The organism is Lachnoanaerobaculum sanguinis (assembly GCF_033242365.1).
Taxonomy (GTDB): Bacteria; Bacillota; Clostridia; order Lachnospirales; family Lachnospiraceae; genus Lachnoanaerobaculum; species Lachnoanaerobaculum sanguinis.
Window position 1 is genome coordinate 1 of record NZ_BTHK01000017.1, and the last position, 48,040, is coordinate 48,040.

Sequence of the window (48,040 nt, forward strand, 5' to 3'; positions counted from 1 at the left end):
TACAAAAACAAAGTAAAGGAAAATAAAATACTATTTTTTAAGTTTCAAAACGAAATACAAAAGCCCTGAAAGCCAGTAAAACACTGGGTTTCAAGGGCTTTTTAACTTTTAAAACTGTCAAAGACGGGATTATATTCGCACATCCTCATTTTGTCAATATTACAGGGCACTTTTGTAAAACCCATTTCATTGAACGCTTTCCAAGATACTCATTTTTACTTATAAAATCATATTAAGGTTTATTTAAAATATCTTTATAATCAATCATGACTACTACTCCCTGAAATTTTATCTTGTTTTCTTCTAACGTATAAAACTTTCACCATCCGAATTAAAATGCAAGCAATTTAACTCTGTGTTATTAGCTACATACAATTGATGTCTTGGATTCCCTTTCACTGTCAGTTTACCACGACACATCCACTTTCTGTCAGAATCAACAGCTACTATTTCCTTTAAACATTCTTTTAGATATTTTCTCTTTTCTATTGCATTTCCCCATGCTGCTAAAGTTAAAGCATTAGGATAAGCATTAAAAACACTTCTTATCACATAACAGTTTTTCAAAATCAACTCTCTGTCTGCTTTTAAATGCATATCATTTGGATTAGTCGCTCTTTGTGGATAAAGATTTAACATTATCCAACCGTCACAATTATTTTCTGATGCAATTTTTCTTATTTTTGAAATTGTAGGATCGTCTTTTATATCATTAGCTGTACTTGGATTTACTCCAAAACATATAATAGTATTAGTCCCGACCTCTCCTAACATAAAGCGTACTTTATCATCACCTATATATAATACATCACCATTCTTTTTATCTCTCCAAAAACTTTCAAGCGAGTTTTTTATGGTTTCTTTTTTATTATCTTTCATCACTTACTTTTTACTCCTCATACCCTTAGGCAACCGGTATTATTAATCGTTCTGTTTGAACCGGACTTGATATCAATTTACTTTTGATTTTATCATATATACACTATTTTTGGCTTTTGTTTCAAATAAAAGGCCGTTGCCAAACAGATTATATCCGTTAGACAACAGCCCTATTACTTATCATTATGATTACTTGCCAAGTCTTAACTTACCTAAAGCATCTGTAGACATAATAACCGCATACAACTAATCAGGTGTTACGTCTCCTACATGGTTATGTATTGTTTCACCCTTTACACAGGCATTCTTTTCTATATTAAGCACTACTAATTTAAACATTAATGATATTTTTTCATTAAAAAACTTTTCCATCAGACTGCTCACTTTTCTTTTCAAACAAGAGGTATGAGATAAAACTATCAGGATCATTCTCTGCATTCCGCATCAAAACAATCTTATAATCCATATTTTGACCTCATATCTGAAATCACATCATCTGCATCTCTAAACTTTTCCTGTTCTCCGGATTTTTTCAGTTTTGTAAGTAGCTCTTTCTCGGTCATAGGTGCATATGGATTTGATACTGCCTGTCTTTTTATTTCAAACGGAAATCCATTTGTTGCAACCACCTGTGTTAAAAAAATTTTATTACTTTTGTTACTTGCTATTTTCCACACCTCACTTTCATATGTTCAGACTATTCTAGTGTTAATACATTACTGTTTCAATAACATTTGTATTTGTTTTGCAAAATACAAGTATTCTTCTTTTATGTTATACTAATACCAACGACAATTCATACACCCGGTCCAAGAGATGCACTTCCTTCAACAATATCTATATTTCCTCCAGCCGTACTAGAATCAATAATATATATACCTTTAATATGCCTCTTACTTAACTATATATTTTGAAAAATCTTTTTAATTCAAGAGATAATCACGAGATTTTTTTAATCTACTATATACTTAAATAAAAGCACATTTTTTTATCTTGTGAAAATCTCCTCATTTTCGCAAGATAATCACGAGATAGATTATGCCATTTGTTTCTTTATATTATCCATAGCCATCTGTAGTTGTGTTAAAAACTCAACACTCTCAATACCAATTCTATACTTAGTAGACGGACCATTTCCAATTTTCATTATTAACTTCTTCTCTTCTAGAACCTGAACAGCTTTTCTTACTTTATACTCTGTTGTCGACAATATATCTTTAATTGTATTGACAGAAACAGGCTTTCCATTCTTGGCAATATATCTAAGAATATTTTTCTCATCTGCCTCAAGTTCAGGATATGAATCAGCAAGATCAATATTCCAAACTTTAATCTCGGTATGTTCAATATCAGAAACTATTTCAGGCCTTCTAAAATCGTTTTGAATAGCTGCTTTATAGATCAAAGGTCCTCCAAATCCCTGTCGTTCTGACGCTCCAAGTAATCTGAATAACTTCATGATTATTTCATTACGAGGTCTTGAATCACCGCCTACTAAGAATTGCTTTGTAGATACAAGCATTTTCCCCGGATTGTTAAAACAAACTTATCAGTTTTTTTATTCTACAGACAAAATCTTTCCAGCACCCATCTAAACTCCTCTTCCAGCGCATCCCAGTCGGTGTTCCTGTCATCCTCCATTGTTTCCACAATCGACTTATAATACTCCAACTTCTCTTCTATATCATTATTTATCACTTCAACCCTTGGGCCTTTTTCTGATTCAGACATTTTCACCTTCTTTGCAAGTAAATCCTCTACTGCAGCCTTCATATCTTCCTCAAGAACGGTATTAACCAATTCATCAAAGAGTACCGGCGGTGGGCATTTCTTTTCTTCAATCCATTTGCATGCAAGAATAGGTCTCAGCACGTAAAAATACTTTTTATAATTTACCATATCATCACATAGATAATCGTAGTAGTTCTTTTTTGCCGTACCGTAGTAATGATAAAGTGCCGATTTACATGCAAAGTATTTGCATGCCGTTCTGTCATAAAGCTCCTTCCACTCATCCGTAGTGTAATACACAATAGGAGAATTGCTCCACTCAAATAATGTAGCATTTGATTTATGAAAGTGCTTTAATGCCTTTTTTATATCCCAACCGTTGATATCAAGCACTTCATTTAATTCCCAATCAATAAAATCCTTGTTCTCACGAAGTGATAAATAAAAGTTTTTATTTCTTACATATATAAATCTTACATCATAGTCGCTATCCGGCGAAGCAAATCCCCAGGCTCTGCTGCCCGATTCAATAGCGTGTAGCACTTTTATATTCTCTTTTTCTTCTATTTCTCTGATCTTTATAAGAACCAGTTCTTCTATATTTCCTTCAAAATTCTCATATCTCATCTCGAATCACCATTTCATTTATTGTCATTACAAGTTCCTGAACTCTTTTAAAATCCGGCTTAGCCGGAAGATCTGTGTGCTCAGCCACATAATGCAAACGTCTTTCATACTCTCTCATCATATCATAGAAGCTGTCCGAAAAAGTTCCCTCATCTGTTTGATATTTTCCAAAACGAATATCCATCAATAAATCATGTTCTTTTTCTCTATATGTATTGATTTCTCCCTTTTCCAGTATATCAATGGCCATCATAAATAATCTGATAAGATGCATGGCGTGCTTATTCAAATGAAGATCATCTTTCTTTTTATTTCTCTTGCCTATTTTATCATAGTCTTTTACAACATTTGACATTGTATTCCACATACTCGCATAATCTCTTAGCGGATAGTGATTTAGCTTTGCGTTTACAAATATCTCAGTTTCAAGCTCAGGGTTAACCGACTTATCTATAAAAATTTCCAGACTTCCGTTTTCAAAGTTCTTATAACTTGAGTTGAAACTGTACATTGCATTCTTTACAGAATTAAAAATATGCTGTTCTTTTTCACTTTGTGGAAATGTGTCTCTGGCAAGTGCATTCTGTAATCTTCTAAGTTGCGCATCCGCATACCCTCCAAATGACTGAATAGCTCTTTTTGATAAAAACAATCGTTTATTATCAAGAAGCATTTTCCCGATATCATTAAGATATAGATAATTATCCGGTGCAAGGCCAAGCAACTCTATTGTATTCGGATTGCAACTCAAAAGTAAATTCACCATTTTATTGAATGCATAGATAACAGTATCCGTATTATCATCCACATACTGTTCAAACTGCGTAAGTCCTATAAGATCGGACTTTTTATTTAGAGCAATTCCTCTTATATCTATATCACTACCTTCTATATTTGTCCCATATGCATAGCTCCCTGCAAGCCCAAGCAAAATCACATGCTTTCCAAGATGCTCATTAGTATTTATAAAATCATATTCGGGTTTGTTTAAAATATCTTTCATTCTCTTACTATTTTACTCCTCATATCCTCAAGCACTCGGTATTCTTAATCTTTCTTTTTGAACCTAACTTGATATCAATTTACTTATGATTTTATCACATATACATTATATTTTGACTTTTATTTCAAATAAAAAAGCCGTTGCCAAACAGATATATCCGTTAGACAACAGCCCTATTACTTATCATTATGATTACTTGCCAAGTCTTGCCTTACCTAAAGCATCTGTAGCTATTATAGCCGCATACAACTCATCAGGTGTTACGTCTCCGGCAAGGTTATGTATTGTTTCTCCCTTTACGCAGGCATTCTTTGCTATAGTATGAAGATCCTCATCTGTAAAATCTCCAAGCTCTGCAATTGTAATAGGCAGTCCTACTTCAAGGCAGAAATTCTGTATATCCTCAAACTCGGCCTTATCCGCACACTCAAGTGTCAGCTGTATCAAAGTACCGAATGCCACACAATTTCCATGATATGCCTCATGTCCTCCAAGTGAAGTAACTCCGTTATAAAATGAGTGAGGAGCCGCACAGTTTACATTATCTGCTCCTACACCTGAAAGATAAACCGTAGCCTCTATAATTGCATCCAAAGCAGGAGTAACAACATTATTCTCACAGGCCGCTATAGCCGCTTTTCCGTATTTTCTTAAGGTATCATAGCAAGCCTTTGCAATCGCCATACCTGCTCTTGTAATACCGCCGCTCTCCAAGCTTGGTGACTCTGTACGAAGTGAAGCTCTTCCTTCAAAGTATGTTCCAAGAGCATCTCCCATTCCTGCAATCAAAAACTTTACAGGCGCATTAGCTATAACACCACTGTCTACAAGTACCGCATCAGGGTTTTGCGGATAGAATAAATATTTATTAAAGCTTCCGTCATCATTATATATAACGGAAAGTCCTGTACAAGGTGCATCTGTAGCCGCAACTGTAGGTATTATAACTATTCTCTTACCCATGTAGTATGCTGTTGCCTTAGCCGCATCCACTGCCGAACCGCCGCCTACCGCAACAACAACGTCAATCTTATCAGTCTCAACAATATCCTGCATTTTCTTTATCTCGCTGATACTTGACATACCTCCGAAGACTTCATATCTGCGATAATCATCTTCTCCTTCAAAGCTCTTTTCCAAATCTTCATGGCAGCTGTTGTAACCACTGTTTGAACAGACAAACAACCATCTCTTTCCCATATACTCCATTTCCTTGCGGAACTGAAGCAAAGCTCCTTTTCCCTGTACATACTTGAGTGGTGCACGCATCATTCTTAAACGTTTCATAACAAAACCTCCATTAAAACCGTCAAGCTTTGAAACTATGTCAAAACTTTAACATATATTGCTAAGAACTATTGTAGCACAAAGATTGTATTTTTCAATTCTTATTTTATTCCCTCATAATGCGTCCACATGCGTGCTACTTTTACCACACCTTCATACGCTATACCATTCTCGATAATCTCATCACTATAAACTTCATATACTAATCTGTGCTGAATATTTATACGCCTTGAATAAAACCCGGTAATTTTTGTCTTTATCAGCCTTTTTACTGAATTTAACCAAATACATTTACCACTCCTCATTCGGGTTATAGGATGTACATTCAGAAATATCTTCATCTCTTGATTCAAGAATACTCTCTGTCATTCCGGGTATTGAATTTAGATATAGTGTTTCCTGAATTGCCAGCCAATCATCTTCAGATATTAATACAGCATTTTTCCCTCTGTTATTTGTTATAATTATCGGCTGCGAATATTCATTAACATCTGAAACAGTTTGGTAAAGATTCGCTCTTGCCTTTGTTATACTAATTGCAGTCATAATATTATCTCCTTACAAAGAAAGTATAACGTACTTTTTTTACGTACGTCAATTGCAAGCGTTTTTATTCATTATAAACCTTACCGCCTTCTCCCAATACCTCTTTAAACATTTTATAATTATACTCGCTGTTTCCTCTTCCATATACAGCAAATAAAATTTTATCAAACAGCTTCCACATTTTTTCTTCAACGATCAATTCTTTAAAATATCCTGCGACATTGCGGGCATCATGTCCGAATGCTCCACAGCCCCACGCTCCCAATGTAATTGTTCTATATCCGAATCTTGCCGCACAGTATAGATACTGTCTGAGCCTTTTCTTCATCACACTATCAAGGGCCTCTTGTGACTGTCCATATGCCCTGTCAAACAGATTCGGTGCAGGAATAGTCATAACAGCTGTGGTATAAGGTTTAGGAATAAATTCCAAATCTATATTTCTAAATACATCTACCACAGGTGACAGAAGCATATAATCGGAATCAAATGCCGTTCCAAATTTAAAATTAAACTTATACATCTTAGAAGCCTTGGGTGAACTTATAGATTCGTACAAAGTACTCTGCCTGCATAGACACTCTTCCTGTGCACAAGCCCCACTTTTATAGCCACCTCCCGGATGATATGCATTGGCAAAATTCATTACCAAATCTGAGAGATATTCAAAGCTGTCTGCGTTTACAACAGAGATTTCACATTTTGAAGAGTATTTAAACTCCCCGGCAAAAAACTTGTCCTTATCCTCCACAATATCTTTAATAACATTAGGTGAGAGTACCACTACATTCCTATGTTTTTCCAAATCATGCGGCAGTTTTATAAACTTACCTTCATTATAAAATCCGTTGTTCTTTAAAATCCTCTTGTTCTCTTCATACACCACAATATTAGCTAATCTGGACATAATTACCTCCGTTAATACATTTACTGTAATTATCATATCAGACATGCTGTACATCTTTTCGGACTTTGGTAGTGATTTTAAAGAATTTAAAAAGACAGCTAATCATTAGATTAACTGCCTGAAAGTATATTCCATATAAAAGTATATTCCATATAATATAAAAAAAGTATTCCACACATTGTATATGCTAAAGCAATTTTAAATTCTCTTCAAATTCCTGCTCTGTATCAACAAGTCTATATGGCTCATATTCTCCATAAGCTGACGGTCTGCTTATAGTAACCAGTTGTATATTCTCAACACCTATCTCTTTTATTATCTTTTTTTTGAAATCAACCAAATGTTGTCCATGAGAAGTCTGTAGCGCTATACTTCCTATACCGTCAGCCTTCTTTGCAACAAGATAGCACATATTCTAAAGCCTCCCTAAATTCACTTTCTGTTATGATTTTACCATTTTCATATTCTTTTCTCAATGTAAAACCTGAACTATATAAAGTACTCTATCGTCTTCTCCGGGGTCTTCTCGGTCTTCTGATTATAAAGTATTACCGCCTCACGGTTTTCAAACTTTCCAAGGGCATAAAGTACGTCATCCTCCCTGTTAAAATATCCGAAAGGCACGATACGATTATATTTTAACGGTTGATCAAGTACCAGCTCCACATCACCTTCCGGTATAAACTGTGACCAGTGCTCATCCGTAAACTCATCCTCATAGTAAGGATCAAACATATAAATATTCTTATCATCCGCACCGGTAAGCAGAGCATAATGCTGTACATCATAAAAAAGTCTTACTACCACCGCACCGCCTCTGTTGAGCGCATCATTTATACGGCTTGTTTCACCGATAAAAACCTGTTCACCTGTAATATATTCACATATGACATTGAGCTGCCTTATCTCCCTGAATCTGTTGAGCCAATTACTAAGAAACATCATTGCCATATGAGAAGTTCCGCTCTTGCCGGGATGTCCCTCATTACTGTAGCAATCAAGTGTGTAAAGCATAATGTTTCTGATAACTTCCGGCGGAATATCTTCCCTTTCAAATAGAAAGCTCAGTGCATTAAGCATTGAAGTCGGCCCGCAATCATATTCAGATAATTGATAATGTAATGGATTTTTCATTCTACACCCTTCTTTCTATCTGCATATAGTATAAAGCTCAAATATATTACAAGCAAACTTATAATTTCCTCTTACAAGCTTTTATGCATCAACGCTTATTATACAAGTTCATTTATAAATATTCCACTGATTTTATTTATAGAATCCAATGTTTTTTTTGCAGTACTTTTATCCAAAAAGTTTATAAGACTGCATTTTGTATCACTTACATATCCGAATATCCATCCGGTAAAGTCCGCTATATCAAACTCTGCAAAACCCCTATCCCCTATATCTGAAATCCTTGAAACACTTGAATGTCTCTCATCCATCTCAATTCTAAAATATCCGTTTTGTGCCTCTATAATATTGTCATTGATTTTTATAATGATATCTATAGGCTCCTTAGCTCTGAAATTTGACAAAAGCTCTACTATATCGGTAATTCTGACCATAATATTTTCCTTGCCGAACTTCCTATTTCCAAGCTTTGATGACACTATTCTCTCCTTTAACTCAAGCTTTTTGCCCCAAAAAGATTCATACGCCACTATATCATTTTCATCACTGTATATATTTATAAATCCGTCCTCGGAAGCAATCTCCTTTAGATCCCTTATAAAATAGTTTTCATCTCTATAAGTATATACATCATTATCCTTTGAAACTTCGTTATTTATAAAATCCAAAATCCTAAAAATAAGCTCTTTATCAGGCTCTTCTTTAATTACCTGCTTTTTTAGCCCTGAAAAATTTGCATTATACTCATTTTTATCCGCCACAAAGGCAAAATCAAAAGGCAAATAATAGTCCTTATTTGCAGGTATCAGATATGTAAACGGAACATTTTCTGCATTCATATCGCAAAGTGCCTTATTTAAAAGTCTTCTCATATAGCCCTGTCGTTTAAATTCCTTTCCGGTAGCTACAGCAACTATATAATCCAAATTATAAATTTTATTAAAAACCGATATTTTATAAGGGTTCAGCATAATCATAGACCTTACACTCTCACCCTCTATATCTGCCAAAATTCTGTTATCTTTAAGCTTTTCCTCATAATAATAATTTACAAAGCTGTAGGAATCTTCAAAAAAAGCCTCCTTATACAGAGGCTTTGTAAATATTTTTTCTTTTTGATTCAAATATTTTATCATAGTATTACCTTATTTGCTCAACATAGTACTTTCTCGCATAATCCACCGGATAATAACTCTGCTTTGCATGTCTGAGTCCCTCAAGTCCCAAATCGTCCTCACGATTTACAAGACTTACATTAGGGAATTCATTTACCAAAAACTCCTTATTGATTGCCTGATAAAGGCCTGTGATTTCAGGATTTGCCTTTTCAATATGTATTACAGCCATGTCCTCTAATGGATTGTAGCTGCCTATCGAAAAAGCCTCCATTTTGCCGTCAATATATATCGCACCCATTCTTATATTAAGTCTGGTACAATTAAGCAAAATATCATGTATTCCCTCTACCTCAGGATCCAGATGCTGTTCAACCTCTTCTCCCTTTTGCTCTCTCCATTTATCCAAAAACTTGAACACATCATCTCTGTCTGTAGGATTACAACCAAGAGCTCTATATTCATATCTGTCACCATAATTCTTTATAAAATTATTGTAATGGTTTTTCTTTTTATGAAGCTTCTTTCCTGAAAGAGTTCTAAGTTTCTCTCCCTCATAAAGATAGTCCTTTGCATCCTCCTCAAGCCTTACGATAAACTTATCCTCCGGCAAATTCAATACTTTTATTCCTTCCTCATCCGCTAGATGAATCTTTAAGGGCAAGTTCAATACTTCATTAAAATACTCCACCATTAAGCCGAAGCAATATTCAAGGTCCTCTTCCTTACAAAGCGGCATAGCACAAAAAGGTCTGTCCTCATCCCCCATAAGCCATAAAAGCCCGACTTCCTCATCACCTCTCATTGCAATGGCCGCTCTTACATTATAATATTCTTTCCATATAAAGCTCTCAAGCTCTACACTGTCACAAGTTCTGTTATGCCTAAGTCCATAAAACTTGGCATACTTTGGTATATCATTCGCTTCTAATTGTTTAAAATTTAATTTTTTATAGTCCATAATCTAATTATATTTATTTTTACCTTTTTGTCAAATAAAAATCCTGTGGAATATTAAAATCTCATATTTACTTTTATTCTCAAATAAGTCAAAATATATTCAGTTAAAGCTTTATTTAAATTAAGGAGTACTTATGAATGAATTAGAAAATCTGCGTGAAAGAATTGATAAAATAGACAAAGAACTTATAGCGCTCTTTGAAGAGAGAATGAATGTAGTAAATGATATTGCAGAATACAAAATAAAGAATAATCTTCCCATTCTAAATCAAAACAGAGAGGATATCGTAATATCAAAAGTAAAAGCCATCGTAAAAAATAAGGACTATACAGACAGTGCCATCGACTTTATCAAAGACATCATGGAAATCAGCAAAAAATTCCAGCAAAAGATTATCTCAAAGCAACAATAAAATTTAAAGGCATTGACCTGTTTTAAAATCAATGCCTTTTTTCTAATCTTCCTTTTCCCATCCGAAGGCATACTTCACAGCCTTTTTCCACATTCTTATCTTCTCTTTTCTGACTTCTTCACAAAGATTCGGTGTAAATACTCTGTCAATACTCCTGCTACCCTTTATATCCTCTATACTATTCCAAAATCCGACAGCAAGTCCTGCCAGATATGCAACACCAAGCGCTGTAGTCTCCACACATTTCGGTCGCTCCACACGCACATTACAAAAATCCGCTTGAGTCTGCATCAAAAAGTCATTGGTACTTGCACCTCCGTCCACATTCAATAAACTTAAAACTATACCCGAATCCTTCTCCATCACATCAAGTACATCTCTCACCTGATAAGCCATAGACTCCAATGTAGCCCTGATTATATGATATTTATTAACACCTCTGGTAATACCGACAATAGTACCTCTGGCATATTGATCCCAATAAGGTGCACCAAGTCCTGTAAAAGCCGGAACAACATAGCAACCGTTTGTATCTTCAACCTTCATTGCCATATATTCTGAATCTTCGGATGAATCTATCAGACGCATTTCATCCCTAAGCCACTGTATCGAAGCTCCCGCTACAAATACGGAACCCTCAAGGGCGTAGTTCACCTTTCCGCCAAGTCCCCAGGCAATAGTCGTTACCAGTCCGTTATCGGATTTAACAGGCTTTTCACCTGTATTCATAAGCAGAAAGCAACCTGTGCCATAGGTACTCTTTGCCTCCCCCATCTCAAAACAGGTCTGTCCAAAGAGTGCCGCCTGCTGATCTCCTGCCACACCGGCAATCGGAATACTTTGTCCAAAAAATGATGAGTCCGACTCACCGTAAATACATGAAGACTCCTTCACCTGTGGCAGCATTGACTTTGGAATATCAAGCAGATCAAGTATCTCCTCATCCCATTCCAAGGTATGTATATTAAAAAGCATGGTTCTTGAAGCATTTGAATAATCGGTAACATGTACCTTACCGTTTGTAAGTTTCCAAATAAGCCATGTATCTACCGTACCGAAAAGTAACTTTCCCTCTTTCGCCTTTTGTCTTGCACCTTCCACATTGTCAAGTATCCACTTTATCTTTGTTCCTGAAAAATATGCATCAATCATCAGACCTGTTTTATCACGAATCATATCGGAATATCCGCTGTTCTTTAACTCATTACAATAATCTGCAGTCCTTCTGCATTGCCAAACTATTGCTCTATACACAGGAATACCTGTTTCCTTATCCCAAACTATTGTAGTTTCTCTTTGATTTGTGATACCGATACCTGCAATATCCAAGGCACTTATTCCAAGCCTTGCCATAGCTTCCACAGCTACACTAATCTGTGTAGACCATATAGCATCAGCATTGTGCTCTACCCAACCGGCCTTTGGATAATGCTGTGTCAGCTCCTTTTGTGCCACCTCACATATCTCACCTTTTCGATTGAATATGATACATCTGCTGCTTGTAGTGCCTGCATCAAAGGCCATAATATACTCAGCCATAATTTTCTTCCTTTACATTACTATTCTCTTTTTAACGGTTCTCTTTTGCTCAAGTCTTTTACAATTATTTCTAACTGCTATGTGTCTTCCATTTCCAATACTTCATCAACTCTATCCTTTTATTTTTATCAGTATTATATCTTAATAATACCCAACTTCAAAAAGTTCATATACCATACTGTTTATTTCATCTATCCTCTCACCAAAATCTTCTTCACTTATAGGATTATCCGGATCATAACCCACTTTATCCCTTTCCTCCTCATATTCGCCTCCGGGCAGAAAATACTCATTAAACCTGTCAATATATCTTTTAGTGTCCATATCTTCAATGTTATAAATTTTATACATAGGATAAAATCCATAGCTAAAGCCTTCCGGTGTGTGTATATCAATATCATATACAATCACATTGGTACCCCACAGTTCAAATTCTCTCGATAACATATTTAAGTCAAATAACTTATCCACAACTTTACCGACCACAGATGGTGCTACATATTTCATAACATCAAATTTTTCTACATGTCCTATCACCGGATGCTTTACACGCATATTTAAATTCTTATATCTGCCATATATACTTATATTTCCAAAATTTATAAATGACTTATATTTTTTATAACTTAATACAATATCATAATCTTCTTTGACAGCTTTCACAATATACTTATTTTTACTATTACCTATAGTCGGTCTTATTCCCAACAGATTGCCGTCAAAATATGAAAGACTTGAGAATGTCTGCAATAACTGTATCATATTACTGTAATGTATTCTGTCCACAAGATTATCATCACTGTCACCTCCCACATTAAGCTTGCCGGCACGATCTGTTGTATACTTGCTTAAAGTTTCAAATGATTCAATAATTCTTTCCAGCTTCCCGTTCTTTTTATAGAGCTTATTTCCGATATCAATATATCTTTTGTATCCAAGGAATCCATAGTCTCTGTCATAGCAGTGTTCAAGAACATTATTAAGCAGTTCCGTGTCATTACCAAGGCTTTCTATTAGGCAACCGTCCACTATCAAGTACTCCATCATAGTCTTTTTATCATCCCCTACATCTTTAGACATGATATCCTCTACGACAGCCTTTGCTCCACCCTCATCATATATACCTTTAAGTTCCTTCAGCCTTGTATCACACTCACTGTCATCCTTTGCATAATAACTTGCCACCGCCCAGATATCTTTCACGTCACAATCTGTCGGTATATCCACCAAATACTTAAACTTATCTATACTGTGATATCCGGTCTCGTCCTTATTATATCTCTCGCCTTTCCATATAATTTGGTTTACATTTGTATTTTTGCTTGAAGTACACATATCATAGAATCCTGTCAGCACATTGACTACGCATACAATCAGTATAAACCTAAGCAACCAATATATCCGCTTTTTATACTCTAATTTCATCTATGTCTCTCCTTACCGTAAAAACCAGTCTATAAATACTATTGCTCTCGATCAATCCCTTTTAATCTTTCTTATGTAACGGTTCCTCTTTACTCAAATCTTCTGTAATATCACTTATACTGAGATAAAACCCTACTTCAGGTAATTCATAATATTTTTCTTTCATATTGCCAAGTTCCTCTATCCTCTCACCAAAATTTTCCAATGTTAACGGATTATTTTCATCGTAGCCTACATCATCTGCAAACTCTCCAAAATAACCACCCTTTGAAAAATTTGTATTAAAGTTTTTTATGGCTTCTACTGTATCTATATAGTGACTGTCAGGAGATGCAACTAAATTGTATATATCAAAGTAACTATACACCGGAAGCACAGGATAAAATCCGTAGCTTATTCCCTCAAGTGTATGCACATCTGTATCATATACCAGTGTATAGGTACCACATAGTCTAAAAACTATTGATAAACATTCTAAACTAATTAAATTATCAGCCACTATATTACCTGTAGGATCTTTGTCATATAAATATTTAAAAACATCATCATAATTTAAATTTCTAATTTTTACATCTTCTATCACCATATTTAAATCCTTATATCTTCCGTATATACTGATATGTCCAAGGCCTATAAATGATTTATATTTTTTATAACTTAAAATAATATCATAATGTTTTGTTATAGCCGCCTTCACAACATATTTCTTATTATCCATCCCGGGATATGATTTTGCCACTAAAAGATTATCGTCAAAATATGATAAGCTTGAGAATGTCTGAAACAGTTGTATCATACGATGATAGTATACCGTTTCAGTTGCACTTTCATCCCCATCTTCTGATTTGGGCATCACAATTGCACGATCAATTGTATATTTACTTAAAGTTTCAAATGCTTCAATGATTCTTTCAAGCTTCCCGTTCTTTTTATAGAGCTTATTTCCGATATCAATATATCTTTTGTATCCAAGGAATCCATAGTCTCTGTCATAGCAATGTTCAAGGACACTATTAAGCAGTTCCGTGTCGTTACCAGGACTTTCTATTAGGCAACCGTCCACTATCAGGTACTCCATCATAGTCTTTTTATCATCTCCAATATCTTTAGACATGATATCCTCTACAATAGCCTTTGCTCCCCCTTCATCATATATATTCTTAAGTTCCTTCAGTCTTGTATCACACTCACTGTCATCCTTTGCATAATAACTTGCCACCGCCCAAATATCTTTTACATCACAATCTGTCGGTATATCCACCAAATATTTAATCTCATCTATACTGTGATATCCGGTCTCGCCCTTATTATATCTCTCGCCTTTCCATATGATTTGGTTTGCATTTGCATTTTTGATTGTAGTACACATCTCATAAAATCCGGTCAGCACATTGACTACACATACAATCAGTATAAACCTAAGCAACCAATATATCCGCTTTTTATACTCTAATTTCATCTATGTCTCTCCTAACCGTAAAAACTAGTCTATAAAAACTATTGCTCTCGGACATTCGTTCTTCACACTCTTATCTGCGTTAAGATGATATAACTGTACCCTTCTAAGCTTATTAAAATCCCTTACTTTATTTAGATTATCAAGGACATGTTCCTCATTATACATACCGATATCTTCCTCATTATCGCCCATATATGTCAAGATAATTGTCTCAACATTCTTGAAATATTCAAGGTCACTTACATCCTTAACATGGTAGTCCTTAAAATTGATTGATAAGAAGTTCATCTTCTTTAAATCCTTTTTCCAAATGATACCCTTGATAGGCTTCTCTCTTTTATGTGCCAGAGACATACGGTTTTTACCCATAGTATCTCTTACCGCTCTAAGAAACTCCGCATCCTTAAAAAAAGCTATTCTGCTCACCACAATCATACATATTATTGTAAATATTCCCAAGTAAAATGATAATGTATAATTCATTTCCATATTTCCTTTCCGTTAAACTTCTCTTGCAGACTTACCATATTGTTTGTGTATTAAGAGGACTCTATACTTTTACTTATTGAAAGATTATAATCATCGTCCAAATGCATATATATCATACCCATCTTTTTCTTTATCTACATTTTCCTTATTAAAACCTTCATAACCCATTGCAAGTATAGAAATTCCAACATTATTTTCGTGAAAATCATCTACAGGTACTATTACCATAGCAATCATTAAGCTTGGTCTATGTACTTCTCCCTCCTTAGGGTCTGCAAACTCTATAGTGGTATTGGCATATACCTCTTTATAGATTTTACCCCTATCAGATCTTGATTGATAATTGTTATCTTCATTAAGCTTATACCTTATTATGGAAGACGGCCATGTTTCATTTTCTCTGATAATTCTGTCTATCTGTTCATCAAAATTATCTATCTTACTCCTTGCATGCTCGGGAAATAAACTCGCTAATAGTTCTCTATCATTAGTGTTCAATGCTCTTATTATCTTTTCTATATACTCATTTACTACTACAGCCTCGCCATATATGTAGTTATCTAATTTATCAGAGTCATGTACATATCTTGCAACCTTAACTACTGAGGTACATCCTGTAAGCAAACTTAATATTAACATGCTTATCAATATTTTAATTTTCATTAATTTTTGTTTCCTCCTTCCCACATTTTATTAAAGTCAACCATTCATACCATTATTAAATTCTTAAAATATATTTCAATCCTTTATTTAAACTATGTATCTGATATTACTTAACATATTATTTCTATATTAACAGAACTCCTATGTCTTTTTCATAGGAGTTCTAAAAGACCTACCTGCTGCTTTCTGTGGTCATAACCTCATCCGGATCTACATAATCAGCCCAAAACGGATTATCCACCCAGAGATAATATCCTCTGTTGCTGTCATCCATGGTAATCTGCCAAATCTCAGGTGAATACATCATAGAGCTGATACCTATCTCATCAGGATCCTCATCATCCTTGGCAACAACCTGAAGGTACATAAAATCTATATTACCACCATCTGTCTTTACAACATAATAAGTCTCAATCCTTTTTATTCCCTTTTCTTTGTCTTCTGTGACTACCGGGAAATTTCTGTCATACTTGACGCTCTTTGACTTTCCCTTATACCTCTTAAGCAGTAATGCAATCTTAAAGTCCATATCCTCTATGCTCTCTCTCGCATTCTTTGAAAACAGTGCCTTCAAAGCATCAGCATTTTGATTATCCAACGCAGCAATCACTTTGTCTTTATATTCTTTCTCCTCCCGTGGTTGATTATCATTTTTGGTGACCTCACTCTTAAAGTCGCTTACTATATTTTTAGCAATTAAACCAACAGATAACACAAGTACTGATAATATTATAATAGGTAAGATTTTTTTCATACTTTAACTACTCCTTGCTTTGGATCTGATTTGAGAGGTTATAGTCGCTAACATACAATTTACTCTTGGCAATTTTAATTTCTTCCTTTATTTTTCCAAAATCATTCGTGCCCATATCAAGTAAAAGTTTTAAATACCAGCAAATATATTTAAAACTATTTCCACATCTGCCGATCCAGTAATCATCAACATCTGTTATAATATCTACTAAATCTTCTTTAATTGAGTTCAATTCATCATCATATATATCGTAAGTATCTACTGCTTTTTTCATTCCTTCGAAATTTAATTTTATCTCCACCTAATCATCTCCCTATAACTATTTCCAAAATGCATAAATATCATATCCATCATTTTCTTTATCCACTTCGTCTGTACTAAAATTTCCATAATCTATAGCAAATATAGATATTCCAACATTATTTTCGTGAAAATCATCTACAGGTACTATTACCATAGCAATCTTTAAGCTTGGTCTATGTACTTCTCCCTCCTTAGGATCTGCAAACTCTATAGTGGTATTAGCATATACCTCTTTATAGATTTTACCCCTATCAGCACTTGTTTGATAATTGTTATCTTCATTAAGCTTATACCTTATTATGGAAGACGGCCATGTTTCATTTTCTCTAATAATTCTATCTATCTGTTCATCAAAATTATCTATCTTACTCCTTGCATGCTCAGGAAACAAACTCGCTAAGAGTTCTCTATCATTCGTATTAAATGCTTCTACTATTTTTTCTATATACTTATTTACCACTGTACCCTCATCATATATGTAGTTATCTAATTTATCAGAGTCATGTATATACCTTGCAACTTTAACTACCCAGGTACATCCTGTAAGCAGACATGCTATTAAACAGAATATAATAATTTTAATTCTCATTAATTCCTATTACCTCCTTCCCATTTCATTACGGCATTGCGATGCACAAAATCAAGACACCAATTATCATTTATCTTATCTTCGTTTTGATCATCAAATTCTGCTGTATGTACGAATTCCTTCCACATAACCCTTTCCTCATCAAAGTCAACCATACCTACCATTACTAAATCTTCAGCCTTTACATCTTGGAATCTTTTATCAGGATTAAACCCTGTGATCCACCACTGATACTGATCATATGCATCCCAATCCGATACTAATGTTCCATCTTTAAGAGTCAGGTTCATGTACATCTTCAAATGACTTTGTTTATAACAATCCACATGCCAATCATTACCTTTATATATCCCTATCTCACTACCTGCACCAAAATGAAAATAATCTCCCTTCCACATCCAAAGTGTAAATTTTGATTCACCTGAACCAAATTGAAACTTTGCTCTATTCATAGATGTAAATGAATTAAAGAAAAAATCGTACATTGGATTATAGCCCCACCACATTTGCCAACATTCACTCATTGTATGAATAATACCATTATTATCTTTATAAAAATTAAATTTGTTAAGTTCTCTATCACTTCTTATACCACTTACTGTAAGTTCATTTATCAAATCACTTAATCCTGTATATTCTGTGATGTATCTAAGCGTTCTTATTGCTGTATGCAGTATTGCTACCATAGGTGTTCCTATACTATCAGGAATATTATTAATTGCAAATTCTCGACCGGCATTCATAACTACATCTACCCCTCCTAATGATGCTGAATTAAATATACCCCAAAATACCTCAATAGCTAAGTTCTTCAAGCCATAGTATCCCGGTGATATAGTAGATTCCATATAATCTAGTAGAAATCCCTCAAAATCTTTATAGGTAAGTGCATTTGCTTCCGGTGATTCTCCTGTACTGTCAACAAATATCAATGGTGAATTATAGCAGTATGTATACTCGTTTTGGGTAAATCCATATCTTAGATCTCCCTTGATTTTATCCTTTCCAAGAAATCTTCCCATATTTTCATCGTACATTCTTGTAGCTGAAAGATAGTTTCCGCTTATATCATCTACCATGAGACCGGCAAATCCAAAGTTCTTTGGTTTGCTTCCAAGCACTTCTCCGAACTCTGAGTACTCAAAAAGCTCACCCCCTTCAAGTATTACACTTCCAAGCTCATCACATATGATATTGGTGCTGTTATCATCCTCCACCTCTGATATCAGTTGAATATCCCATACAAAACTTCTCTCATTTCCATCACTGTTTTGCCATAGTATATTATCAGTCTTTTTTCTGATATCAATTACATAGCTTGTAGTATGTGACTCATTTCCGTCAGTCTCTGTCTTACCTATTCTGTGACCAAGTCCGTCATATTCATAGTTTACACTGTTTTTACCGGATATGACACTTATAAGTTGTCCCAATCCGTTGTATTTGTACTCTGCTTCAAGCTCACCACCTGAAAACTTCTTGATAAGATTTCCTCTCTTGTCATACTCATACCTTTTTTGAATCAAACCGTTATTCTTAACTATACGCTCTTCTGCGAGTTTTCCTCCCTTATAGATATAGTTTGTAGTAATCACTTCATCTTCAGCATATTCTACTTTAGCGGTTCTGTTTCCGAAGATATCATAGCTGTATTCCCTTAGCATTTTACCGTCCAATACAACTTTTGTGATTCTTCCTACCTCATCATAAGAATAATTGTAATCCTTTACACTTCCGTTCTTATTTATACTTATACCTGTCTTATTTCCCACCAAATCATATGTATAAGTATATTCCATATTGATTTTTTCATCACTGATATGCGTTATTTTTGTCGGACTTCCGATATCATTGTACTCATAGCATGTTTTGCTTCCGTCGCTATACTCTCTTGATTCAATTCTACCCAAGCTGTTATAAGTCAGCCTTATATGTTCATTTCCTGAAACTGTTTCTATAAGCCTACCTTTTTTATCATAGTTATAGCCTACCTTCTTACCATCAGGATATACTATAGCCACAGTTCTTCCAAGCTTATCATATTCGTAAGCAATACTGTGTCCCTCTGTAGTTAGAGCCTTTTTCACCAATCCTTTCTTATCTCTTTCAAAGCTCATACTTCCGAAGCTTCCTGATACGGCTTTCAAAAATCTGTTGCTATCGTACTCATAGTCTACATAATTTCCGTCGGAACATTTCATCGAAGTTAAAAGCCCGGTTTCATTGTACTTTAGCTCTGTTTTAAAACCGTCTTCATCAATATTTTTCACCAATTGTCCAAGACTGTTGTAATCCATAGTTTTATAAGTACTGTCGGCATTTTCTATTTTAAATATTCTGCCCATATTGTTTCTATGATAGCTTCTTGTCATACAGTCATTTTCATTATCTTTTTTGTACTGTCTTATTCCTACAAGATTGTACATTTTATCATAACTGTACTCACTTACCAGACCGTCACTGTCAACCACTTTTTCAAGTGTATTTCCTACACCATATTTAAAATAGTTTGTATTTCCGATGCTGTCTTTAATAGATGTTATATTTCCTTCATTATCATAGCTATAAGTATTTTCTCTACCGGTATCAGTCCTTATTCCGGATACTCTTCCTAAGTCGTCATAGTCATAATAGATCTTATTTTCCGCATCGCCCGCCAGTCGGCTTTCTTCTGTAGGTCTTCCAAGCTTATCATAAGTATATATGTATTTTACATCATCACCTAAATTAACCGCTTTTACTCTGCCGTTCTGATTATATTCATAGCCTGATACATTGCCAAATATATCAGTATACTCCAATACCCTGTTCATAGAATCATATACAAAGCTTTCACTGATATTCTCATCCAAGGTTTGCTTTAACACTCTTCCATATTCATCATATTCATATCTGATACTTCCGCTTGGCAATACTATCTCAACAAGTCTGTCTCCCTCATAAACAAAATCAGACTTCACTCCGTCAGAAAATTCCTTACTGATGCACCTATTTAACTTATCATATTTATAATTTTCACTTAGACCTGTTGGATAAGTAACACTGACAATATTTCTATTGTCATCATAGGAAAAGCTCTTCATACTTCCGTCAGGAGCAATCATTTTAGTCATATTGCCCCTTTTGTCATATTCAAATTTTTCCACTCCACCGGCTCGCTTTATCTGAGATATTCTTCTGATATTATCATATACGTACTCTGTAGTATTTCCGTTTTTATCTTTTAACCTTACAGGTAAATTTATATTATTGTACTCTACTTCATAGGTTTTCCCGTCAAAATCCTTTAATTTTGACACCTGCCTATTTGCTGTATACTCATATGTTCTCTTCTCTCCAAAAGAATTTGTTACCTCTGTGATATCTCCAAGCCCATTATACTTATAAAGTCTTTTCCCTCCATTATTGTCTTCAATACTTACAACTCTATTCAACTCATCATATTTATATCCGACCATTTTAACTGTATCATTTGCTATTATTCTTTTCTGTTCTCATTCTATACCTCCCAATCTTGCTATAGAACCAAGTCGGTATATATTTACTCAATAAATACCCTTGCATTCGGAAACATTTCCTTTATATTTTCTATGTCCTCCTCATCTAACTTTAAGTGATATAATTGCAAGTTATCCAAGTATTTTAAATTCTTTGCCTTGTATAAATTATCAAGTACATGCTCGTCATCATATATACTTTTATCTCCATAATATGCACTTGAATAGCTGAACATAACTATTTCTGCATTTTTAAAATATTTTATATCACTTATATCTTTCACCCTATACTCTCTAAAATCGATAGATACTAAGTTTATATTCTCCAAATCCTTCTTCCAAATTATACCTTTAATAGGACTCTCTCCCTGTAACATTGGATACTCTTTCTGTATTGCACCTGACACAGTATTCCATATAGTAGTATTTCTTACAGCTCTTTCAAACTCAGGATCATGGAAAAAGGCTATTTTATTTACAGTATATAATGCAAATACGATAATAATAATTAGGATTGCACAAATTATCTTCTTATATTTCCTTAGCATAAATTCACTCCTCCGATGTAATATCCACAGTTCTTTTAATCCTACCTCTAATATAATTACTCTTTTTCGACATTTGTTTTTTCCTGCAAATCTTTGTTTGTAGGTTTTTCACTTGCCATATTTTTCATCCCCCTCTAATATCTTTACTTCATCAAATCCCCCTTTGTCTACTTTACTATAAAAACTTGAAATTCTATAATAATATTTTTGTTGGTTAAATATGTAATCCATTCTGTACTCTTCAAATTTATCAAAATCTTCCTTCGTAAAATATGTAACCAGTAATCTATTTGTTTGTAAATTTTTATCTAAAAAAATATCACATACTTTTCTAAAGTCTTTTTCTATATTTTTAGCCTTTTTATATGTAAATATGCATGTAATATAGTTTCCTCTATTTACATATGTCATTATATCTGTATCTCTATTGAAGCTATCATCAAGAGAAAAATCATATGGCTGTGTATACACCTTACAATCCCCATATATAGGTTTTATCAACTCATATATATGCTTCTCAAGGTCTGCTTTCTTCAGGTATCCTACATAATTATCATGAAAAGAAGTCAACCCTCCCTCACTCTCAAAATCCACTACCACATGCCACTCCGGTTTTGACTTTGGGTGTACATAAACGCTATCTTCATATACATATTCTCCTTCAAATTTCTCTCCATATTTTTTCTGCATGTAATATTCTGCTGCATTTATATAATCTAACTCTGTTAACATAGTAATGCTAACTCCCCTTTTTACAAGCATATCTCTAAGGAATACCAGTCCCACTATAAATACTATTATTATAAGAATACCTCTTATTGCTTCTTTATTCTGACTTAGTCTTCTTTTTTTCACCATTTGTTTTTTTAACCTCTACTCGATAAAAACTTCTGCTTCAGGAAACATAGCTTCAATGTCTTCAATGTCTTCATTTATCTTCAAATGATATAAATCCAGCTTCTTTAAATGTGCCAATTTTTTTATTAAATATATATTATCGAGCACATGCTCATCCTCGTAAATACTCTTATCTCCGACATATGCACTCACATAACAAAACCCTATAAATTTAGCATTCTTGAAGTACTTTATATCTTCAACATTCTTTATATTGTATTTTCTGAAATTTATTGTTACAAAGTCTACCTTTTCAAGATCTTTTCTCCAAATTATTCCATCTAAGGCCTTTTCTCTTATATCTACCATTGACACTTTAGATGATATTAAAGTATCTCTTACCGCCCTTTCAAACTCTCTGTCTTTAAAAAAGGCTATTTGGTTCATAATGTATATACAAATTACCGACATCACAACAATAACAATTTGTATTCTTCTCTTTTTCATCATATCCCATACCTCCGGCAAATATTTCAAACTTACAGACTTTAAAAAAATTTGTATTAAAATTCTCAATACATTCTTTTGTCATTTCAATTTCCCCGGTATCTACTTTGTAACTTGGATAAATTCTGTATTCACATATATACAAACATACGTATATATTTACTCTATAATTACCCTCGCATTCGGAAACATCTCCTTTATATTTTCTATATCCTTATCATCTACCTTTAAATGATATAATTGCAAGTCATCCAAGTATTTTAAATCCTTTATCTTGTATAAATTATCGAGTACATTCTCATCCTCATATATGCTTTTATCTCCATAATATGCACTTGAATATACCAACGATATTAATTTAGCGTTCTTAAAATATACCAGGTCACTTATATCTCTTATTTTATATTTTCTAAAGTTTATATATATATTATCTACATCCTTAAGATCGTCCTTCCAAATGATACCCTCAATAGGATTGATTCTTTTGTATTCGTCTATAGATACCACCTCATAGTTAGCTTTATTTTCTCTTACCAATCTTTCAAACTCCGGATCATGGAAAAAAGCTATTTTATTTACAGTATATAATGCAAATACGATAATAATAATTACTGTTGCACAAATTATTTTCTTATATTTCCTTAGCATAAATTCACTCCTCCGATGCAATATCCACTGTTCTTTTAATCCTACCTCTAATATACTTACTCTTTTCCGGTATTTGTTTTTTCCTGTAATTCTTCATCTGTAGGTCTTTCACTTACCATAGTCCTTGTCTCCTTCCAATATATCTATATCTTTCAACCATGTTTTATCTACATTATCATAAATGCCTAAAATTCTATAATAAAGCTTGAGCCTATTAAACGTATAGTCTATAAATTTTTCTTCAAATTTATCCAAGTCTTCTTCCGTAATATATGTTACCATCAAACTATTTGTCTGCAAATTTTTATCTACAAATATCTCACATACCTTTCTAAAATCTTCTTCTATATTTTCAGCATTTTTATCTGTGAAAATACAAGTAGTATAGTCACTATTACTTACATATTTCATTATATCTGTATCTTTGTTAAAGCTGTCATCCAGCGAAAACCCCCATGGTTGTGTATACACCTTACACTCCCCATATATCGGCTTTACAAGCTCATATATATACTTCTCAAGTTCTTCTTTCTTTAGGTATCCTACATAATTATCACTAAAATAAGTTAACCCATTTTTACTATAAGCTTCTACTACTGCGTGCCACTCAGGTTTTGCCTTTGGATGTACATATATACTACCTTCCAGTATATACTCCCCTTCAAACTTCTCTCCATATTTTTTCTGCATATAATATTCTACTGCATTCATATAATCTTGCCTTGTCAGCATCAAAATCCTCACTCCCCTTTTTACCAGTATATCTCTAAGGAATACCAGTCCAACTATGAATGCTATTATTATCATAATACCTCTTATTGCTTCTTCATTTTGACTTATTTTTCTCTTTTCCATTCTATCTCTCCAATCAAAAAGTCCACACAATTATATCCTGACAAAGTAATACTTTAACTTATCAGTAACATAAATGCGTGGGCTGTATAAATTTTCTATTCTTCTTTAATAAATCCGTAGTAAGATCCGGTCTTCATATTTGCAATATCCAGTATCGTTTCATCTTCCAAAAGAAATCCCATGTAGGGTATCATATTCGGCTTAGATATCTGCTCCTTACCCTCTAACATAAATGTCGTATTCTCTGTATAAATACATATAAAATCTTCTACTGTATATTCGTCCGATCTGTTTATAACTTCCATCAGCTCGGCCTTGGTCACACCATAGGAGGAAAGCTTCTTTTCTATAAAATCCATTGCCTTCTCACCTCTGTACAATTTATATGTTCCGCCATAATAATTGTCATCGGTAATCCCCTTCTCCTGATACCAGAAAAAGCTGTGGTCCTCATTGAACACCCAATATGATCCGTCATCATATGAAATCCATGATGTTTTTGTCAGAGCATCCGGCTCGATATTTGGCTCGATATTTTCGGCCTTGTCTGAACGAAAACATCCGCTAAGTAGAAATACCGCAAGTAACATTGTCACAAAAATTGTCTTAAGTTTTCTCATAAGATGTCTCCTTATTTGATTTTTACGAACTGAAGTAATAAACTGTTATCTATAGTATATATCATTTTCGATATTTTTCAATGTATTTCCACTTTATTCCCTATGTCCGCCTATTTGCCTGTTTCTGTCAAGTGCAGTTCCCTCTTCTTTGAGATTAAGCCCTTTAAATATGGCATTGTTTCCGAATTTTCTTTTTACTTTAAGTACGGCTTTCATTCTACTGCTTTCTTTTTCTTCCGAAATGCTGTTTGCTTCCAAGAGATTTCCCGTACAGCCTGCGCTGTTTTTATGACTTATCTCACTTGCAACTATCGTTATCCTTCTAAACAGCAATATGGGATTTGCAAGTTTCTCAAACAGCTCCTCACTTTTCTTGCAGATCTCTTTTGTGGAATTGGTATATGATAAAAGATTTATCGAGCCATGCGCTCCCTCAGGTACGCTCCTTCCGTAAAAGTCTTTTGTAATATTCCCGGTGTAATCTTTTGCTGTTTTCGGATCTGCCAAGCTGTCTATATCGTATCCTATACTTAAAGTTATCTGCCTTGTGGCGGTATCTTTTTCCAGCAATGAAAATGAGAGTCTTTCAGCCATCTCTATAACAATCGTTCTTACCTCTTCATAGCTGTATGCTCTAAGCAATACCTGACCTTCGCTTATACTTTTCTTCTCCGGTGTATATGCTTTTATATCTTTGATTTCCGTATTGTCGATTCCCCAGGCATGTTCTATCAAAAAGCTTGCATTTTTTCCAAACAGCTTATATAAAAGATTCATTCCCTCATTGGCACGATTCTTTTTTAAGCTCTCCCTTGCAATATCTCCCATTGTATATATTCCGTACTTTGCAAGGTTCTTGCTGTAGCCTCTTCCTATTCTCCAAAAATCGGTAATAGGTGTATGGCTCCAAAGCTTTTCTCTGTAAGATCTGACGCTCAGTTCTCCTATTCTGGCTCCATGTTCATTAGGTTCGGCTCTTTTTGCCATGATATCCATGGCTATTTTTGCCAGGTACATATTTTCACCTATACCGGCACTTGCCGTTATGCCTGTGGTATCAAGGACATCTTTTACCATTTTTTCCACAAATCCTGTTGCATCATCGCCTGCATATCCCGTAATATCTATAAAAACCTCATCCACCGAATATACATATATGTCCTCAGGCGAGACATACTTTAGATATACACTTATTATCCTTGCGCTGTACTCCATATATTTTTTCATTCTCGGTACAGCCACTACCATATCAACTTCCAGTTTTACATTTTTTTTGAGTTCTTCAAGAGAATATGACTTTCCTTCAGCCTTTCCTACAAGTTTTTCTCTTCTGTTATTTACTTCCTGCAGTCTTTTTATTACTTCAAAAAGTCTCGGCCTTCCCGGTATTCCAAAGGTCTTAAGTGCGGGACTTACCGCAAGACAGATAGTCTTTGAGGTTCTGCTCTCATCAGCTACCACCAGATTTATATCCAAGGGATCCAAATTTCTTTCTCTGCACTCTACCGAGGCATAGAAGGACTTTAAGTCTATTGCCGCAAATATCCTTTTTTTATTATTCATTTTCAATTATCTATTATTTTAGCTTCTTTTCCCAATGCAGGTATTATCTTATTTAAAAAATCATCAGTGCTTATCTTCAGTGTTGAGGTATTCTCACAGGGATGACATCTGATAAAATCAGCCTGTATTACATCTTTGTCTATTACAAGTTCCACTCTGTTGTCTTTATCGTTTAAAAGTCCCAGTACACTTACAGATCCCGGTGTTACATCCAAAAATTCCTTCAAATAGTTTTCTTTTGCAAAGGAGAGTCTGGACATATCAAGTTTCTTTGAGATATCTTTTGTAACATACTTCTTATCTCCGGGCATCATAAAGAGGAAAAACTTTGTCTCCTGCCTGTTGCAAAGAACTATATTTTTGCATATCTTAACTCCAAGCGCACCCTCTATCTCCTTGCATTTTTCCATATCTGAAGCTTCATCATGGTCTACAACTTCATATTCCACTCCCAAGCCGTCCAAAAAATCATAACATCTTTTTTCTTTGTCCTGTCTTTTTTCAATATCAACAGGTCTTCCCTTATAGGGTTTTGAAATATACATAATAACCTTCCGAAATTACTCTAATATAAACACATATTTTTTCTCATTTGAAAGCTCTTTATCAAATTTGAATCCGAGTCTGTCAAACTTCTTGATTTTCTCTTCATTTTGGATATTTCTGGATGCAATGAAGTTTACCATCTCACCTCTTGCCATCTTTGCCATGGTGGCTTTTTGTACTACTTTTCCGTCTTTTTTCTCGGCAAACACACAGGTGATGAATTTATTTTCTTTTGAAAGATAGCTTTCTATAGTTTTTGAATATTCTTTTGAGGCAAGATTTATTACTACTTCTCCGGTTTCAAAAATCTTTTTATATATTTTATCGCCCCAAAACTCATACAGATTTTTGTGCTCTCCTATCTCCATCTTTGCCTGCATCTCAAGTCTGTACGGACTTACTCCGTCAAATGCTCTAAGTATTCCGAAAAATCCCGAAAGTATATATAAATTCTCTTTTATATACTCTATTGCAGAGGCTTCCATTACATTTACCGCCATATACTGATACTGTATACCTTGATAAGAAAATATTGCAGGGGTAAGACTCCCCTGCAAATTCATGTTTTTAAATCTGTCAAAATTTTCATTTGCAATCTTTTCATTGCATTTCCAGATCTCTTTCAGCTCTTCGTAAGATCTTTGTCTTATCTCTTCTAAAAGGATCTTGCTCTTATCAATATATGTAGGTACACTGCTTCCGATATAACAGTCTGTATTTTCTATCATTGTCTTGGCAGGTGATACTACTATTTTCATCCCAAAATCTCCAACATCTCAGCCGGATTCTTGGCAGCTTTTACCTTATCCATAGCCTCTATGATAACTCCCTTTTCATCTATAAGATATGTGGTTCTTACCACTCCCATAGATACTTTTCCATAGAGTTTTTTCTCATGCCATACATCATAAGCCTGTATCACGTCAAGCTCAGGATTTGAAAGCAGTGTAAACGGCAGTGAATATTTATCTTTAAACTTCTTATGTGATGCAACACTGTCTTTACTGATGCCTACAACCTCTACTCCTTTTTCCGTAAACTGCGAATAAAGTTCTCCAAAGCCACAGGCCTGGCTTGTACAACCCGGAGTATTATCCTTTGGATAAAAGTATAATATAAGTTTCTTACCTTCATAATCTGAAAGGTTTCTGACTGTTCCGTTCTCATCCGGAAGTGAAAACTCCGGTGCTTTTGTTCCTATCTGTAACATAAATTTCCCTCCTTATAAAATCTCTTTAAATATACCCTTAAGTGCCGGATATATCTTTCTAAACTTTTGGTACTTTTTTTCGTATTTTGCTACGAGTTCCGGTTCCGGTTGTATTCTTTCTTTTATTTTTATTATGGACTTTGTAGCCGCTTCCACACTTTCGTATTCATTGCAACCTACCGCCGCAAGTATGGCGGCTCCAAATCCCGGACCTTCTTCGCTGACAGGTACTTCCACTTCTACATTCATGATATTTGCCACAAGTTTTTTCCAAAGTGCACTCTTTGCGCCTCCGCCGCATATCATGGTCTTCTTTATCTCTATGCCGAGGCTTCTTGCCACTTCCAAAGAATCTCTGAGTCCAAAGGTAACACCCTCCAGTATTGCAAGTGTCATATCTTCTCTTCTTGTATCCATGCTCATTCCTATAAATGTACCTCTTGCAGCCGGATCGTTGTGAGGTGAACGCTCACCCATAAGATATGGCAAAAAGAACACCTTATTTTCTCCAAGATTATCTATATTTTCCTGTTCTTTTGAAAAATCCTTTGTCTTTAAAATATCTTCCATCCACCATTTATTACATGAAGCCGCACTGAGCATACATCCCATAAGATGGTATTTTCCATCCGAATGAGCGAATGAATGAAGCGCATTATACTTATCCACTCCGAAGTTTTGACTGGATATAAATATAGTTCCCGAAGTTCCCAAAGAAATATTGCATGCACCTTCTCCCACAGTGCCTGTTCCTATGGCTGCAGCCGCATTATCTCCGGCTCCGGCTATTATTTTTATATCTTCATTCAATCCAAGCTCTTTTGCAAGTTCAGGTTTTATATCTCCTACCACCTCAAAGCTCTCGAAAAGTTTTGGAAGCATATTTTCTGAAATACCGCATATTTCAATCATTTCAGATGACCATTTTTTGTTTTTCACATCCAAAAGCAACATACCGGAAGCATCCGAATAGTCTGTAGCAAAGCTTCCGCTAAGCATATAGCTGATATAATCTTTTGGAAGCATTATTTTTGAAATTTTTGTAAAAATCTCAGGCTCATTATTCTTGACCCAAAGTATCTTAGGTGCGGTAAATCCTGCAAATGCAATATTTGCAGTGAGCTTGGAGAGTTTTTCCTTCCCGATAACATTGTTTAAATAGTCTGTTTCCTCAGTACTTCTGCCGTCATTCCAGAGTATTGCAGGCCTTAGCACATTGTCATCCTTATCAAGGATAACCAGTCCATGCATCTGTCCTCCGAAACTGATACCGCCTATCTTATCGTCTAAGCCTGCAGCTATCTCCTTTAAGCTTTCTTTTACTGCTATAAACCAGTCTTCGGGCTTTTGCTCACTCCATCCGGAATGCGGAAAGTATAGAGGATACTCCTTTGATACAGACTTTACAAGTTCACCCTTACTGTTCATCATTACAAGCTTCAGGGCTGAGGTTCCCAAATCAACACCAATATAATACATACACGTCTCCATAAATTAAAAGTTTATTCTACTATCTATTACATTAAGATTCTACTCTTACCTTGTCAATTGTATTCTTGCTCTTTTTACTGATAAAGTTGCTATCCTGTTTTATATCTGTTTTGATTTTTTAAATCTTTTCGGTAAATGCAACTTAAATACCGAATCCACAAAGAATATGGCAAGGGCTATGGAGCCCGCAATTTTTAATGCTTCGTTCATATAAGTACTCAAGTATGACGACTCTCTTATAAAGGCGTAAGCACATCTGTATATTGAGCCTCCGGGTACTATCGGCAATATTCCCGGTATAAGGAAATTACTTACCGGTGCTTTTAAAACTCTGGCAAGTATATGTGACATTGTTGCAATGCAAAGTGCCGAAACAAGTGCGGCAATCTCCACCCTACTTGCTACCATTTCCATTAAAAGATATACAGCCCAGCCAACCATTCCGGTCATTCCTGCCTGTACCATGTATTTTTTCGGCAACTCTATCATAATACAAAAAGCCACCACTGCAATAAATGCACCAATTATCTTAAACAACATATCCGCCTCACAAAATCACATATGCCAGTGCCACGCCTACGGCAACAGCAAAGGCCACAACACCTGTCTCAAGCATTCTACTGACACCTGCGGTATAATCACCGTTTAGAGTATCTCTCATCGCTGTGGTAAAAATAACTCCGGGTACTATCGGCATTATTCCTCCTATTATTACCAGATCTATATTCATATTTGCAAATACAAATCTTTGAAATCCCACCGCTGTCAAAGCCATGGACAGTGTGGAGATCATATTCAGGAAAAATGAGTTAAACCCGAAAGGAACCAATGCCCACTGTGTAATTGCCATTGCAAGTCCGGCAACTCCCGCCACCATGCAGTCGGTAAAATCTCCGCCAAGCATCATGGTGAAAAAAAGTGCCACTCCTACAAAGGAAAGTCCGTATAAAATACCTGTAAACTGTCTTACATCCCTTATCTTTTTTATTTCGGAATACGCCTCATATATATCCATTTTCCCTGCACTCAAGGCTCTTGATACATTGTTTATCAGATATATTCTGTTGATATTTGTAGTTCTTTCAGGTACTCTTTTTGACATAGTAATAAGTCCTTCATCACTGTCCAAAGTCAAGGTAATACCTGTTGCCAGAACAAATGCAGTATGCGATTCACATTTTGAATAGTCAAGTATCCTGTTCATCGTATCTTCCACTCTGCTGATCTCCGCTCCGGCTATGAGCATAGTCTCACCTGCAAGCATGGCTGTCTCCGCAACCACTCTTTCCAGGCTTTTTGACACATTCTTTTTGTCTGCCACTTCCTCTTCTCCAATTTATTATTTTTATAAGTTTGCTCTGAGCTCACTTATCTTATCTCGCAAAAGTGCCGCATTTTCAAAATCCAGCTCCGCAGCGGCTCTAAACATTTTCTTTTCAAGCTCTTTTATAAGCTTGTTTATCTCCGCTTTATCCATGGATTCCACATCCTTATCAATAGTTGATACACTCTCGGCAGCCTTTGATATCGCTATCAGATCTCTTACAGCCTTCTTTATTGTGGTAGGTGTGATACCATGTTCTTTATTGTAGGCTTCCTGTATGCCTCTTCTTCTGTAGGTCTCATCTATTGCCGCCTTCATCGAATCCGTCATATTATCGGCATACATTATTACATGTCCGTCCGCATTTCTTGCAGCTCTTCCGATGGTCTGAATAAGTGAGGTCTCACTTCTTAAAAATCCCTCTTTATCCGCATCAAGTATTGCCACCAAAGTAATCTCCGGTATATCAAGTCCCTCACGCAAAAGATTGATACCTACAAGTACGTCAAATTTATCAAGTCTCATGTCCCTGATAATCTCCGCTCTCTCTAAAGTATCAATATCTGAATGCAGGTATCTTACTCTGATACCGACTTCCTTCATATATTCGGTAAGATCCTCAGCCATTCTCTTGGTGAGAGTAGTGATAAGTATCTTGTTCTTTTTTTCTATTTCTTTGTTTACTTCGGAAATCAAATCATCTATCTGACCTTCTACAGGTCTTACACTTATAGGCGGATCCAAAAGTCCTGTAGGTCTTATGATCTGCTCCGTTCTAAACATTTCATGCTCTTTTTCATATACACTTGGTGTAGCGGATACAAAAAGCATTTGATCTATCTTTGATTCAAACTCTGAAAACTCCAAAGGTCTGTTATCAAGTGCCGAAGGCAGTCTGAAACCGTAGTTTACCAGGGTGGTCTTTCTGGATCTGTCACCTGCATACATTCCTCTAATCTGCGGAATGGTAATATGAGACTCGTCTACTATTATAAGAAATTCATCCTTAAAATAATCTATCAATGTATAGGGCGGTTCACCGGGTGCCGAACCTGTAAGATGTCTTGAGTAGTTTTCTATCCCTGAGCAAAATCCGGTCTCTCTCATCATCTCCACATCAAAATGAGTTCGTTCATCTATTCTTTGAGCTTCTATAAGCTTATCCTCCGATTTGAAGAACTTTACTCTCTCTTCACACTCTTCCAAAATATTCTGTGTGGCAATCATCATCTTTTCAGGTGCCACTACATAGTGAGATGCCGGGAAGATGACCGCATGTGAAAGTTCGGCTAAGATATTTCCTGTAAGTGTATCTATCTCAAGTATTCTGTCCACCTCATCACCGAAAAACTCAAATCTTAATGCTGTGGATGTGGATGCCGCCGGAAATACTTCAAGCACATCTCCACGTACACGAAAAGTACCACGATGAAAGTCCATATCGTTTCTGTCATACTGCATATCTATCAGCTTTCTTATGACATCATCTCTGTCTCTTTCCATTCCCGGTCTTAATGATACTACCATCTCCTGATAGTCTATGGGGCTACCAAGTCCGTATATACATGACACTGAAGCCACTATTATCACATCTTTTCTTTCTGAAAGTGATGCTGTGGCGGAGTGTCTGAGTTTATCTATCTCGTCATTTATTGCAGAGTCTTTTTCAATATATGTGTCTGTGGAAGGCACATATGCCTCAGGTTGATAATAATCATAATAAGAAACAAAATATTCTACCGCATTTTCAGGAAAGAACTCTTTAAACTCTCCATAGAGCTGGGCTGCCAATGTCTTATTATGTGCTATTATAAGTGTAGGCTTTTGCAATTTTTGAATAACATTTGCCATGGTAAATGTCTTACCGGAACCTGTCGCACCGAGTAAGGTTTGAAACTGGTTTCCCTCTTTAAATCCTTTTACCAGTGCCTCTATTGCTTGAGGCTGATCTCCTGTAGGCAAAAACTCTGAATGTAATTTAAATTCCATTATTTTAACCTTTCTGTCTGTCGGCAACTGCCAACCTACAAAAAATTATAGCATGTGACAATACAAAAGTACAGTTAAAAGAACATTTGTTCGAAATATTTTAAACTGATTTTATAACACAAATACATGATAAATCAGTCTTGCGGATTGCTTACCTGTAGTATTCCGGCCTGCTTTTCCAACATATTTATAAAACTTTCCATTTGTCTGTTCACGAACTTATCTTTCTTATGAAGTACCTGATAATTCACCTTTATATGAAAATCCTTTATCGGCAATACCGCCAATGTGTTATCTCTCAGTTTCGGCTCAATCAGAAATCTCGGTAACACCGAATAGCCCATATTGTTGCATAAGAGTTTGATAATCAGATTGGTATTCTGTGATTCAATGCTTGGCTTTATACCAAGACCGAGCTCAGAGAGTTTACTCTCAAAAATATATCTGTAGCTTGCATTTTTCTCAGTAAGTATACAGGGATAACTTAGGATCTCTGAAAGTTCTATTTCGTTTTTGCATGCCAACGGATGCTTTCTTGAAGCACAAAATACTACTTCGGTCTCTATCTGTATATCTGCAACGAAATCCTTTGAAACACTTGGTTTATCAAGTAAGAGCATTATATCTATATTATTGTGTTTTATCCCTTCAAATAGCTCCGACGGAGTACATACCCTTACTTCAACAGTTACATTCGGATTTTTCTCATAAAACTCCGCCAAAACCTGTGGAAATAATGTGTCGCAAATAGAATCTATGGTTCCTATTCGAAGTTCTCCTGTCAGCATATCATCAGTTCTGATAAGTGACTCTTTTGCCTCTTCATTAAGCATAAGTATCTTCTCGGCATATGGATAAAACTGTTTTCCGTGATCGGTAAGCCGCACCTGTTTACCGAGTCTGTCAAAAAGTCTCATTCCAAGGTCAAACTCCAACTGTTGTATCTGTATCGATACCGCCGCCGGTGAATACCCAAGCATTATTGAGGCCTTGTAAAAACTCCCCGATTCCGCTATTTTTACGAAGGTATTCAACTTTTTTAAATCTAAAAAATTTTCCATAACTTCCCCTTTATATGGTTGGTAAATGTTTTTGTAGTCCCACAGAATATTAAATACATTTAACTAATTATATTTATTTTTTTTAAATTATATATTTAATTTTTTAAGATTTACAATTTAAACATAGACCTACTATACTATATATATATAATATTTACCATAATAATATTTAATAAAACAGGCTGTTTGGGGGTGTATTCAGTTTAATGGAAAAGGATGATATCAGGTACAGGACCTATGTCCGGATATTAAAAGACGAGCTTGTACCGGCTATGGGATGTACGGAACCTATAGCATTGGCTTATGCGGCGGCAAAGGCAAGAGAGGTGCTTGGTAAATTGCCAAAAAAAGTGCTTGTTGAAGCCAGCGGAAGTATTATTAAAAATGTAAAGAGCGTGATTGTTCCGAATACAGGGCATCTGAAAGGTATACCTGCTGCGGTGGCTGCCGGTATAGTTGCAGGCGATGCAAACAGAAAACTTGAAGTTATTTCCAATGTGGATGATAACAAGAAATGTGAAATTGCCGATTTTATGAACAATATTAAAATCGATGTGATTCCACTTGATATCGGTTATGTATTTGATCTTATCATTACGCTTTTTGCTGATGATGAGTATGTAAAGATTCGTATTACAAATCAACATACAAATATAGTGCTTATAGAGAAAAATAATGAGATAATTTTTGAATCCGAGATTGAGAACAATGCCATATCAGGAAGCGCCGATAAGGATCTGCTGACTATGGACGGTATATGGGACTTTATAAACTCGTTGGATGTTTCCGATGTGAAGGATATCTTGGACAGACAGATATTTTATAATACTTCAATATCTGAAGAAGGTCTTTTGGGAAATTACGGTGCAAACATAGGCTCCGTACTGCTTGATACCTATGGCAATGATATTAAGGTAAGAGCAAAGGCAAAAGCCGCCGCAGGTTCAGATGCCAGAATGAACGGCTGTGAGCTTCCCGTTGTTATAAATTCCGGAAGCGGTAATCAAGGCATCACCTGTTCTATTCCCGTTATCGAATATGCCAAGGAATTAAAGGCTTCAAAGGAAAAGCTATATCGTGCACTGGCACTTTCAAATCTTACTTCCATACATCAAAAACATGGCATAGGTACACTGTCAGCCTACTGCGGTGCCGTAAGCGCAGGTGCAGGTGCAGGCGCAGGTATCGCCTATCTTACGGAAGGCAGTCTTGAAGCTGTAGAGCATACCGTTGTAAATACTTTGGCTATAGTATCGGGTATTATGTGTGACGGTGCAAAGGCATCCTGTGCGGCTAAGATAGCCTCTTCAGTAGATGCGGCTATTATGGGACTTAGCATGTACAAAGACGGTCAGGCCTTCCATGGCGGTGACGGTATTGTAATGAACAATATTGAGGAAACTATCAAGGGAATTTCAAAGATAGGTAAGGACGGAATGCGTGAAACAAATAATGAAATTATAAAACTTATGGTGGAAAGCCATTAAAATTAGGAGGATTTTGATATGAAAAAGAACGGTATTTTAAACAGCCTTCCTTTCAGGCTGTTGCTTGCACTTGTTATAGGTATTGTTGTGGGACTTTTCCTAAACAAAAATGATACAAGTGCCGTTTCTGTAGCACTGCTTAATATAATTGTGACTGTTAAGTACATTGTCGGGCAATTTATAGGATTTTGTATTCCGCTTATTATTATAGGTTTTATTGCCCCGTCTATTACAAGGCTTGGCAGCAATGCGTCAAGAATACTTATAGTTGCTCTTATAATAGCCTATGTTTCTTCAATCGGTGCGGCATTCTTTGCCACCGCCTCAGGCTTTATAATACTACCACATATGAGTATTACGCCTGAAGTTGAGGGCCTTAAAGAATTACCGCAACTTGTATTCCAACTTTCAATACCGGCTATAATGCCTGTTATGAGTGCTCTTTTCTTCTCAATCATGGTTGGCCTTGCGGCTGCATGGAACAGAAGTGAACTTATTACCGGTATTTTGGAAGAATTCCAAAAGGTTGTACTCAGCATAGTAACAAAATTTGTTATTCCTGTACTTCCTGTTCTTATCGGTACTACTTTTGCAACTCTCGCATATGAGGGAAGTATTACAAAACAATTGCCTGTATTCCTTGTCATTATCATTATGGTAATGATAGGTCACTATATATGGTTGGCACTTCTTTATCTTATCGCAGGTGCTTATGCAGGTGCAAATCCTTTGGATATAATAAGAAACTACGGACCTGCATACATGACTGCGGTAGGTACCATGTCAAGTGCCGCTACACTTTCCGTTGCTCTGGAATGTGCCAAGAAATCAAAACCGCCTCTTCGTGAAGATATGGTAAATTTCGGTATTCCGCTGTTTGCAAATATCCACCTTTGCGGCTCTGTTATGACTGAGACATTCTTTGTTATGGTAGTTTCAAAAATGCTTTACGGGGAATTTCCTTCTCCTGCAAAGATGATTTTATTCTGCCTTCTTCTTGGTGTGTTTGCAATAGGTGCACCTGGAGTTCCGGGAGGTACAGTAATGGCTTCCCTGGGTCTTATAACCGGAGTTCTTATGTTTGACGAGACAGGAACCGCTCTTATGCTTACCATTTTTGCCCTACAAGATTCATTTGGTACAGCTTGTAATGTAACCGGAGATGGTGCCTTGACACTTATACTTACCGGATATGCAAAAAAACATAAGATTGAACCGCAAAATCTTGGTAACATACTGGAGTAAAATAAAAAGTCCCTGAAATGGGACTTTTTTGTTTACTCACTTTTATTATTGTATATCCATTTTACTACAGCCATTGATATTATTATTATATATCCTATCACACTGAATCTGTCGGGTATTTGCTGCATAAATACAAATCCAAGTAATGCCGAATATATGACCTGTGTATAATCATATATCGCTATTTCCTTTGCAGGTGCATAGCTGTAAGCCTTTGTAATGCATATCTGTCCTATCATGGCACCGCATCCTGCAAGTACAAGCATTGTAAGCTGTATGAGACTTGGACTTACATAGTTCATAGCTATAAACGGTATTCCGGCAACGGTTGAAAAGCATGAAAAGAAAAATACTATAAACATTCCGTTTACACCGTTTCCTGTAAGCTTTCTCACAAGAGTATAGGCAATTCCCGCCATCATTCCTCCTGTAATTCCTATAAGGGCCGGGAAGAATGTAAAGCCGGCTCCCGGCTTTGCTACAAATATCATTCCGATAAAGGCTATGACAGTGGCAATGATATCAACCGCTCCGGCTTTTTCCTTCAGTATCAAAAAGCCTGCCAATATGGCAAAGAAGGGACTCATCTTATTTAAAATTGTGGCATCGGCTATATTCATATGATCTATGGCATAAAAATTGCATATAATGCCTGCCATACCGCAAGCCGACCTTAGAACAAGTATACCAAGATTCTTGCCGCTTACAGACTTGGATCCTCCACTCTTCATAAGCATAAAGAATGCTACAAATGCCGCGATTAAATTTCTGAAAAATGCTTTTTCAAATGTCGGCAAATCTCCGGCCATTCTTACAAAGAATCCCATAAGCGCAAATCCGAATGCGGCACCGAGTATATACAATATCCCGATCTTTTTATTGTAATTATTCATATTGAAATTCTTCTCTTGTCTGTTTTTCTCCAAATACCTTGCCAAGTTTTTTAAGGCAGTATAAAAATCCCGGTATAAGGAATATATCGGCTATGATCCATGCAAGAGGTGAGCCCATACATGCCGCAACAAAACCGAAGTACTTAACTCCCATAAAACCTACGATACCTCTTGCAAACATCTCACATACACCTGAAAGTATTGCAAACATAGGAAATCCCATTCCCTGAATTGAATTTCGCCATACATTTACAAATATAAGCGCAAAGTAAAATCCTGAGTTCCACAAAAGGAATATTCTGGCCTTTTCTATTACATCCGTCTTGGAAGCGTCTATGAAGAGTTTCGGCAGCTCTCCGCCGATAAATATCATAAAAACAAATACGATAACCGAATATATTATACCTATTATTGTTGCTACTTTTACGCCTTCTCTAACTCTGTCAAGTTTTCCCGCACCTACATTTTGGCCACAGTATGTAGCCATTGTCGCTCCAAGCGCATCGGTTACAGCCACACAGAAGCTGCTTATCTTACTCCCTGCCGTAACGGCAGCCACAGTCACCGCTCCAAGTCCGTTTACCGCCGCCTGCAGTATTACCGAACCTATCGCTGTTATAGAGTATTGCAGTCCCATAGGTACACCCATTGAAAGCAATACTTTGATATGCCTCATGGAGATTTTTCCCTCTCCCGCTTCCGGCTTTAATATATAAAATCTCTTTACCATGAATACAACGCAAAGTATTCCGGATACCAGCTGTGAAATAACCGTAGCGTAAGCGGGACCTGCCACTCCCAGTCCCATCACCTGTATAGATATTACATCAAGCACTATATTAAGAAGTGCTGCAACTATAAGAAAATACAAAGGTGTTTTTGAGTCTCCCAATGCTCTTATAATACTTGCAGTCAGATTATATAAATACATTACAGGAATACCTGCAAATACTATTATTATATAGATATAAGCTTCATCCAGTATTTCATCCGGTGTATTTGTAACTATGAGAATTGCCCTTGTCAATAAACATACTGTCGCCGTCAGTACAACCGAGAAAAAAATCCCCACATATACCGCATTCATAGTGTACTTTCTCAACTCACTATAGTCTTTTGCTCCGAATTTCTGTGCTACAGGTATCGCAAATCCTGCAGTATTTCCTATAACAAATCCGTTTACCATGAAAAATATGGCACCTGTGGAACCCACAGCTGCCAATGAATTAACACCCAAATACTTACCTACCATTACAGTGTCAACCATACTGTAAAATTGTTGAAACAATGTTCCGATAAGCATCGGTATGGCAAATGCCAATATAAGTTTTAACGGATTTCCACGGGTCATGTCCGTAATTCCCTGTGTTTTATTCTGTATATTCTTTTCCATAACTACCTCAAAACAGTATTTACATTTCTTCAATACTCTTGTTTAAAACCAATTTCAGCTTTTCCATACTGTTATTTAATATAAGTTCCTGTGGAAAATCCATTTCTCTCAATAATATATCACAATTTCTGAAATCGCCTACCGAATCGGCATAATGACTGTCAGTATTACATATGACATTTGTACCGTATTTTTTTGCGGCTTCCAGCATCTTTATGGCATTTTCTCTTCCGTTTTGTCTGGCCGAATCAGGATTAAGTGAGGAATTGTTAAGCTCCAGAACAATTCCTCTTTTATTTGCTTCTTTTGCAAGTTCATCATGATCTATAGGATATCTTCCGTCATCCGGATGCCCTATAATCTTTACAAAGCGATTTGACATTGCACCGAAGTATGCATCCATATTCTCCTGTAAAGTTCCCGGATTTATGCAAATAGTATGAAGACTGGCTATAACATAGTCAAGCCTTCCCAGAACATTGTTATCTATATCAAGATTGCCCTTAAAATCTATTATATTTGCCTCCACTCCTCTTAAAATCAAGACATCCTTAAACCTTCTCGGAATAACTTTGAAATTCATAAAGTAGATATTTTTGCATGAACCCGGTACAGCCTCACTGTGATCTGAAAAACCATACGCCAAAAGTCCTTTTGCAGCTGCTTCTTCCATATTTTCTTTCAATGTGGAATATGCATGACCGCTGGCGATTGTATGTGTATGCAAATCAAATAAAAAATCCATATTAATTCTTGAAAAGATCTCCCAACTTATCCATAGCGTTTGAAATACCTACCTTAGCTATCTGTGTCTTTACACCTTCAACAACTGAATCAAGCTGACCGTCAGGAATATCAATACCTGTAAGTCCTTCTATTGTCTTCTCAGGATCCTTTGCAAGATTTGATAAAAGTGCAGGATCTGCCTTTGCCTTATTTATTATATCTGTTACTATTTTTGTGATATCCATATTTTCTCCTTTTTTGTACAACTAAAGCCAAGACTATATAAAGTATCTTGGCTCCGGTTAAATATATTATTGATTTATATTAGTTTCCTGACATCTGCTTTGCAACTTCTTCTGCAAAGTTCTCGCTCTTCTTCTCAAGGCCTTCACCTGTCTCAAATCTGACAAATCCCTTGATAGAAATGTTTGCATTGTTTGCCTTAGCAACCTCTGCAACATAAGCAGCTACAGACTGCTTACCGTCTGCCGCCTTAACATACTGCTGATCAAGAAGACAAATCTCTTTAAGTTCCTTCTTAATTCTACCCTCGATCATTCCCATGATAACCTTCTCAGGCTTTGAAGCCTCCTTAGGATCGTTCTTGATCTGAGCCAAGAGAATCTCTCTCTCCTTTGCAAGGTACTCTGCATCAACTTCCTTATCTGAAGTATACTTCGGATGAAGTGCTGCAACCTGCATTGCAACATTCTTAGCCATCTCTTTGATTTCATCGTTTACAACATCAGTTGTAACATCTACAAGAACACCGATTTTTCCACCGGCATGAATGTATGAAACTACACAACCGGCATTCTCTTCTATCTTCTCAAATCTTCTGATTGACATGTTCTCACCGATGATTGAGATCATGCTTGAAAGCTTCTCACCTACTGTAAGGCTTGTATCAAGATCCCACTTCTCATTCAAGAACTCTTCTGTATTGCTTGCAGTTGTCTTTAATGCCTGTGCTGCAACCTCTGCAACATAAGTTCTGAACTTCTCATTCTTTGCAACGAAGTCTGTCTCTGCATTAACCTCAAGTACAACCGCTTTCTTAGCATCATCGCTTACACAAACATCTACGATACCTTCAGCTGCTATACGACCTGCTTTCTTCTGTGCTCCTGCAAGTCCCTTCTCACGAAGGAAGTCAACTGCCGCATCCATATCTCCATCAGTTGCAGCGAGGGCCTTCTTACAGTCCATCATTCCTGCGCCTGTCATCTCTCTTAACTCTTTTACCATTGCTGCTGTTACTGCTGCCATTGTAAAACCTCCTAAACATTTATAAATATGACAAGTTGCAAAGCGGTAAAACCCTCTTTGCAACCCGTCTATAACTCAAATCTCTTTAAAATTAGAACTGTCTGTCGTCCAATTCTTCCTTATCAGGTGCAAATGTCTCACCCTCAAGCGAATCATCGGCAACGTCTTCTGATGTTGAAAGAATCTCACCCTGATTTGCCTCGATAACAGCATCTGCCATCTTAGCTACGATAAGCTTTACAGCACGGATAGCATCATCATTTCCCGGGATAAGGTAATCAAGCTCGTCAGGATCACAGTTTGTATCACAGATACCGATAAGCGGAATACCTAAAGTATGAGCCTCCTGAACACAGATTCTCTCCTTCTTTGGATCTATAATAAATATAGCGTCAGGAATGTTCTTCATATCCTTGATACCGCCGAGGTTCTTCTCAAGCTTCTCCCATTCCTTCTTTAACTGAATAACTTCCTTCTTTGGAAGTAAATCAAATGTACCGTCTTCGCTCATCTCTTCCAACTGACGAAGTCTCTTGATTCTTGACTGGATTGTCTTAAAGTTTGTAAGCATTCCGCCAAGCCATCTCTCGTTAACATAGTACATTCCGCAACGCTCAGCCTCTTCCTTGATAGCGTCCTGTGCCTGCTTCTTTGTTCCTACGAAAAGGATCTTTCCACCATCCTTAGCTATGTCTGACATAGCATTGTATGCTGTATCAACCATACCTACACTCTGCTGAAGATCGATAATGTGAATACCGTTTCTCTCTGTGTAGATATATGGAGCCATCTTAGGGTTCCATCTTCTTGTCTGATGTCCGAAGTGAACACCTGCCTCAAGTAACTGCTTCATTGAAATAACACTCATTGTTTTTCTCCTTTGGTTTTTCTTCCATCAAGCTTAAGAAAAGGACCTATGGCACCTCTTTCCCTATTCACTTAATGTGCTTATTTAGCTATAAAATTTTATCATAATATTCATCAGATTGCAACTCTTCTTTTTTATTGCCATGATACAAAATAAGACATAATATAAATCCCGCAGCAGCGCCTGCCACATGCGCGGCATTATCCACACCTGTAGTCCTAAATCCTGTATAAAGCATAAGTGCAAGAGAGATTGCTATCTGTTGTACACTTAAATCCTTTATTCTTCCTCTGTTTACAAGTAAAGCATATAAAAGCGCTCCCACTATACCGAATATCGCACCTGAAGCACCGGCACTTACAGCCACATCACCTGTGTAGGTCTGAAACCAATCCGAACCTATATTTGCAATTATACCTGAAAGCATATATATAATGAAGAATCTCACATGGCCAAGTATATCTTCAAGCTTTCCTCCAAGCAGTACCAAAATAAGCATATTGTTGACTATATGTTCTATTCCGAAGTGCATAAACATGGAAGTTACAAGCCTGTAATATTCACCGTTTTTTATATTTTCCGGAAAAGCCGCACCGTATTTCAGCATTACCATGGTACTTTCGGAGCCTCCATGGGTTTCAAGGAAAATAAAATATATAATATTTACAATGATAATGCCGATCGCAACATAATTTTTCTTACCTATTCCAAGTTCCATTATCTTATACACTCTGCTATTTTCTTTGCTGTCTCTTTTTGTAATTCCTTATCCGACTGTCCCGGTACCCAACTTACAATACTTGAAGCATCGTCATATCTTGGTATTACATGTATATGGCAGTGGAAAACCGTCTGACCTGCGCTCTCCCCTGTATTTGCCAGTGTGTTAAATCCTGTAGCGCCAAGAGCCGCCATAGATGCCTTACCAAGTTTTGCAGCCAAAACAATTGCCTTTCCGGCTATATCCTCACCAAGTTCCGTGATATCTCTTGCATGTGTCTTCGGTAATATAAGCATATGTCCCTTGCTTGCAGGTGATAAATCAAGTATTACCTTAAAATTGTCGTCTTCAAAAACTGTCTCTGAAGGAATCTCTCCGTTTGCTATTTTACAAAAAATACAATCCATATTTACCTCTCTTTAATCATTATCAGTCCACTCAGGTTCCTGCGGTGTTTCAAAAGTTCCCTTTATATTTGTATCACCGTCTATTGCAACAAGCACTCCTGCCGAATTGGTCTTATACTCCACCTTGTCTGCATCTTTTACTTTGCCGTTTGATACTATCTTACCTGACGAGTTCACTACATAGTTCGTAGTACCGCTTCCGCTCTCATTCGGCACTGCAAAAACCTGATACTTTAAGGACTCATTTGCTTTTACAAGTCTGCCCTTGTAATAAAGCTTGTGATCCTTTGTGCCTGTCAGTCCCCTACCTGTTGAAGTCTGGAAAAAATACTCCTCCGACTTGCCGGTTCCGTCCTTTATTGTTTGCTTACCCTTCATGAGATAGCATTGTGACTCATTTCCGAAATAGTATGCCGAATAAGTATTTCCCTGGTAAACCTTTTGAATACCGTATACCGGTGTTCCGTTTTTATTAAACAGATACTGATTTCCCTTTATTTTTTGCAAATCACTTGCATACAATTTTTCATTCTTTGATGCAACAGGTTCTCCTGTAGATGAAAAGTAGAACCATTCAACAGTATGATTGTACTCTCCTAGGAGCTCCTCAGGCGGTTCCGTTGAATACCAGCCTGTTCTTAGAGTTCCGTCCTCATTCATATACTTGAAATTTTTGATAGTAGGATTTGAACCTCCTGAAGTCTGTACCCAACCTGTAACAAGTTCTCCGTTCTCATTAAAAGCATATCTTACACCGTCTATCTTCTTCTCTCCGTATTTTGATCCGTTTGTAAGTACCGGCTTAAACTTCTTTCCTGTATTTGTAAAGTAGAACCACTTTTCATTCGAGGATGAATTCGGTCCTGTTCTTCTTTCCCCCTCATCATTTGGCGGCATAAGTTTGTACCAGCCGGTCACCATGGTTCCGTCACTTTTTATATAGTAGTTGTCATCAAGTATCCACCCGGTAAGCATCTTTCCGTCTTCATCAAAGTAATAGTATTGGTTGTTTATGCTCTTCCAATTTCCTTTGACCGCCTTACCTCCGGCCTGAAAATAAGCCCAGTAATCTTCACCTCTGTCCTTTAACTTTCTCCAACCTTCTACTATAAGACCCTGATCGTCGACATAATATTTGTCATCGTCCACCCAGCTGTTGGTAGCCATAACACCGGCATCATTTAGATAACGCCATTTGTCATCGGCACCTTTTCTCCACTCATTTGTTATTTTATTATTATTACTGTCCAAGTAAGTCCAGTCTGAACCTGATTTTGCCCAACCTTCTGCATATGCGCTTAAGGGCGTTGCCAAAAGTAAACTGAAAGTCAAAACCGGTAAAAGTATTCTCTTTTTCATATCCTACTCCATATCGTTTATGCTCGTTAAAGTTTATTTAATTCCATGCACTCTTTTGTACCATATATTATACACTACAGGGTTGTATTTTTCATTACATTTACCTTAACTAACACAAAAAACCCGTCTCTGTCTTAGACAAAAACGGGTTTTGTTATATTTTTTGTAAATTTTATTCTACAACGTAAGGAAGAAGAGCTATATGTCTAGCCTTCTTGATAGCTACTGTGATTTCTCTCTGATGCTTAGCACAGCTTCCTGAAATTCTTCTTGGAAGGATTTTTCCTCTCTCTGAAATATATTTTCTAAGAGTTGCCACATCTTTATAATCAATAGCCTTTTCCTTATCACTACAGAATGCACAAACTTTCTTTCTCCTGCGTAATCCGTTAGCAGGTCTTCTTCTAGAGCCTTCTGCTCTGTCAGCCTTGTTAAATGCCATGATAAAGTCCCCTTTCTTAATTTTAACCTAGTTAAATGGTAGACCCTCGTCATCAACTCCGTCCGGAATATTCATAAATCCGTCTGTACTCGCTGATGCCGGTGACGGTCTTGTAGAAGCCTGATAGCTGCTTGAACCATCGCTTGCTCCCTTACTGTCTGCAAATTCCTGAGTATCTATAATGACCTCAGTTGTATAAACTTTTTGACCTTCTTTGTTGGTATAACTTCCTGTCTGAATACGACCTGAAACCAATACTCTCATTCCCTGTCTAAAATATCTCTCTGCAAACTCGCCGGCTTTATCAAATGCAACACATGGTATAAAGTCTGCGTTCTGTTCAGATGAGTCTCCACGTTTGAAACCTCTGTCTACCGCAAGAGTATATCTTGCAATTGCCATAGATCTCTCACCACTTGAATATCTTACTTCCGGGTCTCTTGTTAGTCTGCCCATTAATATGGCTCTGTTCATACAATCTCTCCTTTATATTAAGCTTACTGCTTAACGACTAGGTATCTCACAACTGATTCCATGATACGAACATTTGCCTCTAACTCGTTAGGACAATTGTTATCCTCTGACTGGAACTTAATGAAATAGTAGAATCCTTCTTTTTGTTTGTTAATGTCATAGGCAAATCTCTTCTTACCCCAATCATCGACATTTACAATGCTTCCACCAAATCTTGTGATGTAGTTTTGAACTTTCTCCAGAGCTTCCGCTCTTGCATCATCTTCAAGCTTACCATTAAGCACTAATGCTAATTCATATGTACTTGTCATTTCTTACCTCCTCTTGGTCTCTGGCCTTTGATACTGATATCAAAAGCAAGGATTATGTGTCACAGTACTTAATAATATCATAGTTTATTTTTTATTGCAAGCGATAAATCATTATCTTTTCTGCATTGTTTTATCGACTGTTTTTCATTATAATAATTTATACAAATAAAGTTTTTAGGAGCATTACTATGTTAATACAGTTTAGTGTCACCAATTTTCGCTCTATAAAGGATAAAGTCACATTATCCATGCTTGCAGGTAATGTAAAGGAGCACCCTGAACATTTAATCTCATATGCGAATGAAAAATATTTGAAATCCGCTGTTATATATGGTGCTAATGCTTCAGGTAAGTCTAATATAATCAGAGCTTTTTCTTTTATGGTTGATTTTGTATTAAATTCTCATAATTTACAACTACATAAAAAGATACCACGCTATCCGTTTCAGTTTGATAAAGATACCCAACATCTTCCCGGTAAATTCGAAGTTATTTTTATATCAAACGGTATCTGCTATGCCTACGGTTTTTCCATAAACGATGATGAGGTTATAGATGAATATCTTTATCATTATCCAAAAGGAAGACAGGCTATAATATTCGAACGCAGTAATACAAGAGATTTCCGTTTTGTCAAAGATGTATCTAAACAAAATTCATTTAAAGAACGTACATCTGCAAATAAATTATATCTTTCTGTTGCTGCAAATTGGAATTATTCTGAAGTTATTCCTGCTTTTGAATGGTTTGCATCATGTCAATTTTTTACAAAAGATATTAGAACAACTTCTTCAAAATTTGAAAATATCGATTTTAAAAACAGTATTTTATCTATGCTGAAAGTTGCTGATTTTGGTATAAATGACTTGATTTTAAAAAACTCCGGTGATTTGAATTACATCGATTCCGTATTTCCTACAGATAATTTAAAAACTGTTCACCGTGTATATGATACTAACGGGCAACCTTCTTATTATGATTTGAATATAGGTGAAGAATCTGACGGCACAAGAGCATATCTGGAAGTGATTTGTTTTGCCAAAAAGGCTCTGGATGAAGGTACGGTATTCATAGCTGATGAAATAGATGCACATTTGCATCCGCTACTTACAAAGCATCTTATCTCGCTTTTCAACAGCAACGAATCTAATGCAAAGAATGCACAGTTAATTTTCACTTCTCACAGTACTATGTTATTAGATTCCGACACTCTAAGAAGAGATCAAATTTGGTTTACAGAAAAAGAAGAAGAAACTGCAGTTACTAATCTCTTTTCGCTATATGATTTTCCTATAAAAAAGGGGACCGAAATAGAAAAGGGGTATCTATTAGGCAGATATGGTGCTATTCCATTTATAAAAAGAGGTGAATAAATTCCAAGAATAAAACTTGAAAAAAGAGGGCAACAGAAACGCAAAATTAAGCCGGTTATATTGATTATAACAGAGGGTTCAAAAACTGAACCAATGTACTTTGATAACTTTCGTACACGACAAAACAACATAGATGTTCGTATAGTAGGAAATAAATCTGACGGAGCAAAAACTGATTATGATCATCTTCTGGACAAAGCCGTTGCATACAAAAAAGAAGAGCAAATCTCCATTGAATATGGTGACAGTACCTGGATTGTTGCCGACGGTGATATTGATTTTAAAACACAAGGTGCTTTGGATACAAAAAACAAGAAGCTGTTACATGCCAGAGAAAAAGCTCGTTCTAAGGATATTGAAATCATAATTTCAAACCCCTGCTTTGAGTTTTGGTATTTATTACACTTTATGTATAGTACAAAACATTTTAACGACTATAGGTCAGTCCAAGCGGAGCTAAATAAATATATACCAAACTATGAAAAGTCCAAAGATATATATTCTCAGTTATCATCTTATACCGGCAAAGCAACCGAACATGCAAAGCGAATAG

52 protein-coding genes and 3 pseudogenes are annotated in these 48,040 nt (G+C 36.0%); 5 read left to right on the forward strand and 50 right to left on the reverse strand.

Features of this window, described 5'->3' with window-relative positions; genetic code table 11:
* Nucleotides 1-303: 303 nt before the first annotated feature.
* The 14 genes and pseudogenes from SBH76_RS10705 to SBH76_RS10770 all read right to left on the reverse strand — a co-directional run bounded on the left by SBH76_RS10705 (nucleotide 304) and on the right by SBH76_RS10770 (nucleotide 10,190).
* Entirely contained in the window at nucleotides 304-879 is a 576-nt protein-coding gene (locus tag SBH76_RS10705; RefSeq protein WP_009663812.1) for a DUF1643 domain-containing protein, read from the reverse strand.
* Between the two features lie 455 nt (nucleotides 880-1,334).
* Nucleotides 1,335-1,526, reverse strand: a pseudogene (locus tag SBH76_RS10710) (type II toxin-antitoxin system RelB/DinJ family antitoxin); the annotation flags it as partial.
* 389 nt (nucleotides 1,527-1,915) lie between these two features.
* Nucleotides 1,916-2,239, reverse strand: coding sequence for a winged-helix domain-containing protein (locus tag SBH76_RS10715; protein ID WP_317977837.1), 324 nt, complete (start codon nucleotides 2,237-2,239; stop codon nucleotides 1,916-1,918).
* Nucleotides 2,228-2,407 (reverse strand): annotated as a pseudogene (locus SBH76_RS10720) (ATP-binding protein); the annotation flags it as partial. The gene SBH76_RS10715 and the pseudogene SBH76_RS10720, both read right to left, overlap by 12 nt.
* A 35-nt stretch (nucleotides 2,408-2,442) precedes the next feature.
* Nucleotides 2,443-3,237, reverse strand: a complete 795-nt coding sequence (locus tag SBH76_RS10725) for a nucleotidyltransferase domain-containing protein (RefSeq protein WP_317977798.1) — start codon at nucleotides 3,235-3,237, stop codon at nucleotides 2,443-2,445.
* Entirely contained in the window at nucleotides 3,227-4,240 is a 1,014-nt protein-coding gene (locus tag SBH76_RS10730; RefSeq protein WP_314758132.1) for a nucleotidyltransferase domain-containing protein, read from the reverse strand. Before SBH76_RS10730 ends, SBH76_RS10725 begins: the two co-directional genes overlap by 11 nt.
* 192 nt (nucleotides 4,241-4,432) lie before the next feature.
* The gene (locus SBH76_RS10735) at nucleotides 4,433-5,527 is read right to left on the reverse strand and encodes a glycerol dehydrogenase (RefSeq protein ID WP_317977799.1); all 1,095 of its coding nucleotides are present in this window, start codon (nucleotides 5,525-5,527) and stop codon (nucleotides 4,433-4,435) included.
* Between the two features lie 101 nt (nucleotides 5,528-5,628).
* The gene (locus tag SBH76_RS10740) at nucleotides 5,629-5,868 is read right to left on the reverse strand and encodes a type II toxin-antitoxin system YoeB family toxin (protein ID WP_317977800.1); all 240 of its coding nucleotides are present in this window, start codon (nucleotides 5,866-5,868) and stop codon (nucleotides 5,629-5,631) included.
* The gene (locus tag SBH76_RS10745; protein ID WP_034211898.1) at nucleotides 5,819-6,073 is read right to left on the reverse strand and encodes a type II toxin-antitoxin system Phd/YefM family antitoxin; all 255 of its coding nucleotides are present in this window, start codon (nucleotides 6,071-6,073) and stop codon (nucleotides 5,819-5,821) included. The genes SBH76_RS10740 and SBH76_RS10745 overlap by 50 nt, the downstream gene beginning before the upstream one ends.
* A gap of 64 nt (nucleotides 6,074-6,137) precedes the next feature.
* Nucleotides 6,138-6,980, reverse strand: coding sequence for a TIGR02452 family protein (locus tag SBH76_RS10750; protein WP_317977801.1), 843 nt, complete (start codon nucleotides 6,978-6,980; stop codon nucleotides 6,138-6,140).
* A gap of 187 nt (nucleotides 6,981-7,167) precedes the next feature.
* Complete coding sequence (locus SBH76_RS10755; RefSeq protein ID WP_290648534.1) at nucleotides 7,168-7,392, reverse strand: DUF6718 family protein; 225 nt, start codon at nucleotides 7,390-7,392, stop codon at nucleotides 7,168-7,170.
* Nucleotides 7,393-7,469: 77 nt separating this feature from the next.
* Nucleotides 7,470-8,114 (reverse strand): C39 family peptidase, encoded by a 645-nt coding sequence (locus tag SBH76_RS10760; RefSeq protein WP_034211902.1) that lies wholly within the window; start codon nucleotides 8,112-8,114, stop codon nucleotides 7,470-7,472.
* A gap of 98 nt (nucleotides 8,115-8,212) precedes the next feature.
* Nucleotides 8,213-9,250, reverse strand: a complete 1,038-nt coding sequence (locus SBH76_RS10765; protein ID WP_317977802.1) for a GNAT family N-acetyltransferase — start codon at nucleotides 9,248-9,250, stop codon at nucleotides 8,213-8,215.
* Between the two features lie 4 nt (nucleotides 9,251-9,254).
* Entirely contained in the window at nucleotides 9,255-10,190 is a 936-nt protein-coding gene (locus SBH76_RS10770; protein WP_317977803.1) for a DUF2156 domain-containing protein, read from the reverse strand.
* 133 nt (nucleotides 10,191-10,323) lie between these two features.
* Between SBH76_RS10770 and SBH76_RS10775 the strand changes: the two genes are divergently transcribed.
* Nucleotides 10,324-10,602, forward strand: a complete 279-nt coding sequence (locus SBH76_RS10775) for a chorismate mutase (protein WP_317977804.1) — start codon at nucleotides 10,324-10,326, stop codon at nucleotides 10,600-10,602.
* A 42-nt stretch (nucleotides 10,603-10,644) separates the two neighbouring features.
* Here the strand turns inward: SBH76_RS10775 and glpK are convergent, their stop codons facing one another.
* The 24 genes and pseudogenes from glpK to SBH76_RS10895 all read right to left on the reverse strand — a co-directional run bounded on the left by glpK (nucleotide 10,645) and on the right by SBH76_RS10895 (nucleotide 34,519).
* Complete coding sequence (gene glpK, locus SBH76_RS10780) at nucleotides 10,645-12,141, reverse strand: glycerol kinase GlpK (RefSeq protein ID WP_317977805.1); 1,497 nt, start codon at nucleotides 12,139-12,141, stop codon at nucleotides 10,645-10,647.
* Nucleotides 12,142-12,282: 141 nt separating this feature from the next.
* A complete protein-coding gene (locus tag SBH76_RS10785) occupies nucleotides 12,283-13,566 on the reverse strand; it encodes a hypothetical protein (protein ID WP_317977806.1) in 1,284 nt (427 codons plus the stop codon).
* A gap of 61 nt (nucleotides 13,567-13,627) precedes the next feature.
* A complete protein-coding gene (locus tag SBH76_RS10790; protein ID WP_317977807.1) occupies nucleotides 13,628-15,025 on the reverse strand; it encodes a hypothetical protein in 1,398 nt (465 codons plus the stop codon).
* Nucleotides 15,026-15,049: 24 nt separating this feature from the next.
* Nucleotides 15,050-15,508: a hypothetical protein gene (locus tag SBH76_RS10795; protein ID WP_009220109.1), complete on the reverse strand. Its 459-nt coding sequence runs from the start codon at nucleotides 15,506-15,508 to the stop codon at nucleotides 15,050-15,052.
* 96 nt (nucleotides 15,509-15,604) lie between these two features.
* Nucleotides 15,605-16,177: a DUF5104 domain-containing protein gene (locus SBH76_RS10800; protein ID WP_288915758.1), complete on the reverse strand. Its 573-nt coding sequence runs from the start codon at nucleotides 16,175-16,177 to the stop codon at nucleotides 15,605-15,607.
* Between the two features lie 172 nt (nucleotides 16,178-16,349).
* Nucleotides 16,350-16,931: a DUF5104 domain-containing protein gene (locus SBH76_RS10805; RefSeq protein WP_317977808.1), complete on the reverse strand. Its 582-nt coding sequence runs from the start codon at nucleotides 16,929-16,931 to the stop codon at nucleotides 16,350-16,352.
* A gap of 7 nt (nucleotides 16,932-16,938) precedes the next feature.
* Nucleotides 16,939-17,232 carry a hypothetical protein gene (locus tag SBH76_RS10810; RefSeq protein ID WP_317977809.1) on the reverse strand — a complete coding sequence of 98 codons (294 nt, stop codon included), beginning with the start codon at nucleotides 17,230-17,232 and terminating at the stop codon, nucleotides 16,939-16,941.
* Between the two features lie 18 nt (nucleotides 17,233-17,250).
* Entirely contained in the window at nucleotides 17,251-17,823 is a 573-nt protein-coding gene (locus tag SBH76_RS10815) for a DUF5104 domain-containing protein (protein WP_317977810.1), read from the reverse strand.
* Nucleotides 17,823-21,302: pseudogene (locus SBH76_RS10820) on the reverse strand (RHS repeat-associated core domain-containing protein); the annotation flags it as partial. The gene SBH76_RS10815 and the pseudogene SBH76_RS10820, both read right to left, overlap by 1 nt.
* A gap of 62 nt (nucleotides 21,303-21,364) precedes the next feature.
* Nucleotides 21,365-21,868 (reverse strand): hypothetical protein, encoded by a 504-nt coding sequence (locus tag SBH76_RS10825; protein WP_317977811.1) that lies wholly within the window; start codon nucleotides 21,866-21,868, stop codon nucleotides 21,365-21,367.
* A 108-nt stretch (nucleotides 21,869-21,976) separates the two neighbouring features.
* A complete protein-coding gene (locus SBH76_RS10830) occupies nucleotides 21,977-22,723 on the reverse strand; it encodes a hypothetical protein (RefSeq protein ID WP_317977838.1) in 747 nt (248 codons plus the stop codon).
* 18 nt (nucleotides 22,724-22,741) lie between these two features.
* Nucleotides 22,742-23,215, reverse strand: a complete 474-nt coding sequence (locus tag SBH76_RS10835; protein ID WP_317977812.1) for a hypothetical protein — start codon at nucleotides 23,213-23,215, stop codon at nucleotides 22,742-22,744.
* Nucleotides 23,216-23,371: 156 nt separating this feature from the next.
* Entirely contained in the window at nucleotides 23,372-23,860 is a 489-nt protein-coding gene (locus SBH76_RS10840) for a hypothetical protein (protein ID WP_317977813.1), read from the reverse strand.
* A 108-nt stretch (nucleotides 23,861-23,968) separates the two neighbouring features.
* Nucleotides 23,969-24,715, reverse strand: a complete 747-nt coding sequence (locus SBH76_RS10845; protein ID WP_317977814.1) for a hypothetical protein — start codon at nucleotides 24,713-24,715, stop codon at nucleotides 23,969-23,971.
* Between the two features lie 95 nt (nucleotides 24,716-24,810).
* On the reverse strand, nucleotides 24,811-25,335 hold the full coding sequence (locus tag SBH76_RS10850; protein WP_317977815.1) for a hypothetical protein: 525 nt from the start codon (nucleotides 25,333-25,335) through the stop codon (nucleotides 24,811-24,813).
* 93 nt (nucleotides 25,336-25,428) lie between these two features.
* A complete protein-coding gene (locus SBH76_RS10855; RefSeq protein ID WP_317977816.1) occupies nucleotides 25,429-26,898 on the reverse strand; it encodes a Y-family DNA polymerase in 1,470 nt (489 codons plus the stop codon).
* Nucleotides 26,899-26,900: 2 nt separating this feature from the next.
* Nucleotides 26,901-27,443: a prolyl-tRNA synthetase associated domain-containing protein gene (locus SBH76_RS10860; RefSeq protein WP_317977817.1), complete on the reverse strand. Its 543-nt coding sequence runs from the start codon at nucleotides 27,441-27,443 to the stop codon at nucleotides 26,901-26,903.
* A gap of 15 nt (nucleotides 27,444-27,458) precedes the next feature.
* A complete protein-coding gene (gene yaaA, locus SBH76_RS10865) occupies nucleotides 27,459-28,202 on the reverse strand; it encodes a peroxide stress protein YaaA (protein WP_317977818.1) in 744 nt (247 codons plus the stop codon).
* Nucleotides 28,199-28,654: a thioredoxin-dependent thiol peroxidase gene (gene bcp, locus SBH76_RS10870; protein WP_317977819.1), complete on the reverse strand. Its 456-nt coding sequence runs from the start codon at nucleotides 28,652-28,654 to the stop codon at nucleotides 28,199-28,201. Before bcp ends, yaaA begins: the two co-directional genes overlap by 4 nt.
* Before the next feature lie 12 nt (nucleotides 28,655-28,666).
* On the reverse strand, nucleotides 28,667-30,133 hold the full coding sequence (gene xylB, locus SBH76_RS10875; RefSeq protein ID WP_317977820.1) for a xylulokinase: 1,467 nt from the start codon (nucleotides 30,131-30,133) through the stop codon (nucleotides 28,667-28,669).
* Nucleotides 30,134-30,244: 111 nt separating this feature from the next.
* Nucleotides 30,245-30,685, reverse strand: a complete 441-nt coding sequence (locus SBH76_RS10880; RefSeq protein ID WP_282668778.1) for a threonine/serine exporter family protein — start codon at nucleotides 30,683-30,685, stop codon at nucleotides 30,245-30,247.
* A 7-nt stretch (nucleotides 30,686-30,692) separates the two neighbouring features.
* Nucleotides 30,693-31,466, reverse strand: a complete 774-nt coding sequence (locus SBH76_RS10885; RefSeq protein ID WP_290650502.1) for a threonine/serine exporter family protein — start codon at nucleotides 31,464-31,466, stop codon at nucleotides 30,693-30,695.
* Between the two features lie 24 nt (nucleotides 31,467-31,490).
* Entirely contained in the window at nucleotides 31,491-33,458 is a 1,968-nt protein-coding gene (gene uvrB / locus SBH76_RS10890) for an excinuclease ABC subunit UvrB (protein WP_282668780.1), read from the reverse strand.
* Nucleotides 33,459-33,592: 134 nt separating this feature from the next.
* Nucleotides 33,593-34,519 carry a LysR family transcriptional regulator gene (locus tag SBH76_RS10895; RefSeq protein ID WP_317977821.1) on the reverse strand — a complete coding sequence of 309 codons (927 nt, stop codon included), beginning with the start codon at nucleotides 34,517-34,519 and terminating at the stop codon, nucleotides 33,593-33,595.
* 206 nt (nucleotides 34,520-34,725) lie between these two features.
* On the opposite strand from SBH76_RS10895, the gene SBH76_RS10900 reads away from it, so the two are divergent.
* On the forward strand, nucleotides 34,726-36,006 hold the full coding sequence (locus tag SBH76_RS10900) for an L-cysteine desulfidase family protein (protein ID WP_317977822.1): 1,281 nt from the start codon (nucleotides 34,726-34,728) through the stop codon (nucleotides 36,004-36,006).
* A gap of 18 nt (nucleotides 36,007-36,024) precedes the next feature.
* Entirely contained in the window at nucleotides 36,025-37,251 is a 1,227-nt protein-coding gene (locus SBH76_RS10905) for a dicarboxylate/amino acid:cation symporter (RefSeq protein ID WP_317977823.1), read from the forward strand.
* 32 nt (nucleotides 37,252-37,283) lie between these two features.
* Here SBH76_RS10905 and SBH76_RS10910 read toward each other — a convergent pair whose 3' ends face one another.
* The 12 genes from SBH76_RS10910 to rpsF all read right to left on the reverse strand — a co-directional run bounded on the left by SBH76_RS10910 (nucleotide 37,284) and on the right by rpsF (nucleotide 46,114).
* Nucleotides 37,284-38,144: a DMT family transporter gene (locus SBH76_RS10910; protein WP_317977824.1), complete on the reverse strand. Its 861-nt coding sequence runs from the start codon at nucleotides 38,142-38,144 to the stop codon at nucleotides 37,284-37,286.
* On the reverse strand, nucleotides 38,137-39,537 hold the full coding sequence (locus tag SBH76_RS10915; RefSeq protein WP_317977825.1) for an MATE family efflux transporter: 1,401 nt from the start codon (nucleotides 39,535-39,537) through the stop codon (nucleotides 38,137-38,139). Before SBH76_RS10915 ends, SBH76_RS10910 begins: the two co-directional genes overlap by 8 nt.
* Nucleotides 39,538-39,556: 19 nt before the next feature.
* The gene (locus tag SBH76_RS10920; RefSeq protein WP_317977826.1) at nucleotides 39,557-40,282 is read right to left on the reverse strand and encodes a phosphatase; all 726 of its coding nucleotides are present in this window, start codon (nucleotides 40,280-40,282) and stop codon (nucleotides 39,557-39,559) included.
* A gap of 1 nt (nucleotide 40,283) precedes the next feature.
* The gene (locus SBH76_RS10925) at nucleotides 40,284-40,508 is read right to left on the reverse strand and encodes a hypothetical protein (protein ID WP_009661964.1); all 225 of its coding nucleotides are present in this window, start codon (nucleotides 40,506-40,508) and stop codon (nucleotides 40,284-40,286) included.
* Between the two features lie 79 nt (nucleotides 40,509-40,587).
* Entirely contained in the window at nucleotides 40,588-41,532 is a 945-nt protein-coding gene (gene tsf, locus SBH76_RS10930) for a translation elongation factor Ts (protein WP_009661928.1), read from the reverse strand.
* Between the two features lie 91 nt (nucleotides 41,533-41,623).
* On the reverse strand, nucleotides 41,624-42,400 hold the full coding sequence (rpsB, locus tag SBH76_RS10935; protein WP_007595680.1) for a 30S ribosomal protein S2: 777 nt from the start codon (nucleotides 42,398-42,400) through the stop codon (nucleotides 41,624-41,626).
* A gap of 88 nt (nucleotides 42,401-42,488) precedes the next feature.
* Complete coding sequence (locus SBH76_RS10940) at nucleotides 42,489-43,118, reverse strand: rhomboid family intramembrane serine protease (protein ID WP_317977839.1); 630 nt, start codon at nucleotides 43,116-43,118, stop codon at nucleotides 42,489-42,491.
* The gene (locus tag SBH76_RS10945; RefSeq protein WP_317977827.1) at nucleotides 43,118-43,528 is read right to left on the reverse strand and encodes an HIT family protein; all 411 of its coding nucleotides are present in this window, start codon (nucleotides 43,526-43,528) and stop codon (nucleotides 43,118-43,120) included. The genes SBH76_RS10940 and SBH76_RS10945 overlap by 1 nt, the downstream gene beginning before the upstream one ends.
* Before the next feature lie 12 nt (nucleotides 43,529-43,540).
* The gene (locus tag SBH76_RS10950) at nucleotides 43,541-44,887 is read right to left on the reverse strand and encodes an N-acetylmuramoyl-L-alanine amidase family protein (RefSeq protein ID WP_314758048.1); all 1,347 of its coding nucleotides are present in this window, start codon (nucleotides 44,885-44,887) and stop codon (nucleotides 43,541-43,543) included.
* Nucleotides 44,888-45,059: 172 nt separating this feature from the next.
* Nucleotides 45,060-45,329 (reverse strand): 30S ribosomal protein S18, encoded by a 270-nt coding sequence (rpsR, locus tag SBH76_RS10955; protein ID WP_007595675.1) that lies wholly within the window; start codon nucleotides 45,327-45,329, stop codon nucleotides 45,060-45,062.
* Between the two features lie 27 nt (nucleotides 45,330-45,356).
* Nucleotides 45,357-45,803 (reverse strand): single-stranded DNA-binding protein, encoded by a 447-nt coding sequence (locus SBH76_RS10960; protein ID WP_007595674.1) that lies wholly within the window; start codon nucleotides 45,801-45,803, stop codon nucleotides 45,357-45,359.
* A 23-nt stretch (nucleotides 45,804-45,826) separates the two neighbouring features.
* The gene (gene rpsF / locus SBH76_RS10965) at nucleotides 45,827-46,114 is read right to left on the reverse strand and encodes a 30S ribosomal protein S6 (RefSeq protein ID WP_009661951.1); all 288 of its coding nucleotides are present in this window, start codon (nucleotides 46,112-46,114) and stop codon (nucleotides 45,827-45,829) included.
* 188 nt (nucleotides 46,115-46,302) lie between these two features.
* Here rpsF and SBH76_RS10970 point away from each other — a divergent pair, with 188 nt between their 5' ends.
* On the forward strand, nucleotides 46,303-47,487 hold the full coding sequence (locus SBH76_RS10970; RefSeq protein WP_317977828.1) for an AAA family ATPase: 1,185 nt from the start codon (nucleotides 46,303-46,305) through the stop codon (nucleotides 47,485-47,487).
* Nucleotides 47,488-47,580: 93 nt separating this feature from the next.
* Nucleotides 47,581-48,040, forward strand: a 460-nt coding sequence (locus tag SBH76_RS10975; RefSeq protein ID WP_317977829.1) for an RloB family protein, incomplete at its 3' end; no start/stop codon positions are given.

What these genes read in the sequence shown, in the direction of transcription:
- SBH76_RS10735 (WP_317977799.1), bottom strand. Translation starts at nt 5,527, where the DNA reads ATGAAACGTTTAAGAATGATGCGTGCACCACTCAAGTATGTACAGGGA.
- SBH76_RS10730 (WP_314758132.1), bottom strand. Translation starts at nt 4,240, where the DNA reads ATGAAAGATATTTTAAACAAACCCGAATATGATTTTATAAATACTAAT.
- SBH76_RS10860 (WP_317977817.1), bottom strand. Translation starts at nt 27,443, where the DNA reads ATGTATATTTCAAAACCCTATAAGGGAAGACCTGTTGATATTGAAAAA.
- uvrB (WP_282668780.1), bottom strand. Translation starts at nt 33,458, where the DNA reads ATGGAATTTAAATTACATTCAGAGTTTTTGCCTACAGGAGATCAGCCT.
- SBH76_RS10790 (WP_317977807.1), bottom strand. Translation starts at nt 15,025, where the DNA reads ATGAAATTAGAGTATAAAAAGCGGATATATTGGTTGCTTAGGTTTATA.
- SBH76_RS10775 (WP_317977804.1), top strand. Translation starts at nt 10,324, where the DNA reads ATGAATGAATTAGAAAATCTGCGTGAAAGAATTGATAAAATAGACAAA.
- SBH76_RS10915 (WP_317977825.1), bottom strand. Translation starts at nt 39,537, where the DNA reads ATGGAAAAGAATATACAGAATAAAACACAGGGAATTACGGACATGACC.
- bcp (WP_317977819.1), bottom strand. Translation starts at nt 28,654, where the DNA reads ATGTTACAGATAGGAACAAAAGCACCGGAGTTTTCACTTCCGGATGAG.
- glpK (WP_317977805.1), bottom strand. Translation starts at nt 12,141, where the DNA reads ATGGCTGAGTATATTATGGCCTTTGATGCAGGCACTACAAGCAGCAGA.
- rpsR (WP_007595675.1), bottom strand. Translation starts at nt 45,329, where the DNA reads ATGGCATTTAACAAGGCTGACAGAGCAGAAGGCTCTAGAAGAAGACCT.
- SBH76_RS10970 (WP_317977828.1), top strand. Translation starts at nt 46,303, where the DNA reads ATGTTAATACAGTTTAGTGTCACCAATTTTCGCTCTATAAAGGATAAA.
- SBH76_RS10740 (WP_317977800.1), bottom strand. Translation starts at nt 5,868, where the DNA reads ATGAAGATATTTCTGAATGTACATCCTATAACCCGAATGAGGAGTGGT.
- SBH76_RS10800 (WP_288915758.1), bottom strand. Translation starts at nt 16,177, where the DNA reads ATGAAAATTAAAATATTGATAAGCATGTTAATATTAAGTTTGCTTACA.
- SBH76_RS10840 (WP_317977813.1), bottom strand. Translation starts at nt 23,860, where the DNA reads ATGCTAAGGAAATATAAGAAAATAATTTGTGCAACAGTAATTATTATT.
- SBH76_RS10950 (WP_314758048.1), bottom strand. Translation starts at nt 44,887, where the DNA reads ATGAAAAAGAGAATACTTTTACCGGTTTTGACTTTCAGTTTACTTTTG.
- SBH76_RS10835 (WP_317977812.1), bottom strand. Translation starts at nt 23,215, where the DNA reads ATGATGAAAAAGAGAAGAATACAAATTGTTATTGTTGTGATGTCGGTA.
- SBH76_RS10900 (WP_317977822.1), top strand. Translation starts at nt 34,726, where the DNA reads ATGGAAAAGGATGATATCAGGTACAGGACCTATGTCCGGATATTAAAA.
- SBH76_RS10905 (WP_317977823.1), top strand. Translation starts at nt 36,025, where the DNA reads ATGAAAAAGAACGGTATTTTAAACAGCCTTCCTTTCAGGCTGTTGCTT.
- SBH76_RS10705 (WP_009663812.1), bottom strand. Translation starts at nt 879, where the DNA reads ATGAAAGATAATAAAAAAGAAACCATAAAAAACTCGCTTGAAAGTTTT.
- SBH76_RS10940 (WP_317977839.1), bottom strand. Translation starts at nt 43,118, where the DNA reads ATGGAACTTGGAATAGGTAAGAAAAATTATGTTGCGATCGGCATTATC.
- SBH76_RS10880 (WP_282668778.1), bottom strand. Translation starts at nt 30,685, where the DNA reads ATGTTGTTTAAGATAATTGGTGCATTTATTGCAGTGGTGGCTTTTTGT.
- SBH76_RS10855 (WP_317977816.1), bottom strand. Translation starts at nt 26,898, where the DNA reads ATGAATAATAAAAAAAGGATATTTGCGGCAATAGACTTAAAGTCCTTC.
- SBH76_RS10825 (WP_317977811.1), bottom strand. Translation starts at nt 21,868, where the DNA reads ATGCTAAGGAAATATAAGAAGATAATTTGTGCAATCCTAATTATTATT.
- rpsF (WP_009661951.1), bottom strand. Translation starts at nt 46,114, where the DNA reads ATGACAAGTACATATGAATTAGCATTAGTGCTTAATGGTAAGCTTGAA.
- SBH76_RS10805 (WP_317977808.1), bottom strand. Translation starts at nt 16,931, where the DNA reads ATGAAAAAAATCTTACCTATTATAATATTATCAGTACTTGTGTTATCT.
- tsf (WP_009661928.1), bottom strand. Translation starts at nt 41,532, where the DNA reads ATGGCAGCAGTAACAGCAGCAATGGTAAAAGAGTTAAGAGAGATGACA.
- SBH76_RS10760 (WP_034211902.1), bottom strand. Translation starts at nt 8,114, where the DNA reads ATGAAAAATCCATTACATTATCAATTATCTGAATATGATTGCGGGCCG.
- SBH76_RS10750 (WP_317977801.1), bottom strand. Translation starts at nt 6,980, where the DNA reads ATGTCCAGATTAGCTAATATTGTGGTGTATGAAGAGAACAAGAGGATT.
- SBH76_RS10725 (WP_317977798.1), bottom strand. Translation starts at nt 3,237, where the DNA reads ATGAGATATGAGAATTTTGAAGGAAATATAGAAGAACTGGTTCTTATA.
- SBH76_RS10785 (WP_317977806.1), bottom strand. Translation starts at nt 13,566, where the DNA reads ATGAAATTAGAGTATAAAAAGCGGATATATTGGTTGCTTAGGTTTATA.
- SBH76_RS10895 (WP_317977821.1), bottom strand. Translation starts at nt 34,519, where the DNA reads ATGGAAAATTTTTTAGATTTAAAAAAGTTGAATACCTTCGTAAAAATA.
- SBH76_RS10795 (WP_009220109.1), bottom strand. Translation starts at nt 15,508, where the DNA reads ATGAATTATACATTATCATTTTACTTGGGAATATTTACAATAATATGT.
- SBH76_RS10925 (WP_009661964.1), bottom strand. Translation starts at nt 40,508, where the DNA reads ATGGATATCACAAAAATAGTAACAGATATAATAAATAAGGCAAAGGCA.
- xylB (WP_317977820.1), bottom strand. Translation starts at nt 30,133, where the DNA reads ATGTATTATATTGGTGTTGATTTGGGAACCTCAGCCCTGAAGCTTGTA.
- SBH76_RS10850 (WP_317977815.1), bottom strand. Translation starts at nt 25,335, where the DNA reads ATGAGAAAACTTAAGACAATTTTTGTGACAATGTTACTTGCGGTATTT.
- SBH76_RS10910 (WP_317977824.1), bottom strand. Translation starts at nt 38,144, where the DNA reads ATGAATAATTACAATAAAAAGATCGGGATATTGTATATACTCGGTGCC.
- rpsB (WP_007595680.1), bottom strand. Translation starts at nt 42,400, where the DNA reads ATGAGTGTTATTTCAATGAAGCAGTTACTTGAGGCAGGTGTTCACTTC.
- SBH76_RS10765 (WP_317977802.1), bottom strand. Translation starts at nt 9,250, where the DNA reads ATGATAAAATATTTGAATCAAAAAGAAAAAATATTTACAAAGCCTCTG.
- SBH76_RS10770 (WP_317977803.1), bottom strand. Translation starts at nt 10,190, where the DNA reads ATGGACTATAAAAAATTAAATTTTAAACAATTAGAAGCGAATGATATA.
- yaaA (WP_317977818.1), bottom strand. Translation starts at nt 28,202, where the DNA reads ATGAAAATAGTAGTATCACCTGCCAAGACAATGATAGAAAATACAGAC.
- SBH76_RS10920 (WP_317977826.1), bottom strand. Translation starts at nt 40,282, where the DNA reads ATGGATTTTTTATTTGATTTGCATACACATACAATCGCCAGCGGTCAT.
- SBH76_RS10845 (WP_317977814.1), bottom strand. Translation starts at nt 24,715, where the DNA reads ATGGAAAAGAGAAAAATAAGTCAAAATGAAGAAGCAATAAGAGGTATT.
- SBH76_RS10960 (WP_007595674.1), bottom strand. Translation starts at nt 45,803, where the DNA reads ATGAACAGAGCCATATTAATGGGCAGACTAACAAGAGACCCGGAAGTA.
- SBH76_RS10755 (WP_290648534.1), bottom strand. Translation starts at nt 7,392, where the DNA reads ATGTGCTATCTTGTTGCAAAGAAGGCTGACGGTATAGGAAGTATAGCG.
- SBH76_RS10745 (WP_034211898.1), bottom strand. Translation starts at nt 6,073, where the DNA reads ATGACTGCAATTAGTATAACAAAGGCAAGAGCGAATCTTTACCAAACT.
- SBH76_RS10815 (WP_317977810.1), bottom strand. Translation starts at nt 17,823, where the DNA reads ATGAGAATTAAAATTATTATATTCTGTTTAATAGCATGTCTGCTTACA.
- SBH76_RS10945 (WP_317977827.1), bottom strand. Translation starts at nt 43,528, where the DNA reads ATGGATTGTATTTTTTGTAAAATAGCAAACGGAGAGATTCCTTCAGAG.